The organism is Desulfocastanea catecholica (assembly GCF_054657295.1).
Genome location: NZ_BAAHYZ010000029.1, coordinates 1 through 45,343, shown reverse-complemented (window position 1 = coordinate 45,343; position 45,343 = coordinate 1). Strand labels below are relative to the sequence as shown.

Below are 45,343 nucleotides of genomic sequence, written 5' to 3'. Positions count from 1 at the left end.
CTCATATGGAGAGGGTTATTTACCCGACTTCTCCTGCAGTGTCAACAGGTTTTCGAGTATTTTTTTCTTTTCGTATTCCTAAATATCTTTGTGAATGGATAGCCCGCCGAGATCCAGATCGAAGTCCAAGTCCTCATCCATATCCATATTTCCCGTTTTTTTTGAGCTTCCTGAACTGCTTTCACCCAGCACGTCTGAGAAATCTATCTCGTCAAGGGCTAGTACGGTATCCGTTGCCCTGGCCTTTTTGTTCTTCTGCGCCTCATCTACCCCATCCAGACCAAGATCGATGTAGAGATCTTCCAGTTCAAGATCGGACAAATCAGCGTTTACGGTTTTTTCCGCGGGTCGCCTGACCGTTTCAAGTGGTTTGGCGGGAGGGGCAAGATCGGTCATATCCGACAATTCAGCTGGTATTTCCATTACTGAAGCAGTCCTGGCGATCGGCTCGGCCACCTCCTCTTCAGCCATATCCTCATTGAGGAGGTTCACCTCGGGTTCATCAGCATCTTCAAACTGACTGAAATCGATTTCAATCTCTCCTTCGTCGTCCAGCTCATCCTTCACCGCCCCTAAACCGGTCTTTTCGTCTTGCGCAAAACGGATTTCACCGCCCAGGTCGGAGTCCTCATCCTCGACAAGAAGTTCGAGCTCTTCATCGACATACTCCTCGACACCATTACCTGACTTTTCTTGAAAAATATCGCTCTGTTGTGAAAGTTCCTCCTGCTGCTGTCGAGGCAACTTGAGAAAACTCGGCGTCTGAATATTATAAGTGGTACCAAACAGACTCACGGCAGTCGCCTTGATATCCTTATTACATTTGAGGCATTTTTCCAGATGATCAAAAGAAATGTATCCACATTTTGGGCAACGCATGAGCAGGTACCTCTTGGTATATCTTGGTGTAAACTGTCGATGGGCACTGTACAGCAAGCGTACTTGTACCGACATATTTCCCGTTTATCGGGGATAGATTTTGCTAAGATCGATGTAATAGCATAACGTTTGAATCGAGTATCGCATATTTCCATGACAATAATCAAGAAATATGCACCAAATAAATGACATAACGCCGCTAACCGGCAAACAAGCTGGAAAAAGTACCAGCACCTCTGTACGGTTTTACCGCGACGCCCGTAGCTCCTAAAAAGACCAGTCCATGCCGATATCACAGGAAGGCGCCGAATGAGTCAAGGCGCCGACGGAAATAATATCCACGCCGCTCATGGCAATGGCTTCCACAGTCTGCAGCGTCACGCCCCCGGACGCCTCCACCAGGGCCCGGCCGTTGATCAGTCGAACCGCGGTTGACATCATTTCCGGAGTCATATTGTCAAGCATTATGATATCGACGCCGCATGCCAGACATTCTTTCACCTGTTCCAGGCTGTCCGTTTCCACCTCCACTCGGATGGTGTGGGGAATTCTCTCCTTTACCTTGTCCACCGCCTCGCGGATGGAGCCACAGGCGGCAATATGATTATCCTTGATCAAAACACCATCAGCGAGATTAAACCGATGATTTGCCCCGCCACCGACGCGCACAGCATATTTTTCGAGCACACGCAGGCCCGGCGTGGTTTTCCGGGTGTCAGTGATGCGCACCGAATACACCTTCACTTTTTCTACAAACTGGGCGGTGAGCGTAGCGATCCCGGAAAGCCGCTGCAGCAGGTTAAGGGCCACCCGCTCCGCTTTCAGCAGATCGATAACCGGCCCGCTGACCGTGAGCAGACCCATTTTCGGCCTGGCCCAGGTTCCATCAGGCACCGGATCAACTATTATGACCTCAGGATTCTGCACCTTGAACACCTCGGCGGCAACACTCTCCACCCCGGCGACAATGAACGAATCCCGCGCCACCAGCCTGGCACTGCCGATTTCATGATCGGAGAAAATCGACTCACTGGTAAGGTCACCCCGCCCCACGTCCTCCAGGAGGAACTGACGAATCATGCTCTGAAGAAGATTTTTATCCATTGTCTCTCCCCTTTCCGTTCACCTTGTTTGCGGCTCCGGTCATGCTAATTTTTTCAGTCGCGCTTCGGCTTCGACTATTTTGGCCATCGTGGCATCATAACCGGCCTTTTTCTCCTGCTCTTTGGCAACCACCTCCTCGGGGGCGTTGGCAAGAAATTTCTTATTCGACAGTTTGCCATTCACCTGGGCCAGTTTGACCTCGATTTTTTTCCGCTCCCGCTGCAGCTTGGCCAGCTCGCTCTCGACATCGACCAAGCCTTTCAGCGGGACAAAGATCTCGATATCGTTATAAATATAGGTCGCGGCATCGGTCGGCTTGACCGCCTCCTGCTTGATCGTCAGCGTGCTCAGCCTGGTCATATCGGCAATGGCCGCGGTGAAGGCCGTGAGACATTGTGCTTTCTGCGTATCGCCACAGATAACCAGCGCCTCAATTTTCGTCGAAGGATGCACTTCGGCCTCGGAACGGATATTTCTAATGCCGGTGATCACCCCCATCAACATCTCCATCTGCGCTACCGCTTCAACGTTCAGCCAATTTTCCTGTCTGTCCGGAAAGGGACTGATGGCAAGCAGCGGCCGATCACCGGGCAGAACAGACCAGATCTCTTCAGAGACAAAGGGGGTAACCGGATGGATGAGTTTGACAATCGTCTCCAGGACGACGAGCAGAACGCCCTGCGCCTGTCGTTTGGCCACCGGGTCGGTACCAAACAGATCGGCCTTGATCCACTCAAGGTACCAATCACAGAATTCATGCCAGATGAACTGATAGTTGGCCGAGGCGACGTCATTAAAACGATATTCATCGAGCCCCGATCGTACCTCGTCAATGGCCGAGGCAGTCCTGCTGAGAATCCACTGATGGACCAGCGGCAATTCCCCCGGCCGCGCGACAACATCCTTGATCGACTCGCCGCAGTCGCTGACATGCATCAGGGCAAAACGGGCGGCGTTCCAGATTTTATTGATGAAGTGGCGATAGCCCTCGATCCGCTCCTCATCGAGCTTGATTTCCCTGCCCTGGGCCGCGAAAGCCGTCAGGGTGAAACGCATGGCGTCGGTGCCGTATTCTCGCATGACCACCAGTGGATCGATGACATTACCGGTCGACTTCGACATCTTTTTGCCGTGTTTATCCCGGACCAGGGCGTGCAGATAGACATCCTTGAACGGTACTTCGTCCATAAAATGCAGACCCATCATCATCATCCTGGCCACCCAGAAAAAGAGGATATCAAAACTGGTAATTAACACCGAGGTCGGATAAAAGGTTGCCAGCTCTTTCGTGTTCTCCGGCCAGCCCATGGTCGAGAAAGGCCAGAGCGCCGAAGAAAACCAGGTATCCAGGACATCGGTCTCCCGGGTAAGATTTTCAGAGGCGCATTTCGGGCAGGTGGTCGGATCCTCGGACTCGACAATCAACTCGCCGCAGGCATCGCAGGTCCAGGCGGGGATGCGATGCCCCCACCAGATCTGCCGGGAAATACACCAGTCGCGAATATTGTCCATCCAGCTGTAGAAGGTGTTATACCAGGTTTTCGGGTAGATATTTATCCGCCCTTCCCGGACGGCGGCCACCGCCTTGTCGGCCAGAGGTTTCACCGAGACAAACCACTGCACCGAGGTTGTCGGCTCGCTCACCGTTTTACAGCGATAGCATTGCCCGACGGCATGCTCATACTCTTCAACTTTTTCAAGCAAGCCGAGACGTTCCAGATCCTCGACCACTTTCTTACGGCAGGCGAAACGGTCAAGCCCGCAATAGTCACCGGCGGCGGCATTCATCACCCCCTTGTCATCGATAACTTTCAGGCGGGCAAGGGAATGCCGCAGACCTATTTCATAGTCGTCCCGATCATGGGATGGGGTCACTTTCAGCGCGCCGGTACCGAATTCCCGGTCGACATGCTCATCAAAAACCACCGGAATGACTCTGTTCGTCAAGGGCAGACTAATGCCTGTTTCGGCAAGATGTTTGTAGCGCTCATCGTCCGGGTGCACCGCCACGCCGGTATCGCCGAGCATCGTTTCCGGTCTGGTGGTGGCGACGACGACATAACCGGAACCGTCGGCATAGGGATAGCGGATATGGTACAGTTTTCCCTTTTTGTCCTCGTGCTCCACCTCGTCATCGGCCAGAGCGGTCTGGCAGCGAGGGCACCAGTTGACGATGTAATCGCCCTTATAGATGAGCCCTTCCTTAAAGAGCCGGACAAAGACCTCCCGAACCGCCTGGGACAGCCCTTCATCCATGGTAAAACGTTCACGCTCCCAGTCGCAGGAGGCGCCAAGCTTTTTCAACTGGTTGATGATCGTGCCGCCCTTCTCTTTGCGCCATTCCCAGACTTTCTCTACAAACGCCTCACGGCCAAGATCATCACGGGTTTTACCTTCGGCTGCCAACTGGCGTTCGACCACGTTCTGGGTGGCGATGCCGGCATGATCGGTACCCGGCACCCACAGGGTATTGTCGCCGCACATGCGATGATAGCGCGTCAGGATATCCTGCAGGGTATTGTTCAGTGCGTGGCCGACGTGCAGTACTCCGGTGACATTCGGTGGTGGAATAACTATGGAAAAGGCCGGTTTGCCTGCTTCCATTCTGGCGGCAAAACAGGCTGATTGCTGCCAGCTATGCAGCCATTTTTCTTCCACTGCGGCAAATTCATAACCCTTGCTCAAGAGTTCTTCTTTCTTATTCATAATTCATAATTTGTTTTTATTGATTTTTCTTATACTCCACACGGCGCACAATTTTCGAGAGTACCTACGAAGGCACCAGAATTCAACAGTTTTCCCCAAGGCCGACCAAAAAGGTTGCCACGGTGCAGGTGCGCATGGACCTGTTTGTCATGTATCGGTATTTACTGCAGAGGCATCCGTTCGGGCTCAGGGAACACGAGCGTGGAGAAAACCGCAAGGTTATTTGGCGCTCCACGGTTCCGGCAGAAAAATGTGTTTATAAATGGACAGGGCATAACGATCGGTCATTCCGGCAACATAGTCGCAGACCTTTCGATGGGCCTTTTTTTCATTCGCCCAGATCTCTTCGTCAATTTTGCACTCCCATACGTCGTTCCTGAGACGGACGATCCCTCTCTCCATGAAATAGTTATAGAGGTCGGCGATTATCCGCTGCGCCTTGATAAACTCATTGTGTACCTTGTAATAGGTGTAAACATTTTCATAGAGAAATGAGCGCATATTGGTGATTGCTTCGAGCATCCCTTCGCTGATGTGCAGATCACCATCGTCGGCGGTCAGGGTCTCGACGATCAAGTCACGAACCATCGAACCAATGCGCTTTGAATGCCTTTCACCAACGACCTGGCGAATTTTTGCCGGCAGATCACCTTCAATCAAAATTCCGGCGCGCAGAGCATCATCGAGATCGTGGTTGACATAGGCGATGATATCGGCAAGCCGAACGACCTGCCCTTCGAGGGTGACGGCGCTTTCCGACTTGTCCTTCGGCAGGATATCGGCGCGCCCCTTGGAGTGGCGGATAATACCATTACGTACTTCAAAGGTAAGGTTGAGGCCCTTACCGTCATTTTCCAGGAAATCGACAACCCGCAGACTGTGCACATAATGGCGAAAACCACTTGGGTGCAATTCATTCAGAGTGACTTCCCCGGCATGACCAAACGGCGTGTGGCCGAGATCGTGGCCAAGGGCAATGGCTTCGGTCAGCGGTTCATTCAGGCAGAGGGCCGAGGCGATGGTTCTGGCTATCTGGGAAACCTCAAGGACATGCGTCAGTCTGGTTCTGTAATGGTCACCGGTGGGAGCGAGAAAAACCTGCGTTTTATGCTTGAGTCGCCGAAAGGTTTTCGAATGCGTTATTCGGTCCCGGTCGCGTTGAAAAGGGAGCCGAATATCAGACATTTCTTCCTCTTCTTCGACATGTCGGCCGGAGGAATGTTTGTTCAGTGCGGCAAATGGCGAGAGGATTTTTTCCTCCCGGTCTTCAAGCTGTTTTTTGATCGATTCTCCAATAACTGGTACGAAAGACATAAGCTCACTCTGGTGACCGTGTACATCCAACTTGGGCTGGACTCCCTGCTCCTGTGCATATGACCCGAAAAATATCCCCCTGTTTAACCACGATCGGTTTATGATTTCAATATTTTCCATCAGAATGGTTGACAAGTACATAAAGAGTAAGAATTTCTATGAAGTAACGCTCAACGAGCAATGACAGCAAAAGAGAAACATCGAGAAGGGAATAGAAAAAACATCGCTTGTCTTACTGAAAGACATCCCACAGAACGAAAAACCACATACCATGCACAAGGAGACAAAAATGGCCAAAATCACCCTCAAAGGCAATGCTATTGAAACGATAGGTTCACTCCCGGCAATTGGATCAGCGGCGCCGGAATTCACCCTGGTTAAAACTGATCTTTCCGAGGCGAGCCTAAAAGAGTATAAAGGAAAAACCGTGGTACTGAGTATCTTTCCATCGATTGACACCGGTGTCTGTGCCGCGTCTGAACGTAGGTTCAACAGTGAAGCGGGAAACCTTGCTGACACGGTTGTCCTGTGTATTTCCGCGGATCTGCCCTTTGCCCATAACCGCTTCTGTGAGGCAGAGGGATTAAAGAACGTCACTCCCCTGTCGGTTTTCAGGGCCGCCGACTTCGGCAAAAATTACGGCCAGACCATCACCACCGGTCCGCTTGCCGGTCTTCTCGCCAGGGCCGTGGTCGTGATCGACCCGCAGGGAAAGGTGAAATACACAGAACAGGTACCTGAAATCACTGAGGAACCAGACTACGAGGCAGCGCTCAAGTCCCTTAGCGCGTAATAAAACTCGTCATTCCGGCTTGCCCCGGAATGACGACAGAAAGAAAGATTACATCATGCAGCAATACTGTTTCTACCAAAGTCCCATCGGAAAACTTCTGCTTATCGGTGCCGACGGCATTCTTGAAGCACTGCATTTTCCCAACGAGGCGAAACAAACCGACATTGGCGAAGACTGGCATTACGATGAGGAATGTTTTCAACCAGTCCTCCGGCAACTTGCCGAATATTTTGCCGGCAACCGGCAGCAATTTGACCTGAAAATCGCCCCCAAAGGCACACCCTTTCAGGAAAAAGTGTGGCAGGAACTGCGCAGAATCCCCTTTGGCCGGACCGCCAGCTATCAAGACATTGCCGTACGGATTGGTAATGCCAGGGCATGTCGGGCAGTGGGCATGGCCAACAATAAAAACCCCATCCCCATCATTGTTCCCTGCCACCGGGTCATCGGCAAGGATGGTTCCCTTACCGGTTTTGGCGGTGGCCTGGATATCAAAAAACAACTCCTTGACCTTGAACGAGGCGTTTGTACAGGCGATTAGCAAGCACCGGGATTGTGTGACCTGTGCCGACCGCGACCAGGAGCCGCTTGCGGCAAAAAGCCCCTTTTACCAACCTCTCCCATGCATATACTCACCATACTTGGAATCGCCGTGGCCCTGGCAATGGATGCCTTTGCCGTGGCCATCGCCACCGGGGTCTGCCTCAAGCAGGTCAGCTTTCGCCAGACGTTTCGCCTCTCCTGGCATTTCGGCTTCTTTCAGGCGATGATGCCGATCATCGGCTGGACCATCGGCGCTTCCGTGCAGAATTATGTTGCGGCCTATGCCCACTGGGTGGCGTTTCTCCTGCTCGCCCTGGTCGGCTCGAACATGCTGAAAGAAGCTATCCAGCTCGAAAAAGACGAAGATAATCCCATATGCCGGAAAGACTCAACCAGAGGGATGACCATGGTCATGCTTTCGGTAGCGACGAGTATTGACGCCTTGGCCGTCGGCCTGTCCATGTCACTGCTCCAGGTGTCAATCGCCTATCCGGCCTTGATAATCGGCATAGTTGCCGGCCTTTTCACTATCGCCGGACTGCACTTAGGTAAAAGGATATCCGGACTCACCTGCCTCTCCACCTGGGCAGAGATTGCCGGCGGGCTGGTGCTCTGGCTGATAGGTCTGAATATTCTCCGGGAAAATGACGTGTTCCGCACTCTATTTTAACAAAGAATCGAGCTGAAAAAATCGTCCGGCCACATAATCATCGATGAATGGACGTTTACAGGCAACATCCATTTGACCTGCTCCATCGAGTGTTTATTGTTTCAGCTCACTCTACAACTCCTTTGCTATCACGGTAAAAGTGGCCTGCCGGAAACGGCAGAGGACAGATTCGATACCAGCTATTCTCACATGACGATTCAGTCAAAACAGGGAGCAAGGCATGAAGGATACAATAACAGCTGTGCGAGGGATGGAGATCCTCGATTCCCGTGGCAACCCGACGGTGCGGGTTTTTGTTGAACTGAATGATGGCACCAAAGTTTCCGCCTCCGTCCCCTCGGGGGCCAGTACCGGCGAAAATGAGGCAATTGAACTGCGCGACGGTGACAAAGCCCGCTATCTTGGCAAAGGTGTTCTGAAGGCGGTTGATAATGTCAACAGCATCATCGGTCCGGCCATCATCGGCATGCCGACAACAGAGCAGATTGCCATAGATGTCAGCATGCTCGAGCTTGACGGTACCGAGAACAAATCAAAGCTCGGAGCAAACGCCATTCTCGGCGTGTCCATGGCGGTTGCCCGCGCGGCCGCACAATCGGTTGGTCTGCCCCTCTATCGCTACCTGGGCGGAACCGGTGCCAGAAGGATTCCGGTGCCGGCAATGAACATCATCAACGGTGGCGCACACGCCGACAACAGTGTTGATATTCAAGAGTTTATGGCCGTACCGGTGGGCGCACCATCGTTTAGAGAAGGACTGCGATATATCGCCGAGACCTTTCATGTCCTGAAAAAACTCCTGAAAAGCCGTGGGTTGGCTACCAGCGTCGGCGATGAGGGTGGTTTTGCGCCTAACCTGCCCAGTAATGAAGCAGTAATGGATATTATCATCGAGGCCATCGAAGAGGCCGGATATACACCGGGTAAAGATATTTCTATTTCCCTCGACAGTGCCGCCAGCTCTTTTTCCACCGATCTGACCACCTCATACGACCTGGCCAAATCGGGAGCCGGAAAAATGCAATCCGCCGATCTCATCGAAATGGGGGCCAGATGGGTGGACAAATACCCCATCGTTTCCTGGGAAGATCCCCTGGCGGAAAACGACTGGGAAGGTTTCAAGAAATTCACCGAACGGGTCGGCGACAAGATAGATATTGTCGGCGATGACATCTTCGTCACCAACACCCGCTATATTGCCCGGGGTATTGAAGAAAAAACCGCCAATTCGGTACTTATCAAACTCAACCAGATAGGTACGGTCTCCGAGAGTATCGATGCCGTACGGATGTGCCGCGATGCCGGCTGGCATTATTTCATCTCCCATCGCTCAGGTGAGACGGAAGACACCTTTCTCGCCGATTTTGCCGTGGCCATGGACGGCGGCCAATTGAAAACCGGCTCGGCCTCGCGAAGTGAACGAATCGCCAAATACAACAGGCTCCTGGAAATTGAACATGATCTTGGCGGCTCGGCGCTCTATTACTGGTAAATTCAGCGCGGATAAAAACTCCGACTGGCCGGGAGCAATGAGGCAACCCGGTTCTGACGAAGAAAATAACCGCAGATGACCTATAGGTATTTTTCAATCTAAACTGCTGCTTTTATGATAGTTTTTCAAAATGTACGCCCTAATGCTTGACAGAAGTATTCATGACATCAAAATTATGCTAGTATTGCTCTGCTTTTACCCGGGAAATACGTATCGGGTCCGTCGGAAAAAATCAGCAAGGAGCTGTGTCAATGGCTGAATCACAAAAAGAAAAACCGGATGCACAACGTGTGGCAATATTACGTTCCCTGCCTCTCGAAGTGAAAAAACAGATTACCGGCGAGGAGGCGGAGGCATTCATGTACAAGCGTGAACTCCCTGAATCGCTTTTGGAAAAGCTCAAGGATTACCTCGTTGAGGAATAGCTTGAATATTTTTATGTGCAGTTCAAACCAGGAATCAAGCAAAAGGAGAAATACATGACCGAAGAAAAACGCACCCCATGCCCTACCTGTCAAGGCAAGAAAGTTATTGAAGGTGTCTGTGAGGTAGCCCAGGAATGGAGTGGCACGCAGGAAGATAACGATGATATGCAATGCACCCCCGATCAAACATGTCCTACCTGCAAAGGTAAGGGATACGAAGAGAAAAAATAAATCCTGAATATGCTTTCCGCCTATGCTGTCGCCAAAGACAGATGGGCGGAAAGACGGCATCCTCCCCTTCTCCTGTACCGTCGATACTCTTTGTTGCCTCTAAATTGTCTCCACACCGGCCTAGACAGCATTGCCCACTAGCCGGTAATGATTAATTTAACAATTGCGGATAATAATTGGTCTTATACGAACAATCCTAACGTAACAAAGGATACATTATAATTTACAGGAGAACAACATGCGTGCCCACTATCTGCAACATGTTCCCTTTGAAAGTTTAGGCAGTATTGGTCCCTGGCTCGAAGCTGCCGGCTACCGGGTAACCGTGACGAAGTTTTACGAATCGACATCCCTGCCACATCCCGACCAGATAGATCTGCTCATCGTCATGGGCGGGCCCATGAGCGTCAACGACGAAGAACGTTTTCCCTGGTTGAGATTGGAAAAACAGTACATCAAAAAGACCATTAAATCCGGCAAGGCAGTGCTCGGCATTTGCCTTGGCGCTCAACTCATAGCCAGTGCCCTGGGGGAATCGGTATACCCCAATCGCCGCAAGGAAATCGGCTGGTTCCCGGTCCAGGGTCTTCCTTCCGAAGATGATCAGATTTTTCGTTTTCCACCCTTAATCGAGGTTTTCCACTGGCATGGTGAGACCTTTGATCTGCCCGAAAGCGCAGTACTCCTTGCAAGAAGCGAAGGGTGCGAAAACCAGGCCTTTCAGGTCGGAAAGAAGGTGATTGGTCTGCAATTTCATCTGGAGACCACGCCCGAATCGGCCCAGGCGATAGTTAAAAACTGTCGGGCGGAGATTTTGCCGTCGAAATTCGTTCAGCCCGAAGCCGTGATTCTCGATCAGCCTCCTGATAAATACCGGCGAATCAACGACCTGATGGCGGAAATACTCCTTTTCCTGTCAAGAAAATCGGTCGACGCCCCATCATAATCAAATAAAAAAAAACAGGATACGACTGACGATGGAACTGGAAATTTTTTCTGACTATATCTGACCCTACTGCTACTTCATTACCGGGCGTATAGAGAAACTACAAAAAGAATATGACCTGACTGTCCGCTGGCGGGCCTTTCCCCTGCATCCGGAAACGCCGGAGGAGGGGCAGCTCCTTGAAGACCTTTTCCGCACAACCCCGGAAAAGATTGCCGGGATGATGGATAGTCTGCGCAGCACAGCCGAGGCACTTGGCTTGCCTTTCGGGGCAAGAAAAAAAACCTACAACAGCAGGCTTGCTCAAGAGCTGGGCCTCTGGGCGGAAGACCTCGGCAAAGGAGAACCGTTTCATTTAGCTGCCTTTCAAGCCTATTTTGCCGACGGCCTCAATCTAGCGAAGTGGCCCGTTCTACTTCAGCTCGCCCGTCAGGTCGGCCTTCCGGAGCAGGAAGCGGAAAAAATCATCGACAGTCGTGCCTATCAGCATCAGGTCGACAGAGACTGGGAGGATTCACGCCGCAAAGCAATCAATGCGGTACCGACCTTGGTTTTGGGACAACACAAGGTAGTCGGCGCGCAAAGTTATCAAGTCATGACCGAACTGGTTACCCATTATGGGGTAAGTAAAAGAGAACAACCGAAACAGTAACATAAACAACACGATAAGAGGCAAGATGAAGACCGTAGAAGGAGATTTAATCACCCTGGCCCTGCAGGGTCAATTTGATGTCATTGTCCATGGCTGCAACTGTTTCTGCACCATGGGCGCCGGGATAGCCCGAGCCATTCAGGAGGAATTTCCCGAGGCATATGCCGCGGATCTGGTCACCATCAAAGGCGACAGGAACAAGCTGGGGGATTTTAGTTTCGCCACGGTCAAACGCGACGAGCATGAAATTACCATCGTCAACGGGTACACCCAGTTCCATTTCCATGGCGATTCCGTTCTGGTCGATTACGATGCGGTGCAACGCCTTTTCAAAAAGGTTCGTGGCCAATTTGCCGGTAAACGCATCGGCTATCCGAAGATTGGCGCAGGTCTTGCCGGCGGAGACTGGCAAAGGATCGCCTCCATTATTGACCAGGAACTGGCTGGAGAAGACCACACCCTGGTCATTTATGTGCCATGACTCTTTTCTATGCGATTATTTCACCAGAGGTTCACTCGCCTCATCCACCAGATAGAGAATAGACCGGTAGGGAATGCCGCCATGCAGTGACAAGCCGATTTCGCAGGTCTTGCTGGTGGAATAGCCGGCTTCGCAGGTACAGACGTGGTCGCGGAGATCTTTCAAGGCCGCTTCATTCAGTTCCGGAAAATTAAATCCGCGATCGCCGGCAAAGCCGCAGCAGTAGACATCCGCAGGCATGACCACCTCCCTGGCGCAGGCCCTGGCCAGCTGTTCGAGCTTGTTTTCCAGGCCCAGCTTTCTGGTGGAACAGGTCGGGTGCACGGCCACCTTAACATCCATTTGGGTAAAACTGAGCCGGTCCATCAGGTAGGTGAGGACAAATTCGATCGGCTCAAATAGCTGCAACCGTTTATCAAGCGTCGCCTGCATCCGGTAAAAGCAGGGGCTGGTGTCGCAGAGGACCGGAATTGCCCCGTTGTTGGAGGCTGCCAGGAGCGCATCGGACAATTCGTCAGACTTTCGGTCGGCCTGTGCCATAAAGCCTTTACTTTCAAAGGCCTGGCCGCAGCACAGGCTGTCCAGCCTGTCGGGATAAATGATCGCATAGCCGGCCTTTTTCAACAGGGACTGGGTCTTCTGCGGCAGAGAATTGCGCTCCGTATCTTCTCTGGCCGGACCGCTCATTGCCCGGCTGGCGCAGCTCGGGAAATAGACCACCTGCAATCGACTGACCCCATTCGCCGTCTCCGGGTTAATTTTCGGCACACCGGACGGCATCTCTTTATTCCACTGGGGGAGTTGCCCCATGGTCGCTTTCCTCGCCAGGGAGGAGGCCGTCTCCATAAACGGTGTCCCGGTCTTTTTATGGATCGAATCGACGACATTCAAGGTAGAGCTGATGGTGCTGGCCACGCCACCGAAATTGTCCGCCACCCAGTCGGCGACACTATTGCCGAGCCTGCCGTTGGCTTCCTGCCGCAGGGCCTTGACCAGCTTGCCGGTGTCGATACCGACAGGACAGCGTGTGGCACAGAGGCTGTCGGCGGCACAGGTGTCTTTCCCCGGATAGCGATAGGCCTTGACCAGCTTCTTGACCTTTTTCACATCCCCGCCGGCGGCGGCCATCTGCCTGCTGATCTCGCGCCGCCCGACGATGCGCTGTCGCGGGGTAAAGGTCAGATCCTTGGAAGGACAAACCGGCTCACAGAAACCACATTCGATACACTTGTCAACGATTTCGTGGGTTGCCGGCAACGGCTTCAAATCCTTGATGTGCGCCTCGGCATCCTCGTTGAGGATGACGCCGGGATTCAAGAGGTTGAGCGGATCGAAGATTTTTTTAATCTCGCGCATCAGATTAAAGGCCGCCTCTCCCCATTCCTTTTGCACAAAAGGGGCCATATTTCGACCGGTGCCGTGCTCGGCTTTCAGGGAACCGTCATATTTTTCGACGACCAGCCTGACCACCTCGTCCATAAAATCGCGATACCGCACCACCTCCGACTCGATGGAAAAGTCCTGGGTAAAGACAAAATGCAGATTACCGTCAAGGGCATGACCGAAGATAATCGCTTCATCATAGGCATATTTTTTAAACAGCTCCTGCAGGTCGAGCGCGGCGTCGGCCAGGTGTTCCCCAGGAAAAGCGACATCCTCGATAATGACCGTGGTCCCGGTCTTACGGACCGCGCCAACTGCCGGGAACAAGCCTTTGCGGATTTTCCACAGGGCGGTGAACTCGGCCGGAATATCGGTAAAAAAGATGGGCCGCACCGTCGGCAACGGTTGCAAGGCCTCCTGTATTGCGGCGATCTGACTCTGGAGAATTTCCGCCGACTCGGCCCGGGTCTCGACGAGGAGGGCGGTCACGGTGCTCGACAACTCCTGCAGATAATCCGGCATGCCCTCTTTGTTTTCTACGGAATGTAGGCCGGCCCGATCGATCAGCTCGGCAGCGGCTACCGGCTGCTTCCTCAATATCGGAATGGCCTGACAGGCGGTCTTCACATCCGGATAGAAAATCAGGGCACTCGCCTTATGGCGATGCTCGACCACGGTGCGATAGACGACATCGGAAATAAAGCCCAGGGTGCCCTCGCTGCCGATCATCAGATGAATCATGATATCATAGGGATCGGCAAAATCAACCAGGGCGTTGAGACTATAACCGGTGGTGTTTTTGATCTTGAATTTATAGCGAATCCGCTCAGTGAGCTGCTCGTCGGCCAGCACCCGGGCCCGGAGCTGCCGCAGCTTTTCCAGAACAGATGCATGGCTCCGTTCGAACTCGGCCCGGCTTTTATCGTCGGCGGTATCGACCGCTGTCCCATCGGCCAGCACCAGGCGCATGCTGTCAAGGGTCTGGTAACTGTTCTGCTCAACGCCGCAGCACATGCCGCTGGCGTTGTTGGCCAGGATGCCGCCGATCTTGGCGCTGTCTATCGAGGCCGGATCAGGCCCTATTTTTTTATCAAATTCGGCAAGAATCGCATTGGCATGACTGCCGATAATCCCCGGTTCCAGTTGTATTTTGCCGGCATTGTCAAAAACTCTATATTTCCGCCACCCCTGGCCCAACCGCACGAGGATGGAATCAGTTACGGCCTGGCCGGATAGACTGGTGCCGGCCGCTCTGAAGGTCACTGGGAGCCGCAGCTTGTTTGCTTCCCGGAGGATCAACTGCACCTCTTTCTCGTTTTGCACATTGATGACAATTTTCGGTACCAGACGATAAAAACTGGCATCGGTACCAAAGGTGATGGTTCTGAGTGCGTCGGTAATGATATTTTTTTTCGGAATGATCCCGACAATCTTGCGGTAAAATTTCTCGTATTTTTCCGGCAGCATGGGTGACCTCGTGCAAAGAGTTATTCTTAGTTGAGAACTATACCCATTCCCGCAACTCTTTTCAGCGGAAAAGCATCGCTCATTTGTAATATTTGTCCAAAGGGGTTAGAATCAGGTCGGAATTATGCATGTTACGAGTTGTCATTGACAGAAAATTAATCTTCCCTGGAGAACGCCATGGTCACATCTTTTATTCTCATGAACGTCGAACGGTCAAAAATCAACGAGGTAGCGGAACAGCTGGAGGGCATCCCGGGGATATCCGAGGTCTATTCGGTGAGCGGCAATTATGACCTGGTCGCCATAGTTCGGGTTGCCACAAACGAAGAGCTGGCAAATCTGGTGACAAAAAAGATGCATGCAATAAAAGAAATCACCAAAACCGAAACGATGCTTGCTTTTAAGGCCTATTCCAAGCACGATTTGGAGGCTATGTTTGCCGTAGGAATGTAAATATCATCCCTGTGAACAGTGGGGGCAGGTATTGATGGCAAAGTAAGGGTTGTCGTTATGTTCCAGCAGCTCATCAAGGCTTTGCCATTGCCGGTTATACCTGTTCAATATTTTACGGCAGCTCGGACAGATCTCGACCCCGCTCTCGAGTATTTCCAACTGGTTTAACGCCTCGCGCAACTCAACCACCGACTCCGAAAGGGAGGATTGGGTGCGAACCAGCCTTTCAGCGACCCGTGTCCGTGCCCGAAGTTCATCGTCGTTAAAAGGCTTGGTCATATAATCGTCGGCCCCGGCGTCAAACCCCCGGACAATATCTGTTTTACTGTCACGACCGGTCAGCAGGATGATATAGGGCGGGTTCTCAACATCCATCTCTTTTACCCGCCGACACACTTCGACGCCATCGAGCAGGGGCATTTCCCAATCGAGAATGGCAATATGCGGTGCGTCCGGCTTCTGCAGCTGGGCCAGAGCCTCCGCACCATTGGTCACAGCCTCCACACGATATCCCCAGTTTTCCAGGCAGACCTGAACCATCATCCGGGTGGTAAATTCATCTTCAGCTATCAGTATTTTCACATTTTCCCCTTACCAGGTTCTTCCCAGCCGTTTCCCGCAGGGAGACGACTTTTTTGCGTTGTTACAGTAATTTTTTTTAATTCCTTCGCACCTTGACTTTTTGCTATGGCAATGTCAATACATCAACAGACAAAGATCATCTCTTCCAGTACTGCGGACAGGGTTATTATAGTATTCATATTCCAATATTTTCTCGTGCCATGTCAAGGAAGATCGACCTGGAGAATCAGGAGCCTGTCCGAGAACAGACATTTTGCCGAAACATCATGGATGAAACCTCATACTTTGCATTAAAAACCAGGTTTATTGCTGTGTTCCAGTCCGATGTATCACCATCGGACCCGACCATCTGGTTTATTTTTCAGGGTGAAAAATTGCTGGTGGACCTACAGGACAACAACAACATCATCTGCACGCGTTCTCCACAGCAACTGGGTCTGTTGCCGATTTTCACGCAATTTCTCGGCCGATACGGCGTGACAAACTGTTTTGTTGCCGAAATCGGGGAGAATATCTCCCCACCATTTTCAACGCAGTTCAAAGGTCTCAGAACTCTGTTTGGGGCGATAGAGTCCGATCTCTTTATTCTCGCGGGGCGGGCGGTGCAGATCCTGCACTGGCACAGAGAACACCGGTTCTGTGGAAAGTGCGGCACGGCTATGCAGAACCGTGAAACCGAACTGGCCAAGATCTGTCCGGCCTGCGGTTTCGTCAGCTTTCCCCGACTGTCACCGGCGGTGATCATGGCGATCACCAGGGGGGACCATATTCTTCTGGCCCGCTCGCCCCACTTTCCACCCCGGATGTTCAGCACCCTGGCCGGTTTTGTCGAACCGGGAGAAACCCTTGAGGAGGCGGTCAAGCGGGAGGTCCGGGAAGAGGTAAATATCCGCATCGGTAATATCCGTTACGTCGCCAGCCAGCCCTGGCCCTTCCCTCATTCGATTATGATCGGTTTTTCCGCGACGTATGTCGACGGAGAAATAGAAGTCGACAATGATGAGATTGAGGATGCCCGGTGGTTTTCCGTGCAGGATCTTCCACTTCTGCCGTCAAAAATCAGTATTGCCCGGCTGCTGATCGATAATTTTATTACCAGCTGCACGTAAATCAACGTCGCCCGTCAGTTTGACTGAGACTAAAATATGTAATGTGCTAAAGAAAAAACTATGGAAAGCTGTGCAATTACCGCTACGCATTTCGACGAGGTATACCCTGGGCGCATCCTCCTGTCCGACACATATTCCGACGCCTTGAGACAGCGCCTTGCCGAGTGCATCAAATGCTATCGGGCATTTGAGAATACCGGCAGCACAGCCATGCTGTACATCGCCGCCTGGAAAGGCAACGACAAAAGGATCTGGTATGAATATGCCGCGAGATATTTCATCAGTCTCTTTGGCTGCAGGCAGGATGAGATTGCCGACGTTTTCCGAAAAAGTGTTATTGATCGGCGTATATACCAGGATCTGAATGTAGCTGTCGGCCTGGAAAAACAGGTGAAGTCCCACGATGAGATCAGCAGCGCATGGGAAGAATTACGGCAAGAAGGGGTGAAGTCCGGAACAATTGAGGCTATATACAAAATCAGCCTTGGTCAGGGCAATAAGATCTGGCTCAAGGACCAGGCGACCATTGAGATATACCAGCAGGACAATATTTTCTTGTCGTTAGGCATATTAACCATCGTTTCTAAAGAATTAGCAGCGGAAGACAAGTTAAAAAAGAACCATGATCTGCTGGAAAATATTGTCGAGGAACGTACCGCTGAGTTGCGTATACTGAACAGAGAACTGCAGCAGGAAATAGAAGAACGTAAACGTACCCAGAGAAAACTCAGCCACAGTTACCTGCAATTACAGCAAAATCTCGACGAAACTGTCAAAGCGATGTCCCTCACCCTGGAAGAACGCGACCCTTATACCGCAGGGCATCAACGACGTACCACCGACCTTGCACTGGCAATTGCCAGAGAGATGGGGCTGCCTGAACATGAGACAAAGGGGCTGCAGATGGCCGGATTAATTCATGATATGGGGAAGATATCCGTCCCGGGTGAGATTTTAAGTAAACCAGGGCGTCTCAACGATGCAGAGCTGCAGCTGATCAGACGACATCCCCAGGTTGCCTATGATATCCTCCATCAGATAGATTTCCCCTGGCGTGTAGATCAAATTGTGCTGCAGCACCATGAAAAGATAGATGGTTCAGGTTATCCCCAGGGACTTTCCGGGACAGAGATTCTCTTGGAATCAAGGATCCTCTGTGTCGCCGATGTCGTCGAAACGATGGAAACCCATCGGCCCTACCGACCAAGCCTGGGCAGAGCCGCCGCCCTGGAGGAAATAACCAGAAACAGAGGTATTCTCTATGATCCCGAGGTCGTCGATGCCTGTCTTAAACTGTTTCAAAAAAAAGATTTTCAGTATTCAGCAGGCTCTACCGGCTCGACGATTGCGTACAGGCGGTACTAAAATCCGTCGATCATACGAGTCAATTGGAAATTATTCAAGAAAGCCGTTCGCCGCACCGCCACTAAATTATACTGCGCCCTGGACAGGCTGGTGATCGCATCGAGCAGATCCGATTCTCTCTCCAACCCTTCGCTGTACTTGAGCTGGGTAATGCGCAGGTTTTCTTCAGCCTGCTCAATGGAGCGCTTGGCAACCACGACGTTTTCAAGGCTGACAATGAAGTCGATATACAAATTTGCCACCTGATTAGTGAGTTCGTTCTTCAACTCGTCGAGTTCATACTGCACCGATCGGGTTTCGAGCTTGGCCCGGGCGACCGTCGCCTCGGTATAGAAGCCCTGGAAAAGATTCATTGACATGACCAGCTGGGCCCGCAGTTCATCGTCTTCCATCGAGCCGGCGCCACTGATATAATTGTCATCGTATTTGCGGTAACTGCCCACCACATCAACACGTGGATAATAATCACTCAACTCTGCCTTCGATCTGGCGGCACTCGCCTCAATAATTGCCTCCAAGGCCTTTATCTCACTCCTTTGGGCCAGCATTTTCCTGGTATGTTCCTCTTTGTCCACGAGCGGAGGCAGCTTGTTGAAATCGGCAAAATCCAGCTCCGCCAGGGTTATCTCGCTGCCTACCTGTCGAGAAAGGATATTGACACTCTTTTTCAAATCGGCATCGGCGGCCTTTAAGGTAATATCGGCGTTATCGTAATCGACACGAAACTTCAACAGCTCGTTCTTGCCGATAAGCCCGACCTGATACCTGCTTTCTCCGTCCTGATAGATCTTTTCCAGCGTCTGAAACGCCGATTCCGCCACTGTGCGATTAGCCTGCCGCTCGGTAACCCCCAGATAGGCGAGAGCGACATTGAGCTGAATATCCTGTTTGACGCTCTGCAGCCGATGCTGCTCATACTCTTGCTGCTTTTCAGCCGACAGCAAGGTGTATTTATCACGAAAGCCAGCGAAAAGATTATAGCTTACGCTGCCTACGGCTATGGAATTTTCCTTGTCTTCCATAAGACCTGCTTCATCAAGGGAATTAGCGGTGTAGGCGATATCCACTGAAGGATAATATCCGCTCCTGGCCCGGACGATATCCTGTTCACTCTGTTCGAGAATGGTCATGTACTGACGGATCACCTGCCGGTTATTCAAGGCCATGGCCTGCATCTCGGCAAGATCGATGGCATAAACGGCAGGCGCACCAAGCACCAGCAGGGTTGTGATAAATAGACTATACAGCTTCATTTGTTCGACTCCTTTCAAATCGTATGACAAAGGCCAATAGGGCGGGGATGACAAAGAGGGTAAACATGGTCGATACGGCCAGCCCACCCAATAAAATACTTCCGAGACCACGATATAATTCACTGCCCGATCCGGTCGCCAGCACCAGCGGGGTCATGGCCAGCACACTGGTGGTCGCGCTCATAAAGATCGGGCGAATCCTCGTCCGGACTGCTTCAGAAATCGCTTCCAGTCCAGCCAAGCCATTATACCGCACGTTATTGAGAGACTGGTGAACAATAAGTATAGCATTATTGACCACAGTACCAATAAGAATAATAAAGCCGAGCATGGCCAGCACATCAAAGCCCTGAAGGGTGACAAAGGTATTGACCAGCGCCAGGCCGACAAATCCGCCGGCAGCCGCCAGGGGTACGGTAAATAAGATGATCAACGGATAAAGAAAATTTTCAAACAGGGCGGCCAGAAGCAGATAGGTGATCAGCAGCGCCAGGAGCAAATTCCATTTGAGCGCCTCCCCGGTAGCAACAAGTTTATCGGCATTGCCGCCGATGGAAATCGTCACATCTTTCAGCTGCCCAGCGGCGGTGAGCGGCTGGACCAGATCGTTTTCGATAATTTCTATGGCCGTCTGCAACGGCAGGTCGGCCGGTGGCGTCACCTGCAGGGTAATCGTCCGTTTCCGTTCCAGGTGGTTTATCTGCGGCATGCTCTGACTGTATTTCAGATCAGCCACATCCCCTACCTTGATCAGGTCGCCGAAATTATTGACGATGGTCGCCTGCAGAATGTTTTCCGGGCTATCGAACTCCTTGTCACTGCCCTTCAACACCAGATCGATCTTTTTTATGCCTTCCGGACTATAGTCATCGATCCGGCGGCCATCCATGAGGATGTCCACATAGGAACCGAGATCCTGCTCGGAAAGACCGTTGGCGGCAAGTTTTTCTTTTTTGGGAATGACGAGAATTTCCGGGTAACTTGTCTCAAGTGACGGGATCGGCCGGATCTGCGCTCCCGGTATTTTCTGGTTCACTCCGCCGAAAAGGGTCATCGCCGACGCGGCGATAGCCTCGATCTGTTCGCCGGAGATATTCACTTCAACCGTCCGCCCCTGGCCGAGTCCCTGTTCGAAGATGCCCGCCTGAATACTGACGCCGAAGATACCCGGAATTCCATGCATAATCCTGGTAAAAAGCGGGATCAACTCACCGGCCCGGGTCTCATGGATGGACATGGCGCCAAAGAGAGTAAAGCGGTCGGCGCCGACGAAAAACATCTGTTTTATCTTCGGAAAGCCGTCTTTGCCGTCCTCGGCAAAGTAGGGTTTCGCCTCCTCATAAATCCCCGCCCCCATCTCTTTGAATTTATCGACGGAATAGCCGGGAGGAGGAATAAGAATATTGAGGATGAAATTCCTGTTGCCCTGGGGCAGGTATTCCGCCGGTGGTTTTAAAACATATATCAGAGAGACGGCCAGCGAGGTGAAGAGGGTCACCGTCAGCAGCCGGGTAAAGATATTTTTCAAACAGAAATTGGACAAGGTCATCAACCTCTGAGCCAGCCAGGGTCCGAGGTAGCTCCTCTGCAGTTTGTTCGGCGCCTTGACCTTGGTCTTTCTATAGAACAGATGTATCAGAGTTGGAATAACGGTGATCGAAACCAGCAGACTGATCAGGATGGAAAAGGTAATGGCAATAGCGATATCGCGAAAGAGCTGCCCCGCCTCCTCCTGCATAAAGATAACCGGCAGAAAAACGGCAACCGTTGTCGCGGTGGAGGCAAAAACTGCCCCCCACACCTCTTTGGCCCCGTCAAGAGCAGCGCTGTAGGCGGTTTTGCCCATTTGACGATGCCGATCGATGTTTTCCAGGACGACAATTGAGTTGTCCACCAGCATGCCCACCGCAAAAGAGATGCCGGCAAGACTGACCACATTGAGATTTCTCCCGGCCAGATAGAGAAAGATGAAGGTGCCGATGACCGAGATGGGGATGGCCACCGCCGTCGTCAGGGTGGTTCGCACACTGCGCAGAAAGGTGAGAAGGACGGCAACTGCCAGGAGAGCGCCGATCAATACATTCTTTTTTACCAGATCGATGGCCGCATTGATATAGGAACGCTGGTCGTACACCAGCTCGATATACAGTCCCTGGTCGGCGAGAATTTTCTCATTGAGGCGATTGATCTCTTCTTCAACCCGATCACTCATTTCCAGTACATTGGCCCCGGTCTCCTTGCGCAGACCGACCACCATGATCTGCTCGCCGTTATGTATTACAGCGGCGGACTCCTTTTTATAGTCCTTGTCGATGGTGGCGATATCACGTAAATAGACCCTTTTCAACCCATCGTCATAGACCACGACATCCAGAGCATCGGCCGGACTCTGAAACTGGCCGATGGTTCGAATCCGATAATTTTTCCGGCCTATCCCCAGCACCCCGGCCGAGGTAGTGGCATTGGCCTGCTGAATGACAGCCGATACCTGCTTGATGGTAATTTTGTTCTGCGCCATCTTTTCCATATCCAGGGTGACATGCAGCTCATCCTCGGTACCGCCGAAGACAAACATCGACCCGACCCCTTTTATCCTTTCGAAATGCTGCCGGATATTATCTTCGAAAAAGGTCATGTAATGGGTAATGTTTTCCGGGTTATCCTTTTTCGGCCTGACGACCATCCAGACAATAGGCGAATTGTTCGCCCCCGCCGCCTCGATCAGGGGTTCGTCGGCATTGTCCGGATAATTCGACACCTCGTTGAGCTTGTTGGAAACCCTGAGCAGGGCATCTTCCACCACCGTCTCCAGGGTAAACGACAAGGTGACCTCACCAAAACTGTTGTAGCTGGAACTTTCCATCTTGGTCAGTCCCTGCAGGCCTTTCAGGGTTTCTTCCTGCTTTTCGATGATCTCTTTTTCTATCTCGAAGGGAGTGGCGCCGTTCCAGGTGGTCTGCACGGTAATCTGCGGCGTTTCCACATCGGGAGTAAGCTGGACCGGGAGTTTATTCAGACCGATCAGCCCGAAGGTGACCACGAGAATTACCGCCACCGCCACCGACACCGGCTTTTTTAAGGCATATTCGACGATATCCATGGTTATTCTCCGGCAACAACAACCGGCTGATCCGGCCGCAGGCGTTCGTTACCTTCAATTATTACCGGCAGACCGGGAACAATATATGGATTGTCGACCGCAACCTTCCGGCCAAGATAGGCAACAATGTTGACCGGAAGAATAGAGGCCTTGCCCTCTTTGACCGTATAGACAAAATCCTTGCCCTGAGATTTGATCACCGCCGCCCTGCTGAAGACACTGAGCTGGCGCTTTTCACTGCTCGGCACAAAAACATTGGCGGACATATTCTGGGCGACGAAATCCATCGGCGGAATCTTGATTTTCAAAAAGACATTTTTGGTTTTCAGATCGGCAACCGGATCAATACCGATAACTGTTCCCGCCACCTCGCGGTTATAGGCGTTCAGGACCACCTCCAGCGGCTCGCCGAGTTGGATGAACTGCAGGAGATTTTCAGCAATAGGTGCGCGAACGAACAGATCACTGCTCGAACCGATACTCACCAGCAGCTTTCCCGGCTGCACCCAGGCCCCCGAGTCGACATTTTTATTCAAGACAATGCCGCTGAAAGGTGCTTTGATGACCGATCTTCGCTGCTGGATAAGCAGCTTGGCCAGGGTATCCTCGACCACCTGCTTTTCTTTGCCGGCATCCTGGTAGGCATAAAGGGCGTCGTCAAAATCCTTTTCGCTCACCCCGGAACTTTTATAGAGCCGGTCGAGTCTGTTAAAATTTTTCTCGGTCGTGTTGATGCGCAGTTCAATCTGGGCGATGCGGGTTCTGGTAAGGGCGATTTCCCGCTCGAGGATTTCGGTGTTCAGCTTCACCAGGGCATCACCTTTTTCAACATGGTCGCCCTGACTGACACTCACTTCTTCCACCAGTCCGACCACCTCGGTGGAAATCTCACTCACCCTTTCATAATAGAGAATGCCGGTGACCGACTGGGTCGTCGATACCTCTTCCCTCTGCACCTGGCCGATAACCACCTTGGCCGGCGGCGGACCCTCTGCATAGACCAAAGAGCAACATGCCAGCATGCCTAAAATCAATAAAATGGTTCGCACAGTTTTCCCCTTTTGCATTATTTCTCAGACATCTTTTCTATATTTTCTCTTATTCGCTCAAGCACTTCGACCGCAACCTGCTGCTTTTCAACCTCAATGCCGTTGACCAGTTCAGAACGTAACCCGTCAAACAGATGCATCACCTCATCGTGCAGCGCTTTGCCTTCTCTGGTCAGGAAAACGAGACTGGATCGTCTGTCATCCGGATTGCGCTGGCGAACAATTCTGTTTTTTTTCTCCAGACGGTCGAGGATCCTGGTTATATTGGCCGGGCTCTTGCCGGTTAACAGGCTCAGTCTGTTTTGGGGTTGCCCGCCATCTCCATCGATTTGTTTCAACACCAGCAGCTGTTCAACGGTAAGATCGTAACTTTTTAGCCGCTGATCGGCATAACAGCGCATGGCCTGACCAGTGAGGGCGATCAACCGCAAAAAAGATTCATCTCCTGACTTCATTCCTTATCTCCCTGACCCCGGTAAACGGATAATAAGCCGGGACTCGTTTCAGTACCCCCTTGAGGGGTGTAAGTGCCTTGGTGGTTCATTTAAGTTCATAATTTCAACATCGTCTCCAGGTTTATTGTATGTATTAAAGGCTTTCTGGAGTAAGGCACTAATAGTTAACGAGGCAACAATTTACGCGGTATCAATTATACTGTCAAGCAGTGGAAAAAAAGCGGCACATTTTTAAGCGGAGATGGACAGTGAGCCGAAGAAGTACTATCCTAAGCCACGAGAATAAAAACAATTCACCTAAACACCCGTACCATCTCACCTTGCAGGAGGAATCATGCAACGTCTTCAACGCTTCACCCTACTGTTCTGCACCCTTTTTTTCCTTGGCGGCTGTGGCTATAACTCTCTGCAGGTCCAGGAAGAAGCGGTCTTCAAGGCCTGGGCCGATGTTGAATCGACCCTCCAGCGCCGAGGCGATCTCGTGCCTAACCTGGTGGAAACGGTCAAGGGCTATGCCAAACATGAAGCCGAAACCCTGGAAGCAGTTATCAACGCCAGATCAAAGGCTACATCCGTACAGCTGAGCCCGGACGACCTGAGCAACCCGGCGGCCATGGCCCAATTCCAGCAGGCCCAGGGCGGTCTCAGTTCGGCTCTTGGCCGACTTATGGTGGTGGTCGAGCGGTATCCCGATCTGAAAGCCAACCAGAATTTTCTTGATCTGCAGACCCAGCTGGAAGGAACGGAAAACCGGATAAATGTCGCCCGCCAACGCTACAACCAGGCGGTCGAAACTTTTAACGGCGCAATACGCAAGTTCCCCGCCAGTCTCACCAACAGCATCCTCCTCCATCTGGAGAGAAAAGAATATTTTAAAGCCGATGAAGAGGCAAAGGCCGTCCCCAAGGTCAAATTTTAAAGCAGACTGGCCATGATAAATACCAGAGGGATATCGGCGCACCGTCTCTTGCTGATGGTTTTCTTGATGCTGATGCTGCAGGTCGCACCGGCAACCGCCAGGGACATACCGTCTCTGACCGCCCGGGTCAATGATTATGCCGCCATGCTCGCTCCCGCCACCAGGCAGCAACTTGAAAGCGTCCTGGCCGCGTTGGAAAAGGAGGAATCAACACAACTGGCGGTACTGACCATTGATTCCCTGCAGGGTGAAAATCTTGAGGAATTCTCTCTGAAAGTCGTGGAGAAGTGGCGGCTTGGACAAAAGGGGCTGGATAACGGTGCCCTGCTGCTCATCGCCAAAAATGATCGCAAGCTGCGCATTGAGGTCGGCTACGGCCTTGAAGGCGTGCTTACCGATCTGACCAGCGGGCGTATTATCCGTGACATCATTACGCCGCAATTTAAAAACGGTAACTTCGATCAGGGCGTCATCGACGGCGTGTCGGCAATGATCGCCGCCGTGCGTGGAGAATTCAACGCACAAACGGATGTCTCCTCCGGCAAACAGTCGGCAGATGATATCAGCGGCTTCGTCGTGTTTCTTTTGTTTATCCTGTTTAATATCGGCAGAATACTTAGACGCAATAAAATGGCCGCCGCATCGCTCAGTGCGGTAATCGCGCCGGTTATCGGCAGCTTATTTTTTGGTTTCCAATGGCTGCTCTTTCTGGCACTCATTCCAGCGGGATTTTTTGCAGGCTTTCTGGCCAGTTTGTTTTTGGCGCATATCGGCTCATCCGGCAGACGCTCCGGCGGCTTTCGCGGCTACTCATCCGGCGGTTTTAGTCGCGGTGGCGGAGGTTTCAGCGGGGGCGGCGGCTTTGGTGGGGGAGGCGGTGGCTTTGGCGGCGGTGGCTCTTCAGGAGGATGGTAAGGTGCGGAAGAAAAAAACACTGGCGGAAAAATTTCTGACCACAGCCGAACGACAACAGGTAACCGAAGTTGTCCAGGAAGTCGAACGCACCACCTCCGGCGAGATTGTGCCGATGATTGTTTCCCGCAGCCATGACTATCCGACGGCGGCGGTTACCTGTTCCGTCTCCATGGTGCTGCCGCTGGCCCTGCTGCTGACCAATCTCATCGGCGAACGTATCTGGATCGGCGCACAGAATATGTGGCTTTTTCTCGCCCTCTTCGCAGGAGGTTATGCCTTGCTGTATCCGCTGGTAAAGCGATCGGATCGGTTGAAATCTTTTTTTCTCAATCGCCGGCAGGTCGAGCAGGAGGTGGAGAAAGGCGCGCTCTCGGCTTTTTACACGGAACAGCTGCATAAAACCCGAGATGCCAACGGCATCCTGCTGTACATCTCCGTCATGGAACAGAAGGTGTGGATACTTGGCGATGCCGGCATAAATGCCCGAATAGACCAGGAGGAATGGGATTCAGTGGTTGATGCGCTGACTGCCGGGATTAAAGGCGGCACCGCGGCCGATGCACTTTGTGTGGCGGTGCGTCGGGTTGGCCACATCCTGCAGACCCATTTTCCTTATGAAAAAGACGATACGGACGAATTACACAACCTTATCGTGCGCTGAAGTGCTTGCCAGGATGGCGGTTCTGGACTGCAGACGCAAACAGCACAACGCCCGCAGCCCGGCAGGACATCCTTTGTTGGAGCTATTCGCCCCCCTCCCCCTCGAGAATATCCCGGCACCAGGAGATAGCGGCCATGGCCTGGGGAAAGCCGACGGTTGAAATGAGCAGGAGCAGAGTGTGATAAATCTCTTCCCGGGTCGCGCCGGCCTTGAGAGCCCGACGGGTATGGGAATGGACGGATCCTTCCGATTTTGAGGCCGCCGCTGCCGCAAGCTGGACAAGCTGGCTGGTTTTTTCATCGAGAGGCCCAAGCCCCCTGACGGTTGTCCCCAAATTTTCCAACGCTGCAATAACTTCAGGATAACGCTTTGAAATATCATGATAGGCTCTGCTTGGGATATGATCTTTTGCCATAATGTATCCTCTCGTATTCAATTGGTAATTTTCGGGACCTTGAATGAAACAGAAGGTACCGAGCTGCAATCCCTTCTCCACTACAGCATATTGTGCGGAAAAAGAAAACCCATTTATACCTTTTTCATGCGCTTTATTCGAGACAGCAGGCACTTCTCCTTCTATACGACCATCTCCCAGAGCAGCACCATCCTGACGTCAAAGATATCGGACCGCCTCGGCTTAACAGCAAAAGTCTCGATCTCGTAGTTCTCGATAGAAAAAGAGTCGGACAATGCACGCACCTTATCCTCGATCTGCCTGGCAAGCTCCTGCAGGGCGCTTTGTATTTCTGCAACATCCTGGGCAACACGCTGGACATCACTTTTTTCCTTGGCCACTCGACCGATACTGCGCATTCCGGTAGCTGCTCTGCCGATATTGGTGGCAGAAAAAGACTTTCGACCGAAAAAAGCCCCGACTACCGCAACGCCAAAGGAAATAAGCGAATCTGTCTTTTTCATCTGCACATCTCCTTGTTCTTTTTCCAACCGGGCGAGGGCGTTGTTCAGTTTCTGCTCCAGACGTTCCTGCTGCACATGATATTTTTGCCGCAATTGTTCTATGCCCGCCTCTTTTTGCCGGCGCAGGGAGTCATTAAAACGAACCTTGAAATCACGCAGATTTTCATCAGGGTACGACTCAAAATCGGTGCCCTTCACCCGCAGGAGCGGCAATTGTCTGTTCTGGTACAGATAATCAGTGAACGTCTTGCTCAGTGCCCGAAAATCCTTCAATTGGGCAAAAGAGGCCGGCAAGGGATAATAGTAACTGCCTGCCGGGGCATGCAGCGTACATTCTGACAGATTATAGGATCCGGTTTCCGCACTTTGCCAATCCGGCCGAGCAAACGACTCGTCCAGATACAGGCGGAGACTGATCTTCTGGACCACATCAATATTACGTCTGGCGTTAAAAAACCGTACCGACGCCTCCGCGGCGAGCCAGGGCGCAAAACGGACCTCCTCCCTGACGACATTCTGCAGATGATACAGCTGCTCGATCCCCTGGGGCAGAAGGGGCGGAAGACCTGCAGCCATCTTTTCCGCCGACATTTGCGCTGAAGCAGGTCTCTGCTTCTCGGCCGAAGGTGCCGTCAATATCTGCCCTGGTTCAATTTTCCTGCCGGCCATAAGTCTTTTAATATCATTATTTGACATCGGGCCTTTCAGATACGACATGACCCAGCGGGTCTCAAAAAGCAGCGGTTCCTCAAGATGGACCGAATTCAGCACGAACTGCCGTCCTTTCATGTCGGATAACAGCCTTTTCACCTGCCCCGCCTGCAGTTTTGCGTCACTTGCGCCGACGATGCCCTCGACAACCCGGTTCTGATCCTGTGGCGTCTGCAGCCGCCCAACAAACCAGCTGCCGATATTCGACAACCCTTTATAATCAAGGTCAACCGGATTCTGGGTGGCGAGAACCACCCCTACCCCATAGGCACGGGCCTGTTTCAGCAGCAGAATCATCGGTTTCTTCGATGGCGGGTTGGCGATCGGCGGAAAATAACCAAAAATCTCATCCATATAAAGCAGTGCCTTTAACGACGAAGCGCCCTGTTGTCGCCGCATCCAGCCGATAAACTGGTTGAGCAGCATGGTGACAAAGAACATCCGCTCGGCCTCACTCAGGTGGGCGATGGAAAAAATCGCCGTCCGCGGCGTCCCCTGCTCGGTATAGAGCATCCGTTGAATATCGAGAGGCTCGCCCATCGTCCAGGCGCTGAAGGTTGGACCGGCAAGAATATTGTTCAGGCGCATGGCCAGGGCCATACGTTGCGACTGTGGATAGAAGGTATCGAGGGAAAAAACACCGACCCTGTCAAAGGGTGGATTGACGACAGCACCGATAAGTGCTTCCATGGTCAGATCCTGCCCCATGCGCCAGAAGTGCAGGAGCAGCGAACTGAGCAGGATATGCTCCTGGCTCTGCAGCGGATCGCCTTTAATATCAACCAGGGTAAGCAGACTGGTTGTCGTCGAGTTGATCAGGCTGTTCAGGGTATCGGTGTCATTGACTATTTCTTCGGCAGGAGCCAGAAAACTGCTCAACACCGAAACCGGCACGCCGGCACTGCTTCCCGGCGTATAGATGGTCATATCGGTTTTACCGCGCAGCGCGGCGATACGCTCCGGACCCTGGTCCCAGGAGTGAAGACCGTTCCTCCAGGTCTCGGCGGTCTTTGCCGCGTACTGCGCTACCGTCAGTTCCTTTTTCGCTGCCTCGGCAGGATCGATCCAGGGGATAAAATCCTCGGCTGTGCACTGGGGAAAGGTGAGCAGCAGATTGCCCATATCCCCTTTCGGATCGATGATGATCGAAGGAATATTATCCATGATCGCCTCTTCGATAAGGGCGATTCCCAGCCCGGTCTTGCCGCTCCCGGTCATACCGATGATGACGCCATGAGTCGTCATATTCTTGTTTTTATACAAGAGCGGCTGCGACGAAGGAAGTCTACCGGCAATATCCAGTTCGCGGCCAAGATACAACAGGCCTAATTTTTCATACAGAGAGGTGCCATTCATACGGTCTCATCTCCTTTATAACGGTCAAATTACCAAAAAGACGGGCTTTGTTGTACAAGTAACACGAATATTCAATATTTCAACTGTTTGTTAGCCCCTTCTGTTCCCCGGAGTCCCTTGAAAAATGGTTTTGAGTATTTACATTTGCCTGGAAAGATGGTTCTCTCTGTAATAATTATTAACCTGTTATTCAGGGTACTTTCCCTGGTCAAACATTTCGCCGCGCCAAGGTTGAGGAAGACGATGGCTCCAATGCCCTTAATTTCAGCACGGATTTGATTGAGACAACGGACAAGACGGATAAGAACTCCCAAACTATACTATCTGATGGTTTTTTAGCTGACATGCAGACAATTTCTCTACAAAAGGGGCTTGATATCCCCATTTCCGGCAGTCCCGAGCAAAAAATTCGCCAGGGCAATCCTGTTGGCCAGGTGGCACTTATCGGTGATGATTACATCGGTATGAAGCCTACCATGCTGGTCAACCCTGGAGACCGGGTCACCCTGGGCCAGAAGCTGTTTACCGATAAAAAAAACGCCGGCGTGATCTTTACATCACCGGGATGCGGCACGGTGAACTCGATCAACAGGGGGGACAGGCGTAAATTCGAGTCGATCATTATTGACCTGGACGGTGACGAGGCGGTCACCTTCTGCGACCCCGCCGAACAGCCGGAGCAGCTCGAACCGCAGACCATCCACCAGCTGCTGATCAATTCCGGACTGTGGGCCGCTTTTCGCACCCGTCCCTACGGCAAGACTCCGGCCATCGACTCCGAGCCGGTCTCTTTATTTATTACCGCCATGGACTCTTCGCCGCTGGCGGCCGACCCGGGCGTCATTATCGATGCGTATCAGGCGGAGCTGCAACTCGGCCTGAAGATTCTTCGCCGTCTGGTCACCGGCCCCGTCCACTACTGCACCGGCGCCAAAAAACTGCAGCCATATGAAGAAGTCGACGGACTGACATACTGGTCCTTTCAGGGCCCTCATCCGGCCGGGCTTCCTTCGACACATATCCATTTCATCGATCCGGTGCACGAGAACAAGACGGTCTGGCATCTGGGCTATCAGGATGTCATCGCTATCGGCCACCTGTTTCTCACCGGTCAGCTGCTCACCGAGCGGGTCGTCGCCCTGGCCGGAGCCGGAGTCATTCAGCCGTCACTGATAAAAACCAGGGCAGGTGCCTCCCTGATCGAGCTGTGCCGCAGGGAACTGTCTCTTGACGAATTGCGGATGATCTCCGGCTCGGTCCTCAGCGGCCGGGAGGCACGAGGCAATTTCACCTTTCTCGGTCGCTTTCACGATCAGGTCTCGGTCATCCCGGACTCCAGCGGTCGCTCTTTCTTCAACTGGCTGCTGCCGGGCAAGGACCGTTTTTCCATCAGACCGGTTTTTGCCTCGGCGTACATGAAAAATCTGACCTTCCCCATGAATACCGCGCTCTGGGGGGGGAAAAGGGCTATTTATCCCCTTGGCACCTACGACGAGGTTATGCCTCTGGACATTATTGCCACCTCGCTGCTCAAGTCCCTCTCGGTCGGCGACACGGAAAAATCCAAGGCCCTCGGCGCCCTGGAACTCATTGAGGATGACCTCGGCCTCTGCGGCTTTGTCTGTCCCGGGAAAAACGAATTCGGCCCGGTGCTGCGCGAGGTACTCAGCGCCATCGAACTCGGGGGATAAGACATCTCAGGACTCCATGCGGCAATATTCTTCAGGAGGCTGTCCGAGTGACAACACATTTTAACCAGGTGATAGACGACAGATGAAATTCTTAAGCAAAATCATGCTGCAGGCAGGACGATATTTTGAAAAAGACGGCCCCCTCGCCCGCTGGTACCCCCTCTATGAAGCCTTTGATTCCTTCCTCTTCGGCTCCAACCAAAAGACGAAAATAGCCCCGCATATCAGGGATTCGATCGACCTGAAGCGGATCATGACTACGGTACTGATATCGCTTTTGCCCTGTACCCTGATGGCCATGTGGAATACCGGCTACCAGGCGAATATGGTGATCGAGGCGATGGGCCTTGCCGGACCGGATGGCTGGCGGGGGGCGATCATGTCCCTTGTCGGCTACGATCCGTCCAGTCTGCTGTCTAATTTTCTCCACGGCGCCCTCTACTTTCTGCCGATTTATATCGTCACCATGGCGGTTGGTTCCTTCTGGGAAGGGGTTTTCAACCTGGTTCGCGGCCATGAATTTTCCGAGGCGTTTTTAGTCACCGGCTTGCTCTTTACCCTGACTCTGCCGGCCACCATTCCCCTCTGGCAAGTGGCCGTGGGGGTCAGTTTCGGGCTGATATTTGCCAAAGAGGTCTTTGGCGGCGTGGGCCGCAATTTCATAAACCCGGCCCTGGCCTCCCGGGCCTTTATCTACTTTGCCTATCCGGCCCAGATGACCGGTGATATGATCTGGACCGCCGTCGACGGCGTCTCCGGGGCAACTGCCCTCGCCCAGTTTGCCGTGGCGCAACCAGGCCAGCTCATGGCATCGATAAATGTCACCTGGGCCCAGTCCTTTCTCGGCACCATCTCCGGCTCCATGGGCGAGACATCAACTCTGGCCTGTCTGATCGGTGCGGCTATTCTCCTGATAACCCGGATTGCCCCCTGGCGGGTCATGGCCTCGACCCTTCTTGGCGCCATGATCTGTGCGTCGTTCTATTATTTCTCCGGCAGCGACAGCAATCTCCTGTGGGCAATCCCGCCCCACTGGCATCTGGTCCTCGGCGGCTTCGCTTTTGGCTTGGTTTTCATGGCCACCGACCCGGTTTCCGCCGCCCATACGCACCCTGGCCAGTGGATGTACGGCCTGCTGGTCGGGATACTGGCCATCATGATCCGAGTGTCCAATCCCGCCTTCCCCGAAGGGGTGATGCTGGCCATTATCCTGGGTAATATCTTTGCTCCGCTTTTCGACTACTTTGTTATCCAGGCCAACATAAAGAGAAGGATGCTGCGACATGGCTGAAGAAAATGCTCTTAAACCCTTTTATTCCGTGCTGGTGTTAGCCTTTGTCTGCTCGGCTCTGGTCGCCGGCGCCGCAGTCGGGCTGCGTCCGCTGCAGGAAACCAACCGGATCCTCGACCGCCAAAAAAATATTCTCTATGCGGCCGAGCTTTTCGAAGAAGGAAAAACCATTGCAGAGATGTTTGCCCCCATCGAGACGAGAATAGTCGAGCTGGCCAGCGGAAAATTTGTCCCGCAAGAGACAATCGACCCGGAATCGTACAAGCAGCTGAAAGCGGCCCTGTCCGATGACACCGGCCGACAGTTAACCAAGGAAGAGGACATCGCCAAAATTCGCTATCAGGAAAAGTATTCCCTCGTCTATCTGGTCAAAGAGGGGCAGACAATCAAACAGATCATCCTGCCGGTACGCGGCAAGGGTCTCTGGTCGACCATGTATGCCTATGTTGCCCTCGACAGCGACCTGACAACCATCCGCGGCGTGTCTTTTTATGAACATGGAGAAACGCCCGGTCTCGGCGGGGAGATTGAAAATCGTCGCTGGCAGGAGCAGTGGCAGGGCAAACAGCTCTATGACGACAGCGGCCGGGTGGCCCTGCAATTCGTCAAGGGCAAGGCAGCCGACGAGGAACCGGCCATCTCCCACCAGATCGACGGACTCTCCGGCGCAACCCTGACGACCAACGGCGTCAACAACCTTATGGAATTCTGGTTTGGCGACCACGGGTTCAAACCTTTTTTTGACCAATTGAAGAAGGAAAATGCCAATGGCTGAAACAAAAACCGAGCTGCTCACCCTGTCCATATTTAAGCGCAACCCGATCGCCCTGCTGGTGCTCGGCATCTGCTCGGCTCTGGCGACCACCGGCCAGATGACCACGGCCTTCGTCATGTCGATCTGCGTTACCCTGGTAGTCGGCTTTTCCAGCCTGACCATCAGCATTGTCCGTTTCCAGATACCGAACAGTGTGCGCATCGGTTTACAGATCATGGTCATCGCCACCCTGGTCATTCTGGTCGATCAGATCCTCAAGGCCTACTATTTTGAACTGTCGAAACAGCTGTCAATCTATGTCGGCCTGATCATCACCAACTGCATCGTCATGGGCCGGGCCGAAGGTTTTGCCATGTCCAATCCACCGATTGCCAGCTTTGTCGACGGCATCGGCAACGGCCTCGGTTACGGCTTCATTCTCATGTCGGTGGCCTTTGTTCGGGAACTTTTCGGGTCGGGAAGCCTGTTCGGCATGGAAATTCTGCCCTTGACCACCAACGGCGGCTGGTACCTGCGCAATGGTCTTCTGGTCCTGCCGGCCAGCGCTTTTTTCCTCATCGCCTTGCTGATCTGGCTCCTGCGAACCATTGATCCCAACCAACAGGAGAAAGACTGATGTCCCACTATCTCGATATAATAATCCGTTCGATCTTTCTGGAGAACCTGCCGCTCAGCTTTTTTCTCGGCATGTGCACCTTTCTGGCCATCTCCAAGCAGGTGAAAACCGCCATTGGCCTTGGCGCCGCGGTGCTGTTTATCCAGGTGATAACCGTGCCCATCAATAATTTAATTCTCACCTACGTCCTCAAACCGGGGGCCCTGGCCTGGGCCGGGCAGCCGGATCTGGATCTCAGCTTTCTCGGGCTGCTCACCTACATCGCCATTATCGCCGCGGTGGTCCAGATTCTGGAAATGTTCCTCGATCGGTTTATCCCGGCGCTGTATAACACCTTGGGTATTTTTCTGCCCCTTTTGACGGTCAACTGCGCCATCTTCGGCGGTACGCTCTTTATGGTTGAACGGGATTACACCTTTGGTGAATCCGTCGCCTACGGTTTCGGTTCGGGCGCAGGTTTTTTTCTCGCAGTCGTCTGTCTCGGAGGCATCAGGGAAAGGCTGGAATACGCCGATCCACCGGCGGGCCTGAAAGGACTTGGCCTGACCTTTATCTCGGCCGGCCTGATGGCCATCGCCTTCATGGGATTGGCGGGAATGGAAATGTGACAGGATCTGCAGTCCAGGCAGGCACAACAGGGGAACAAACGGTGAAATGATGGGAGTATCGGATAATGACTGAAATATATTACGGGGTGAGCTGTTTTCTGGCTATTCAGTTCGTGCTGGTGACCATTATCGTCATCGCGAAAAGGACCCTGCTGCCCAGCGGTGAAATTACCATCAATATTAACGAGGAAAAGACCTTCCAGGCCAAGCCGGGCGGGAAACTGCTGACCACCCTCTCCGAAAAGGGGATTATCCTCTCCTCCGCCTGTGGAGGTGGGGGGAGCTGCGGCCAGTGCCGCTGCATCGTCAAGGAAGGCGGCGGCGCCATCCTGCCCACGGAAAAAGGCAAGATCAACAATCGCGACGCCAAACGGGGCGTGCGCCTCGCCTGCCAGGTGGCGGTAAAAAGAGACCTGCGTATTGAAATCCCCCCGGAAATGCTTGAAGCCAAAAAATGGCACGGCAAGGTTATCTCAAACAACAATGTCGCCACCTTTATCAAGGAACTGGTGATCGGCCTGCCGGAAGGCGATAGTGTCGACTTCAAGGCCGGTGGTTTTATCCAGATCGAAGTTCCACCCCATACCCTGGAATACCAGAACTTTGACATCGACGAACGGTTTCTTGCCGACTGGACGAAATTCAAGATGTTTCAGTATAAATCCCATGTCTATAATCCGGTGACCAGGGCCTACTCCATGGCCAATTATCCGGGAGAGAAAGGCATCATCAAGTTGAATGTGCGTATCGCCAGTCCTCCACCCGGTAAGGCCGCACTCCCCCCCGGCCAGGTGTCTTCCTATATCTTCAATCTCCAGCCGGGCGATGAAGTGACCATCAGCGGCCCCTTCGGCGAATTCTTCATGGATGACAGCGACTCAGAAATCATCCTGATCGGCGGGGGTGCCGGAATGGCGCCGCTGCGCAGTCATGTCTTTGACCTTTTCAAGGGGAAAAAAACCAGGCGCAAGGTCTCATTCTGGTACGGCGGCAGAAGCCTGAAGGAGGTCTTTTATACCGATCAATTCAAGAAAATTGAGGACAACAACGAGAACTTCTCCTTCCACCTGGCGCTGTCCGACCCTCAGCCGGAGGACAACTGGACCGGACACACCGGCTTTATTCATAATGTGCTGTATGACCAGTACCTGAAAGATCACCCGGCGCCGGAGGATGTCAATTACTATATATGCGGTCCGCCCATGATGAACCAGGCTGTTTTCGACATGCTCGACAGGCTTGGCGTGGAACAAGAAAATATTCACTGCGATGACTTTGGCGGATAAGCTCAGAGTGCTTATGGTTCCTACATGACAATTTTCATTCTGACACTGGCCATTACCTTTTCTCTTCTGCTGCTCACTGCGGTGCTCATCAGTTACTGCAAGAGGAGACAGAACCGCACCAGCCACGGATTGACCGGTATGTGCCACGAAAGCGGCGGCACCATGTGCGGGTGCTGCAGTTCGCAATTACTCAGTCGTTCCGCAAAAAGCGGCAAAGCGGCCGGCTGCCCGCAACCGACCAAAAAAAGATAAGGATTACACCCCTACTGCCGACGTCCTGAAATAACAGCACCGAAAAATCACAAAAGGGCCGATACATTGCTGCGTCGGCCCTTTTTTTTCCCGCGTAACCAAAAGTGATAACCTTTTAAAAACCCGAATCTTTTACTTGCCTAGAAGCAGATATGCCTTGATAAACGGATCAAGGTTGCCGTCAAGCACCGCATCGACATTGCCGGTTTCGTGATCGGTACGATGATCCTTGATCAATCGATAGGGCTGGAGGACATACGATCTGATCTGGCTGCCCCAGGAGATCCCTTTCTTGTCACCGGACAAGCCTTCGTGCTGCTCCGCCTGCTTCTGTCTTTCCAGTTCATACAGTTGGGCGGTCAGCATTTTCATGGCCGTAGCCTTGTTGCTGTGCTGCGACCGCTCATTCTGACACTGCACGACTATCCCCGTCGGCAGATGGGTTAGACGGATCACCGAATCGGTTTTATTGACATGCTGCCCCCCCGAGCCACTGGCGCGGTAGGTGTCAATACGCAGATCTTTGTCATCAATTTCCACAGTAATCGAATCATCCAGCTCGGGTAAGACCATCACCGAGGCAAAGGATGTGTGCCGACGCCCACTGGCATCAAAGGGTGAAATGCGCACCAGCCGGTGAATCCCCAGTTCGGAACGAAGGTAGCCGTAACAGTTTCTGCCCTTGAACATGATCGTCACACTTTTCGTGCCCGCCTCGTCCCCGGCCAGATAGTCGAGAATATCAGTTTTAAAACCGCGTATTTCCGCCCAGCGCAGATACATGCGCATAAGGATCTCCGCCCAGTCCTGCGCCTCGGTTCCCCCGGCCCCGGCGTGGATAGCCATGATGGCGTTATTATGGTCATGCTCCCCATCAAACATGCACTCCAGCTCGGCCAGGGCCAGCTCTTTTTCCATGGTGAAAATTTTTTCAAAAATCTCCTGCTCCAGCTCGGGATCCTTTTCCTCCATGACCATTTCGAGGAACATCTCGGTTTCCTCCGCCTCTTTCCACCGTTTCTCCCAGTCGTTGATAACCTCCTGCAGTTGACCGTGCTCTTTCTGAATGACCGTTGCCGTTTCGGCATCATTCCAGAAACCGGGGGCAAGTGTCTGCCGTTCCAGTTCCCCAAGCCGGTCTTTCTTTGCGGCTAAGTCAAAGATGCTCCTTGAGAGCGAGCAAGCGAACTTTCAGATCAACAAGTTTCTGTTTCGATACTGCCGCACCGGTTTCAATTGCCATAATTTCTACCTTAAGACTTTAATATTTTAACACAATGAGCATGCCCGCCTGAAAAGCCTGCCGACAAGTCACTTTAAATGATAACCCGAGTATAACCGATTTTTTCTGTCCCGTGAACCGTCAGAGCCATCGTCACTGCCATCGCCTGCTCACTCCGGCCGCCAGCCCACCGAAAAGTCCCAGGAGCAGACAACCAGGAGCAAACCGATAGCCATAGCGCGCCCATATCGTCAGCTCTTCCAAGAGAACCACCTCCGTTGCCGCTGCCCAGGGGACAAACAGCTCGGATTGGTGGGTAATTGTCCCCAGCGGGGTAACAAAAGCGGATATTCCGGTATTTGCCGAGCGTATCAGGCTGCGTCTGGTTTCTACCGCCCGCAGCACCGACATGGCCAGGCTGTGCCACGGGGCACTTGACTTACCATACCAGGCGTCATTCGTCAAATTAACCAGTACATTTGCCCCTGCCGCCACCCATTGACGAGAAAGCTCGGAAAAAACAGACTCAAAGCAGATGAGTACTCCGACCCGTGCCTCTCGTCGGAGCAGAGGCTGCTCAATAGTCCCGAAACTGAAATCGCCTACCGCCTCGACGAGAGGTGCAAGAAACGGGAGATATTTTTTAAGTGGGATATATTCGCCAAAGGGAACAAGATGGCTTTTGTAATATTTCCCGGCAAACGATCCGTCCGGCTGCAGGAGGAGGGCACTGTTAAAAAAATTGACCTTTCTCGCCTCCCGATCGATAATTTCATACCAGGGGGCACCGGTCAGCAGGGCGAAATCGTGTGCCGCGACAAGTTCCTGGAGCGGTCGCATATGGTCATTGGCCGGCGGATAAAAAGGCAGAGCCGTCTCCGGCCAGACGACGAGGGATGGCCGGGCCGTGACAAAGAGCGATCCGGTCTGGGCAATATACCCTGTCACGGTCGCCTGCTGCTGCGCCGGCGACCATTTGACACTCTGGTCAATGTTCCCTTGGACAACGCCTACGGTAATTCGCGATACATCACCGGCCGTAATCGTCTGCTGCACCTTGGCATATCTGGTTGTGCCATACATCGCCACAGCACCAAGCAGGAGGAAAGATGGCACAAGGATAAGCAGATACCCAGGCAGGGTGCGTCTTTTCATGACAAGCAGCAGGCCGGTATTGACAAAGACAATGACAAAGGTCACCCCGTGATGGCCGACAAGATCAGCTATCTGCAGCAGCCACGGCACCTGGTACAGCGCATACCCGAGATCCATCCAGGGAAAACCGGTAAAAAGCACACCGCGGAGCCAGTCCATACCGACCCAGAGAGCGGGCAGCAGCCACAGGGCGGCGCCGGCCGGGAAACTGAGCAGGATATAGCGGGCCGGCAAGGCAAAAAGGACAAAATAAAGACTCATGTACAGGGCGAGTAGAAACAATGCCGGCCAGGAAATGAACCAGCCCAGGCCACCATATCTGCCAAGGACGATGACTATCCAGTAGAGAAGCAGGGTAAAATGAACAAACCCGCAGATGAGCCCGGAAAAGACCGCCCCCCGCACTCCGACACGACTTACCGCGAAAAGAAAGGGGACAAGGGCGACAAAGAGCAGTGGCCGGACTTCACCACCTCCCGGGAAAGACAACCAGAGAAGCAGGCCGGTCAGAACAGATAAAAAAAAAGCGCTGCGGCGGGAAAGCACCACGACTGTTACTCTTCCTTGTGGATTTTACCGACGCGGATCATCTTGATCTGCCTGGGGGTGGCACTCTGCACCTCGAATCGATAGCCGGCAATCTCAACACTGTCACCGGTAACCGCCAGCCGTCCGAGCAGATGAATGACCAGGCCGCCCACGGATTCATAAGGGCCTTCGGGTAATTCGATATGGAAATAATCCTCGATTTTTTCTATATCAACCCAGGCGTGCACTTGAATGGTATGCTCATCGATAACTTCGATGATATGCTCGTCCTCATCGTATTCATCGTCGATCTCCCCGACAATTTCTTCCAGGATATCCTCCAGGGTGATCAGGCCGCGCACCGTGCCGAACTCATCGGTGACCATGGCCATATGCAGTTTGCGCTTTTGAAACTCGCGCAACAGATCGACAATCGGTTTTTTTTCAGAAATAAAGTAAACCGGCCGTAGATAAGCGGCAAGGTTTGGCGGATCAGCATTGGGGCGGGCACAGAGTCTGAGCAGATCCTTGGCGTGGATGGCGCCGATAACCCGGTCAGGATTTTCCCGATACACCGGGATGCGGGTAAAACCGCTTTCAATGACGATTTCAATGAGTTCCGACATCGGCGCACTCTCGTCAAACGAGACAACTTCCGCCGCCGGGGTCATAATCTCCGAAGCGTAGGTTTCGCGAAACTCGAGAATGGAATTGATCATCCTCTCTTCAAGTTGAGAGATTAAACCATGTTCCTCCCCTTCCTCGAGAAGCTCCTGGATGTCATGATCCAGATCTTCCTTTGTGCCGGGTTTTCGAAAATTGATCGCCGATAATAATTTCCTTAAGAAACCCTTTTCCTGGTCCGAGTCCTGTTCTTCAGATGTTGTGTCGCTGTTCATCGTACAGAGTGGTCGTGCGGCGTCTTTATAGCCGGCATCAGTTATGAAAAAAATCTTTACAAGACAAGAGAGGCGCTGTCTTTGACAAATAAAAGTGTTCCTAAGTAATAACATCACATGCGGAAAAATCAATCTTCTCGTGACAAATCTTCGGGATCGCAGCTGTTCAACGGACTGTTATGCTGTCAAGAAGAAAGGGACGTCTCGTCCCGGATGTGGCGTGGTTCAGAGTAAAACCAGTGCGAGATGTATAATTTTGCTTTTCTAATCGACACTGCATGACTATAGTAGCGTCGATTTCAGATGTCCTATATTCCATTGAGCGTGCATTTGCAAGAAATAACGAAAAAACAACAAATAAGCCATCATCTAGACTACCTTCTCTTTATATATACTTTTTTGTTTTCCAGGAAATACTTTCACGAAGGTAGATACGTCCCTTACCGGACATCACCAACAAGCATCCCGTTTATCGCGGGATGAGACTTTACGAGGAACAGTTTGGAAGGAAAGGTTCTCATAGCCAACCGTGGCGAAATAGCTATTCGGATCATGAATGCCTGCAAAGATCTTGATCTTGACTATGTCGTTGTCTTCACCGAAGCGGACAAGGATTCAGAACATGTGCGGCGCAATATCACCAGCGGTCCGGAGCAAAACGCCTGGCGCATCACCAGTTACACCGAACCCAATGACATCTTTGCCGTAGCCGATCATACCGGCTGTACCGCCATTCATCCGGGGTACGGTTTTTTCTCGGAAGATTTTCGTTTTGCACGGCGTGCAACCATCCGTGATCGGCCGCTCACCTTTATCGGTCCAAACTGGGAAGTGATACGGGACCTGGGCGACAAGATCAATACCAAGCGCATCGCCAATAAACTCGGTATTCCGACCATTCCCGGGACAGATGCCCCGATTTATAATGAGATGGAAGCGGAAGAGATTGCCGCAGGGCTTCTTGATGACCAGCGCCGGGCCGGAATCGACAACCCGTCGATTCTTGTCAAGGCTGCCGCCGGAGGCGGCGGCATGGGCATTGAAGAGGTTACCGAAATTGAACAATTCCGCAGAGTCTACCGGCAATTGCAGAACTACGCCAAGCGGCAGTTCGGCGATGGCGGGGTGCTTATTGAACAATGCCTGCGCGATTACAACCACCTTGAGGTGCAGCTGGTCTGTTCACGATACGGGGAACGAATCCATTTCAGTTCAAGAAACTGCACAATCCAGTCGACCGGTCGCCAGAAGCGCGTTGAAGCGGCGCCCGGTTTTCATGATTCCTGTTTCGAGTATGATTTTGACGAAAAGAAACTGCTCGATCAGATCGTCAAATACTCCCTTACCCTGGCGGATTACGTAAAATATGATAACGTCGGCACCTGGGAGTGGATCATCAGCAGATCCGGCCAACCCTACCTTCTTGAAGTGAATACCCGTATTCAGGTGGAAAACGATATCTCCGCCAGAATCAGTTATATCGGCGGGGAACATCCGAATCTCATTCGGGAGCAGATCCGCCTCGGCCTCGGCAACAGGCTCGGCTACAAGCAGAGTGCGGTAAAATTCAAGGGTGCCGCCATTGAACTGCGCATCGTCGCCGAAGATACCCGACGCGGTTTTGCGCCGTGGATCGGCACGATCACCGAATTCAAATTTCCGGAGCATCCCTGGTCCGTGGTCTATTCCCATGTCCCTGGCGACCGCCCCTACCCCATCCCCAGTGATTTTGACCCAAACCTCGCACTGGCGCTTGTCTGGGGGGATTCGATGGACGATGCAAAGATGAAAGCCGCCCGTTTTATCGACGAAACGGTTATCCGCGGCACAGATGCAAGCGGCAAACCGATTATCACCAATCTCGAATATCTTAAAAACAATCTGGATCGCCTGCTGGCTTTCTAATCCGAGAAAATAGTTTCCACATGAAAGAATTACTTAAGCAGCTTCTCAAAATAGAAGAACGGATCAACTACCTGCTCCAGATCAAGGATTACTCGAACTGGGGGAACCTCGACGGTTTCAAAAAGAACTGCGACCAGCTGAAACTCGGCATCTATGACCACACAGAAGAACAACTTTCGGCAGAGATCCGCAAGCTCAACGAATCGATCAGTTTTCTCGAAGAACGGGCGGAAGAACACCTCACCCCGATGGAGAGGGTGCGCATCGTCCGGTCTATCCAGCGGTTCACCCTGAAAGACATCCTGGAAAATGTCTACGAGGATTACACCGAGCTCGGGGGCGAGGGTGATGCCAATGTCGATCCGGCTATGATCTGTGCCAAAGCGACCATCACCAGGCGGATCAAAAACAGACCCTACACCGCCTCGGTCATGGTCATCGGCCAGGAAACCGGCCATGGCGAAGAATTCCGTAACGGAGGCTCGTGTAAACCTCAAGGCAACGAGAAGGCCCTGCGCTATATGAAGGTGGCGGAAACCGAAGGGATACCCATTCATTTTTATATCTTCACCCCCGGCTCCTACCCCGTCGAAGAAGGCTCAGGAGCGGCCCAGCAGATCGCCAGAAATATCTATGCCATGACCAAGCTGCGGGTGCCGATGATCTCGATGATCTCCGAGGGTGGCTCCGGAGGCGCCGAAGCGATCGGACTGTCCGATTACCGGATAATGGCCTCCCATGGCTACTACTCGGTTATATCGCCGGAAGGGGCGGCGGCCATTGAGGGGAAGATCCGTGAAGGTTCGAAGGTTCCCAAGGAGCTGATCGAGGTCTGCGCCGATCGGCTCAGATTGACGGCAGAGGACAACCTGAAGAACGGCACCATTGACCGGATCATCTACGAGCCGCTGCTCGGTGCACGAAGAGACGACTTCGCTTTTTTCGCCAAACTCCGTGCCGAAATGCTCCGGGCAACTGATAAAATAGTCCTGTCCACCAAGAGTTTCAGCGCCCTGCGCACCTACGAGATCAGGAGCAAAAAGCATAAACCGGCCACGGAGGAAGAGCTGCAGATGGAGATGGCCTGGGATCTCAGCAAAGATGAGATCAAAAGACTTCTCGACCTGCGCTCCAAAAAATATCTGGCCATGGGGAAAAACGGCTTCATCGGGCAGGCCGAAGCGGAAGAAGGTCTCTACAACCTGGCCAGGGTCAAAACTGAAAAAGTCTATTATACCCTGCGCTATGATATTATGAAAAATCATAGGCGCCAGGTCAACAAGGTCCTGAAAGACGTGTCGGGCGAAGGCTCGATTATGTTGAAGCGGATTACCGAACCGATCACCGCCTTCATCGACCTCTTCGGCAAGAAAAATCCCGAAAGACCACAGCGGCTACTCACCTATTCCGGGGGGACAAATCAGCCGGAAGGCAAACCACGCCGCGTCGATCCGCTGGAACTCACCGACACCTACACCAGCCCTCTGGCCAACGCGGATCGTACGGTCAGCTGTCCCAATGCCGACAAATACGGCTGCAAAGACCTGTGGATCCCCGATCTCTATGGCGGGTTCGCCGGTGTCTGCGAGACATGCGGCCATCATTTCCCGCTGGAGCACCAGTGGTATCTGAAAAATATTTTCGACCCCAACTCGATACGACAGTTCAACACGGATATATCCTCCGGCAATCCCCTCAATTACACGGGATTTACCGAAAGACTGCAACAGGCCAAGGATAAGACCGGGCGACGTTCAGGCAACATGACCTTTCATGCCAAGATAAACGGCATCAAAATCATTGTCGCGATGCTCTATTCCGACTTTCGCAACGGGACAGTGGGCTCGGCGGAAGGTGAAAAATTTGTCCAGGCCTGTGCCCTGGCCAAACGCAAAAAACGCCCGTTCCTCGCCTATATCCATACAACCGGCGGCATTCGCATCCAGGAAGGTACCTTAGGCGTCACCCAGATGCCCAAATGCACCATGGCCGTGCGCGAATATATTGACGCAGGAGGATTGTACCTGGTGGTGTACGACAACAACTCCTACGCCGGACCGGTGGCCTCCTTTCTTGGCTGTTCCCCCTACCAGTTCGCCATCAGATCAAGCCGGGTAGGCTTCGCCGGTCCCCGGGTCATCCGGGAAACCACCGGCACGGACTTACCGCCCGACTACCACTCTGCCAGAAACGCCCTGAAACGAGGGCATATACAGGGAATCTGGGATCGGCGGGAATTCAGGAGAAATCTGCACAAGGCACTGCTGACCATGGGCAGCCCCAGCCTGTACTATCGGTAAAACCACTTTACCAGGTGCCTCTGCGGCCACCGGCAGGGGCACCGTTTATTCACTGTTTATTATTATACCACCGGTAGAATGAAAAATGAAAAATGTGAGCAAAACTGATGACTTTTTTCTCTGGCTGCTGAAAAATGTCATCCACTTCTGTCTCAAGACCTTAGGTCTTCTGATGGTCGCGGTTATTCTATTTGGCGTCATCGATGTCGCCTGGACCTTGTATCAACGGCTCATCGCACCCCCGGTGTTCATATTGACCATCGGTGACATCCTGGCAACTTTCGGGGCGTTCATGGTCGTTCTCATCGCCATTGAGATTTTTCAAAACATTATTCTCTATCTCCGAGATGACGTCATCCATGTAAAAATTGTGCTTTCCACGGCACTCATGGCCATCGCCCGAAAGGTTATAATTCTCGATTACAATGAACTCGAACCACTCTATATCTTTGCCACCGGGGTGGTGCTCGTCGCCACCGGCATCACCTATTACTATGTGCACAAAATCCCTGACACCGTATCCGACTGATACTTTGCTGGTTTAAAAAAGGTACTTCCCACAATTCCGGCAAGTGCAGCAATTCCTTCCCTGAGCCTATAAATGACCATGCCGGCAGCACTGTCCAACTTTGTCGTACAAAAACAGACTTCCTAGCGGATATGAAACCCGCTCACGCCAAACAGGCCGATGAAGCCGGTAACAATCAAATAAATGGCAACGATGTAGTTGAGCAGGCGCGGGACAATTAAAATGAGAATACCGGCGATGAGCGATATCAACGGGGTTAAGGATACATTCATATTTTTCTCCTTTCTTTTTCAGGTATTTCTTCTTTATAAGCGTCGTCTTCGTTCATAATCCGCTTCCTTGTGTATTTCTAAC

Annotated in this window: 40 protein-coding genes and 1 pseudogene; 25 read left to right on the top strand and 16 right to left on the bottom strand. The window is 52.5% G+C overall.

Going from position 1 to position 45,343, the window contains the following annotated elements:
- Positions 1-78 precede the first annotated feature (78 nt).
- From ACYQ8U_RS19595 to ACYQ8U_RS19580, 4 genes are all read right to left on the bottom strand, one after another.
- A complete protein-coding gene (locus ACYQ8U_RS19595; RefSeq protein WP_459947259.1) occupies positions 79-795 on the bottom strand; it encodes a hypothetical protein in 717 nt (238 codons plus the stop codon).
- A 351-nt stretch (positions 796-1,146) separates the two neighbouring features.
- Positions 1,147-1,983, bottom strand: a complete 837-nt coding sequence (nadC, locus tag ACYQ8U_RS19590) for a carboxylating nicotinate-nucleotide diphosphorylase (protein WP_459947258.1) — start codon at positions 1,981-1,983, stop codon at positions 1,147-1,149.
- Between the two features lie 39 nt (positions 1,984-2,022).
- Complete coding sequence (locus tag ACYQ8U_RS19585) at positions 2,023-4,689, bottom strand: valine--tRNA ligase (protein ID WP_459947257.1); 2,667 nt, start codon at positions 4,687-4,689, stop codon at positions 2,023-2,025.
- 219 nt (positions 4,690-4,908) lie between these two features.
- Positions 4,909-6,003 carry a deoxyguanosinetriphosphate triphosphohydrolase gene (locus ACYQ8U_RS19580; protein ID WP_459947256.1) on the bottom strand — a complete coding sequence of 365 codons (1,095 nt, stop codon included), beginning with the start codon at positions 6,001-6,003 and terminating at the stop codon, positions 4,909-4,911.
- A gap of 289 nt (positions 6,004-6,292) precedes the next feature.
- Here ACYQ8U_RS19580 and tpx point away from each other — a divergent pair, with 289 nt between their 5' ends.
- The 9 genes and pseudogenes from tpx to ACYQ8U_RS19535 all read left to right on the top strand — a co-directional run bounded on the left by tpx (position 6,293) and on the right by ACYQ8U_RS19535 (position 12,236).
- Positions 6,293-6,796, top strand: coding sequence for a thiol peroxidase (tpx, locus tag ACYQ8U_RS19575; protein ID WP_459947255.1), 504 nt, complete (start codon positions 6,293-6,295; stop codon positions 6,794-6,796).
- Between the two features lie 55 nt (positions 6,797-6,851).
- The gene (locus ACYQ8U_RS19570; RefSeq protein WP_459947254.1) at positions 6,852-7,337 is read left to right on the top strand and encodes a methylated-DNA--[protein]-cysteine S-methyltransferase; all 486 of its coding nucleotides are present in this window, start codon (positions 6,852-6,854) and stop codon (positions 7,335-7,337) included.
- Positions 7,338-7,418: 81 nt separating this feature from the next.
- Positions 7,419-8,009, top strand: a complete 591-nt coding sequence (locus tag ACYQ8U_RS19565; RefSeq protein WP_459947253.1) for a manganese efflux pump MntP — start codon at positions 7,419-7,421, stop codon at positions 8,007-8,009.
- Positions 8,010-8,229: 220 nt separating this feature from the next.
- Complete coding sequence (eno, locus tag ACYQ8U_RS19560; protein WP_459947252.1) at positions 8,230-9,501, top strand: phosphopyruvate hydratase; 1,272 nt, start codon at positions 8,230-8,232, stop codon at positions 9,499-9,501.
- A gap of 251 nt (positions 9,502-9,752) precedes the next feature.
- A complete protein-coding gene (locus tag ACYQ8U_RS19555) occupies positions 9,753-9,926 on the top strand; it encodes a hypothetical protein (protein WP_459947251.1) in 174 nt (57 codons plus the stop codon).
- 54 nt (positions 9,927-9,980) lie between these two features.
- Positions 9,981-10,157, top strand: a complete 177-nt coding sequence (locus ACYQ8U_RS19550; RefSeq protein ID WP_459947250.1) for an ankyrin — start codon at positions 9,981-9,983, stop codon at positions 10,155-10,157.
- 238 nt (positions 10,158-10,395) lie between these two features.
- On the top strand, positions 10,396-11,103 hold the full coding sequence (locus ACYQ8U_RS19545; RefSeq protein ID WP_459947249.1) for a type 1 glutamine amidotransferase: 708 nt from the start codon (positions 10,396-10,398) through the stop codon (positions 11,101-11,103).
- A 76-nt stretch (positions 11,104-11,179) separates the two neighbouring features.
- Positions 11,180-11,755 (top strand): annotated as a pseudogene (locus tag ACYQ8U_RS19540) (DsbA family oxidoreductase); the annotation flags it as partial.
- 25 nt (positions 11,756-11,780) lie between these two features.
- Positions 11,781-12,236 (top strand): macro domain-containing protein, encoded by a 456-nt coding sequence (locus ACYQ8U_RS19535; RefSeq protein WP_459947248.1) that lies wholly within the window; start codon positions 11,781-11,783, stop codon positions 12,234-12,236.
- 15 nt (positions 12,237-12,251) lie between these two features.
- On the opposite strand, the gene ACYQ8U_RS19530 is transcribed toward ACYQ8U_RS19535, so the two are convergent.
- The gene (locus tag ACYQ8U_RS19530) at positions 12,252-15,086 is read right to left on the bottom strand and encodes an FAD-binding and (Fe-S)-binding domain-containing protein (protein WP_459947247.1); all 2,835 of its coding nucleotides are present in this window, start codon (positions 15,084-15,086) and stop codon (positions 12,252-12,254) included.
- Between the two features lie 177 nt (positions 15,087-15,263).
- Between ACYQ8U_RS19530 and ACYQ8U_RS19525 the strand changes: the two genes are divergently transcribed.
- Entirely contained in the window at positions 15,264-15,539 is a 276-nt protein-coding gene (locus ACYQ8U_RS19525) for an Lrp/AsnC family transcriptional regulator (protein WP_459947246.1), read from the top strand.
- Positions 15,540-15,542: 3 nt separating this feature from the next.
- Here ACYQ8U_RS19525 and ACYQ8U_RS19520 read toward each other — a convergent pair whose 3' ends face one another.
- Positions 15,543-16,121: a response regulator transcription factor gene (locus tag ACYQ8U_RS19520; protein WP_459947245.1), complete on the bottom strand. Its 579-nt coding sequence runs from the start codon at positions 16,119-16,121 to the stop codon at positions 15,543-15,545.
- Positions 16,122-16,387: 266 nt separating this feature from the next.
- Here ACYQ8U_RS19520 and nudC point away from each other — a divergent pair, with 266 nt between their 5' ends.
- Complete coding sequence (gene nudC, locus ACYQ8U_RS19515) at positions 16,388-17,230, top strand: NAD(+) diphosphatase (RefSeq protein ID WP_459947244.1); 843 nt, start codon at positions 16,388-16,390, stop codon at positions 17,228-17,230.
- A 60-nt stretch (positions 17,231-17,290) separates the two neighbouring features.
- A complete protein-coding gene (locus tag ACYQ8U_RS19510; protein ID WP_459947243.1) occupies positions 17,291-18,595 on the top strand; it encodes an HD-GYP domain-containing protein in 1,305 nt (434 codons plus the stop codon).
- Here ACYQ8U_RS19510 and ACYQ8U_RS19505 read toward each other — a convergent pair.
- The 4 genes from ACYQ8U_RS19505 to ACYQ8U_RS19490 are packed head-to-tail and all read right to left on the bottom strand — an operon-like array spanning position 18,592 to position 24,452.
- Entirely contained in the window at positions 18,592-19,848 is a 1,257-nt protein-coding gene (locus ACYQ8U_RS19505; RefSeq protein WP_459947242.1) for a TolC family protein, read from the bottom strand. The genes ACYQ8U_RS19510 and ACYQ8U_RS19505 overlap by 4 nt on opposite strands.
- Positions 19,835-22,948, bottom strand: coding sequence for an efflux RND transporter permease subunit (locus tag ACYQ8U_RS19500; protein ID WP_459947241.1), 3,114 nt, complete (start codon positions 22,946-22,948; stop codon positions 19,835-19,837). The genes ACYQ8U_RS19505 and ACYQ8U_RS19500 overlap by 14 nt, the downstream gene beginning before the upstream one ends.
- 2 nt (positions 22,949-22,950) lie before the next feature.
- Positions 22,951-23,997, bottom strand: a complete 1,047-nt coding sequence (locus tag ACYQ8U_RS19495) for an efflux RND transporter periplasmic adaptor subunit (protein ID WP_459947240.1) — start codon at positions 23,995-23,997, stop codon at positions 22,951-22,953.
- Positions 23,998-24,014: 17 nt separating this feature from the next.
- A complete protein-coding gene (locus ACYQ8U_RS19490; protein WP_459947239.1) occupies positions 24,015-24,452 on the bottom strand; it encodes a MarR family winged helix-turn-helix transcriptional regulator in 438 nt (145 codons plus the stop codon).
- Between the two features lie 334 nt (positions 24,453-24,786).
- Between ACYQ8U_RS19490 and ACYQ8U_RS19485 the strand changes: the two genes are divergently transcribed.
- Genes ACYQ8U_RS19485 through ACYQ8U_RS19475 form a run of 3 tightly spaced genes read left to right on the top strand, consistent with a single transcriptional unit; the run spans position 24,787 to position 26,947 of the window.
- A complete protein-coding gene (locus ACYQ8U_RS19485; protein WP_459947238.1) occupies positions 24,787-25,371 on the top strand; it encodes a LemA family protein in 585 nt (194 codons plus the stop codon).
- A gap of 12 nt (positions 25,372-25,383) precedes the next feature.
- Positions 25,384-26,286, top strand: coding sequence for a TPM domain-containing protein (locus tag ACYQ8U_RS19480; RefSeq protein WP_459947237.1), 903 nt, complete (start codon positions 25,384-25,386; stop codon positions 26,284-26,286).
- Complete coding sequence (locus ACYQ8U_RS19475) at positions 26,204-26,947, top strand: TPM domain-containing protein (protein WP_459947236.1); 744 nt, start codon at positions 26,204-26,206, stop codon at positions 26,945-26,947. The genes ACYQ8U_RS19480 and ACYQ8U_RS19475 overlap by 83 nt, the downstream gene beginning before the upstream one ends.
- An 82-nt stretch (positions 26,948-27,029) precedes the next feature.
- On the opposite strand, the gene ACYQ8U_RS19470 is transcribed toward ACYQ8U_RS19475, so the two are convergent.
- Together ACYQ8U_RS19470 and ACYQ8U_RS19465 are read right to left on the bottom strand one after the other, a co-directional pair.
- Positions 27,030-27,362, bottom strand: coding sequence for a carboxymuconolactone decarboxylase family protein (locus tag ACYQ8U_RS19470; protein WP_459947235.1), 333 nt, complete (start codon positions 27,360-27,362; stop codon positions 27,030-27,032).
- Between the two features lie 161 nt (positions 27,363-27,523).
- Complete coding sequence (locus ACYQ8U_RS19465) at positions 27,524-29,932, bottom strand: ATP-binding protein (RefSeq protein ID WP_459947234.1); 2,409 nt, start codon at positions 29,930-29,932, stop codon at positions 27,524-27,526.
- A gap of 344 nt (positions 29,933-30,276) precedes the next feature.
- Here ACYQ8U_RS19465 and ACYQ8U_RS19460 point away from each other — a divergent pair, with 344 nt between their 5' ends.
- The 7 genes from ACYQ8U_RS19460 to ACYQ8U_RS19430 all read left to right on the top strand — a co-directional run bounded on the left by ACYQ8U_RS19460 (position 30,277) and on the right by ACYQ8U_RS19430 (position 36,451).
- Entirely contained in the window at positions 30,277-31,623 is a 1,347-nt protein-coding gene (locus tag ACYQ8U_RS19460; protein WP_459947233.1) for a Na(+)-translocating NADH-quinone reductase subunit A, read from the top strand.
- Positions 31,624-31,705: 82 nt separating this feature from the next.
- Positions 31,706-32,914, top strand: coding sequence for an NADH:ubiquinone reductase (Na(+)-transporting) subunit B (locus ACYQ8U_RS19455; RefSeq protein WP_459947232.1), 1,209 nt, complete (start codon positions 31,706-31,708; stop codon positions 32,912-32,914).
- A complete protein-coding gene (locus ACYQ8U_RS19450; RefSeq protein ID WP_459947231.1) occupies positions 32,907-33,689 on the top strand; it encodes a Na(+)-translocating NADH-quinone reductase subunit C in 783 nt (260 codons plus the stop codon). Before ACYQ8U_RS19455 ends, ACYQ8U_RS19450 begins: the two co-directional genes overlap by 8 nt.
- Positions 33,682-34,305 (top strand): NADH:ubiquinone reductase (Na(+)-transporting) subunit D, encoded by a 624-nt coding sequence (locus ACYQ8U_RS19445; RefSeq protein ID WP_459947230.1) that lies wholly within the window; start codon positions 33,682-33,684, stop codon positions 34,303-34,305. The genes ACYQ8U_RS19450 and ACYQ8U_RS19445 overlap by 8 nt, the downstream gene beginning before the upstream one ends.
- Complete coding sequence (gene nqrE / locus ACYQ8U_RS19440) at positions 34,305-34,913, top strand: NADH:ubiquinone reductase (Na(+)-transporting) subunit E (RefSeq protein WP_459947229.1); 609 nt, start codon at positions 34,305-34,307, stop codon at positions 34,911-34,913. The genes ACYQ8U_RS19445 and nqrE overlap by 1 nt, the downstream gene beginning before the upstream one ends.
- A gap of 65 nt (positions 34,914-34,978) precedes the next feature.
- A complete protein-coding gene (gene nqrF, locus ACYQ8U_RS19435; RefSeq protein WP_459947228.1) occupies positions 34,979-36,199 on the top strand; it encodes an NADH:ubiquinone reductase (Na(+)-transporting) subunit F in 1,221 nt (406 codons plus the stop codon).
- 24 nt (positions 36,200-36,223) lie between these two features.
- Positions 36,224-36,451 (top strand): hypothetical protein, encoded by a 228-nt coding sequence (locus ACYQ8U_RS19430; RefSeq protein WP_459947227.1) that lies wholly within the window; start codon positions 36,224-36,226, stop codon positions 36,449-36,451.
- Positions 36,452-36,583: 132 nt separating this feature from the next.
- Here the strand turns inward: ACYQ8U_RS19430 and prfB are convergent.
- The 3 genes from prfB to ACYQ8U_RS19415 all read right to left on the bottom strand — a co-directional run bounded on the left by prfB (position 36,584) and on the right by ACYQ8U_RS19415 (position 40,255).
- A protein-coding gene (gene prfB, locus ACYQ8U_RS19425; RefSeq protein WP_459947226.1) for a peptide chain release factor 2 occupies positions 36,584-37,694 on the bottom strand; the annotation gives its coding sequence in 2 pieces (ribosomal slippage) (positions 36,584-37,609 and positions 37,611-37,694; 1,110 coding nt in all).
- Positions 37,695-37,826: 132 nt separating this feature from the next.
- Positions 37,827-39,377 (bottom strand): apolipoprotein N-acyltransferase, encoded by a 1,551-nt coding sequence (gene lnt / locus ACYQ8U_RS19420; RefSeq protein ID WP_459947225.1) that lies wholly within the window; start codon positions 39,375-39,377, stop codon positions 37,827-37,829.
- A gap of 5 nt (positions 39,378-39,382) precedes the next feature.
- A complete protein-coding gene (locus tag ACYQ8U_RS19415) occupies positions 39,383-40,255 on the bottom strand; it encodes a hemolysin family protein (protein ID WP_459947224.1) in 873 nt (290 codons plus the stop codon).
- Between the two features lie 501 nt (positions 40,256-40,756).
- Here ACYQ8U_RS19415 and ACYQ8U_RS19410 point away from each other — a divergent pair.
- The 3 genes from ACYQ8U_RS19410 (at position 40,757) to ACYQ8U_RS19400 (ending at position 44,989) form a co-directional block, all read left to right on the top strand.
- On the top strand, positions 40,757-42,160 hold the full coding sequence (locus ACYQ8U_RS19410; RefSeq protein WP_459947223.1) for a biotin carboxylase N-terminal domain-containing protein: 1,404 nt from the start codon (positions 40,757-40,759) through the stop codon (positions 42,158-42,160).
- Between the two features lie 20 nt (positions 42,161-42,180).
- Complete coding sequence (locus tag ACYQ8U_RS19405) at positions 42,181-44,460, top strand: carboxyl transferase domain-containing protein (protein ID WP_459947222.1); 2,280 nt, start codon at positions 42,181-42,183, stop codon at positions 44,458-44,460.
- An 85-nt stretch (positions 44,461-44,545) separates the two neighbouring features.
- Entirely contained in the window at positions 44,546-44,989 is a 444-nt protein-coding gene (locus ACYQ8U_RS19400) for a phosphate-starvation-inducible PsiE family protein (protein ID WP_459947221.1), read from the top strand.
- 122 nt (positions 44,990-45,111) lie between these two features.
- Here ACYQ8U_RS19400 and ACYQ8U_RS19395 read toward each other — a convergent pair whose 3' ends face one another.
- Positions 45,112-45,261 (bottom strand): DUF3096 domain-containing protein, encoded by a 150-nt coding sequence (locus ACYQ8U_RS19395; protein ID WP_459947220.1) that lies wholly within the window; start codon positions 45,259-45,261, stop codon positions 45,112-45,114.
- Positions 45,262-45,343 lie beyond the last annotated feature (82 nt).

What these genes read in the sequence shown, in the direction of transcription:
- nadC (WP_459947258.1), bottom strand. Translation starts at nt 1,983, where the DNA reads ATGGATAAAAATCTTCTTCAGAGCATGATTCGTCAGTTCCTCCTGGAG.
- ACYQ8U_RS19585 (WP_459947257.1), bottom strand. Translation starts at nt 4,689, where the DNA reads ATGAATAAGAAAGAAGAACTCTTGAGCAAGGGTTATGAATTTGCCGCA.
- ACYQ8U_RS19580 (WP_459947256.1), bottom strand. Translation starts at nt 6,003, where the DNA reads ATGTCTTTCGTACCAGTTATTGGAGAATCGATCAAAAAACAGCTTGAA.
- tpx (WP_459947255.1), top strand. Translation starts at nt 6,293, where the DNA reads ATGGCCAAAATCACCCTCAAAGGCAATGCTATTGAAACGATAGGTTCA.
- ACYQ8U_RS19570 (WP_459947254.1), top strand. Translation starts at nt 6,852, where the DNA reads ATGCAGCAATACTGTTTCTACCAAAGTCCCATCGGAAAACTTCTGCTT.
- ACYQ8U_RS19565 (WP_459947253.1), top strand. Translation starts at nt 7,419, where the DNA reads ATGCATATACTCACCATACTTGGAATCGCCGTGGCCCTGGCAATGGAT.
- eno (WP_459947252.1), top strand. Translation starts at nt 8,230, where the DNA reads ATGAAGGATACAATAACAGCTGTGCGAGGGATGGAGATCCTCGATTCC.
- ACYQ8U_RS19555 (WP_459947251.1), top strand. Translation starts at nt 9,753, where the DNA reads ATGGCTGAATCACAAAAAGAAAAACCGGATGCACAACGTGTGGCAATA.
- ACYQ8U_RS19550 (WP_459947250.1), top strand. Translation starts at nt 9,981, where the DNA reads ATGACCGAAGAAAAACGCACCCCATGCCCTACCTGTCAAGGCAAGAAA.
- ACYQ8U_RS19545 (WP_459947249.1), top strand. Translation starts at nt 10,396, where the DNA reads ATGCGTGCCCACTATCTGCAACATGTTCCCTTTGAAAGTTTAGGCAGT.
- ACYQ8U_RS19535 (WP_459947248.1), top strand. Translation starts at nt 11,781, where the DNA reads ATGAAGACCGTAGAAGGAGATTTAATCACCCTGGCCCTGCAGGGTCAA.
- ACYQ8U_RS19530 (WP_459947247.1), bottom strand. Translation starts at nt 15,086, where the DNA reads ATGCTGCCGGAAAAATACGAGAAATTTTACCGCAAGATTGTCGGGATC.
- ACYQ8U_RS19525 (WP_459947246.1), top strand. Translation starts at nt 15,264, where the DNA reads ATGGTCACATCTTTTATTCTCATGAACGTCGAACGGTCAAAAATCAAC.
- nudC (WP_459947244.1), top strand. Translation starts at nt 16,388, where the DNA reads ATGGATGAAACCTCATACTTTGCATTAAAAACCAGGTTTATTGCTGTG.
- ACYQ8U_RS19510 (WP_459947243.1), top strand. Translation starts at nt 17,291, where the DNA reads ATGGAAAGCTGTGCAATTACCGCTACGCATTTCGACGAGGTATACCCT.
- ACYQ8U_RS19505 (WP_459947242.1), bottom strand. Translation starts at nt 19,848, where the DNA reads ATGAAGCTGTATAGTCTATTTATCACAACCCTGCTGGTGCTTGGTGCG.
- ACYQ8U_RS19500 (WP_459947241.1), bottom strand. Translation starts at nt 22,948, where the DNA reads ATGGATATCGTCGAATATGCCTTAAAAAAGCCGGTGTCGGTGGCGGTG.
- ACYQ8U_RS19490 (WP_459947239.1), bottom strand. Translation starts at nt 24,452, where the DNA reads ATGAAGTCAGGAGATGAATCTTTTTTGCGGTTGATCGCCCTCACTGGT.
- ACYQ8U_RS19485 (WP_459947238.1), top strand. Translation starts at nt 24,787, where the DNA reads ATGCAACGTCTTCAACGCTTCACCCTACTGTTCTGCACCCTTTTTTTC.
- ACYQ8U_RS19480 (WP_459947237.1), top strand. Translation starts at nt 25,384, where the DNA reads ATGATAAATACCAGAGGGATATCGGCGCACCGTCTCTTGCTGATGGTT.
- ACYQ8U_RS19470 (WP_459947235.1), bottom strand. Translation starts at nt 27,362, where the DNA reads ATGGCAAAAGATCATATCCCAAGCAGAGCCTATCATGATATTTCAAAG.
- ACYQ8U_RS19465 (WP_459947234.1), bottom strand. Translation starts at nt 29,932, where the DNA reads ATGAATGGCACCTCTCTGTATGAAAAATTAGGCCTGTTGTATCTTGGC.
- ACYQ8U_RS19460 (WP_459947233.1), top strand. Translation starts at nt 30,277, where the DNA reads ATGCAGACAATTTCTCTACAAAAGGGGCTTGATATCCCCATTTCCGGC.
- ACYQ8U_RS19455 (WP_459947232.1), top strand. Translation starts at nt 31,706, where the DNA reads ATGAAATTCTTAAGCAAAATCATGCTGCAGGCAGGACGATATTTTGAA.
- ACYQ8U_RS19450 (WP_459947231.1), top strand. Translation starts at nt 32,907, where the DNA reads ATGGCTGAAGAAAATGCTCTTAAACCCTTTTATTCCGTGCTGGTGTTA.
- ACYQ8U_RS19445 (WP_459947230.1), top strand. Translation starts at nt 33,682, where the DNA reads ATGGCTGAAACAAAAACCGAGCTGCTCACCCTGTCCATATTTAAGCGC.
- nqrE (WP_459947229.1), top strand. Translation starts at nt 34,305, where the DNA reads ATGTCCCACTATCTCGATATAATAATCCGTTCGATCTTTCTGGAGAAC.
- nqrF (WP_459947228.1), top strand. Translation starts at nt 34,979, where the DNA reads ATGACTGAAATATATTACGGGGTGAGCTGTTTTCTGGCTATTCAGTTC.
- ACYQ8U_RS19430 (WP_459947227.1), top strand. Translation starts at nt 36,224, where the DNA reads ATGACAATTTTCATTCTGACACTGGCCATTACCTTTTCTCTTCTGCTG.
- ACYQ8U_RS19415 (WP_459947224.1), bottom strand. Translation starts at nt 40,255, where the DNA reads ATGAACAGCGACACAACATCTGAAGAACAGGACTCGGACCAGGAAAAG.
- ACYQ8U_RS19405 (WP_459947222.1), top strand. Translation starts at nt 42,181, where the DNA reads ATGAAAGAATTACTTAAGCAGCTTCTCAAAATAGAAGAACGGATCAAC.
- ACYQ8U_RS19400 (WP_459947221.1), top strand. Translation starts at nt 44,546, where the DNA reads ATGAAAAATGTGAGCAAAACTGATGACTTTTTTCTCTGGCTGCTGAAA.
- ACYQ8U_RS19395 (WP_459947220.1), bottom strand. Translation starts at nt 45,261, where the DNA reads ATGAATGTATCCTTAACCCCGTTGATATCGCTCATCGCCGGTATTCTC.